Annotated in this window: 52 protein-coding genes, 1 tRNA gene and 1 riboswitch (2 of these 54 only partly in view); of the genes, 29 read left to right on the top strand and 24 right to left on the bottom strand. The window is 72.1% G+C overall.

Annotation, left to right across the window (positions count from 1 at the left end; translation table 11 throughout):
* From HC031_RS22390 to HC031_RS22380, 3 genes are all read right to left on the bottom strand, one after another.
* Positions 1–192, bottom strand: the 5' end (the start) of a protein-coding gene (locus HC031_RS22390) for an acetate/propionate family kinase (protein WP_167927348.1). 963 nt of this gene lie to the left of the window's left edge; only the first 192 of its 1155 coding nucleotides appear in the window; the start codon lies at positions 190–192; the stop codon falls past the left edge of the window.
* Complete coding sequence (locus tag HC031_RS22385) at positions 189–2561, bottom strand: phosphoketolase family protein (protein WP_167927347.1); 2373 nt, start codon at positions 2559–2561, stop codon at positions 189–191. The genes HC031_RS22390 and HC031_RS22385 overlap by 4 nt, the downstream gene beginning before the upstream one ends.
* Positions 2562–2767: 206 nt before the next feature.
* Positions 2768–4015 (bottom strand): MFS transporter, encoded by a 1248-nt coding sequence (locus HC031_RS22380; protein WP_205863079.1) that lies wholly within the window; start codon positions 4013–4015, stop codon positions 2768–2770.
* Between the two features lie 214 nt (positions 4016–4229).
* Between HC031_RS22380 and HC031_RS22375 the strand changes: the two genes are divergently transcribed.
* The gene (locus HC031_RS22375; protein ID WP_167927345.1) at positions 4230–4487 is read left to right on the top strand and encodes an SHOCT domain-containing protein; all 258 of its coding nucleotides are present in this window, start codon (positions 4230–4232) and stop codon (positions 4485–4487) included.
* On the top strand, positions 4484–6817 hold the full coding sequence (locus HC031_RS22370; RefSeq protein WP_167927344.1) for a heavy metal translocating P-type ATPase: 2334 nt from the start codon (positions 4484–4486) through the stop codon (positions 6815–6817). Before HC031_RS22375 ends, HC031_RS22370 begins: the two co-directional genes overlap by 4 nt.
* Positions 6818–6900: 83 nt before the next feature.
* Here HC031_RS22370 and HC031_RS22365 read toward each other — a convergent pair whose 3' ends face one another.
* On the bottom strand, positions 6901–8892 hold the full coding sequence (locus tag HC031_RS22365) for a heavy metal translocating P-type ATPase (protein ID WP_338090774.1): 1992 nt from the start codon (positions 8890–8892) through the stop codon (positions 6901–6903).
* Between the two features lie 135 nt (positions 8893–9027).
* Between HC031_RS22365 and HC031_RS22360 the strand changes: the two genes are divergently transcribed.
* Together HC031_RS22360 and HC031_RS22355 are read left to right on the top strand one after the other, a co-directional pair.
* Positions 9028–9363, top strand: coding sequence for an ArsR/SmtB family transcription factor (locus tag HC031_RS22360; protein ID WP_240942805.1), 336 nt, complete (start codon positions 9028–9030; stop codon positions 9361–9363).
* 572 nt (positions 9364–9935) lie between these two features.
* Positions 9936–10541: a hypothetical protein gene (locus HC031_RS22355; protein WP_167927342.1), complete on the top strand. Its 606-nt coding sequence runs from the start codon at positions 9936–9938 to the stop codon at positions 10539–10541.
* A 133-nt stretch (positions 10542–10674) separates the two neighbouring features.
* Here the strand turns inward: HC031_RS22355 and HC031_RS22350 are convergent, their stop codons facing one another.
* Positions 10675–10968 carry a hypothetical protein gene (locus HC031_RS22350; RefSeq protein ID WP_167927341.1) on the bottom strand — a complete coding sequence of 98 codons (294 nt, stop codon included), beginning with the start codon at positions 10966–10968 and terminating at the stop codon, positions 10675–10677.
* A gap of 50 nt (positions 10969–11018) precedes the next feature.
* Positions 11019–12131 (bottom strand): ScyD/ScyE family protein, encoded by a 1113-nt coding sequence (locus HC031_RS22345; RefSeq protein WP_167927340.1) that lies wholly within the window; start codon positions 12129–12131, stop codon positions 11019–11021.
* 622 nt (positions 12132–12753) lie between these two features.
* Between HC031_RS22345 and HC031_RS22340 the strand changes: the two genes are divergently transcribed.
* Positions 12754–14544, top strand: a complete 1791-nt coding sequence (locus HC031_RS22340; protein WP_167927339.1) for a fibronectin type III domain-containing protein — start codon at positions 12754–12756, stop codon at positions 14542–14544.
* Positions 14545–14840: 296 nt separating this feature from the next.
* A tRNA-Sec gene (locus HC031_RS22335) sits at positions 14841–14933 on the top strand.
* Positions 14934–15162: 229 nt separating this feature from the next.
* On the opposite strand, the gene HC031_RS22330 is transcribed toward HC031_RS22335, so the two are convergent.
* Positions 15163–15384 carry a GntR family transcriptional regulator gene (locus HC031_RS22330; protein ID WP_167927338.1) on the bottom strand — a complete coding sequence of 74 codons (222 nt, stop codon included), beginning with the start codon at positions 15382–15384 and terminating at the stop codon, positions 15163–15165.
* Between the two features lie 149 nt (positions 15385–15533).
* Here HC031_RS22330 and HC031_RS22325 point away from each other — a divergent pair, with 149 nt between their 5' ends.
* Entirely contained in the window at positions 15534–15824 is a 291-nt protein-coding gene (locus tag HC031_RS22325; RefSeq protein ID WP_167927337.1) for a hypothetical protein, read from the top strand.
* A 72-nt stretch (positions 15825–15896) separates the two neighbouring features.
* Here HC031_RS22325 and HC031_RS22320 read toward each other — a convergent pair whose 3' ends face one another.
* Positions 15897–16856: an ATP-binding protein gene (locus tag HC031_RS22320; protein ID WP_167927336.1), complete on the bottom strand. Its 960-nt coding sequence runs from the start codon at positions 16854–16856 to the stop codon at positions 15897–15899.
* A 249-nt stretch (positions 16857–17105) separates the two neighbouring features.
* Between HC031_RS22320 and HC031_RS22315 the strand changes: the two genes are divergently transcribed.
* Positions 17106–18287, top strand: a complete 1182-nt coding sequence (locus HC031_RS22315; protein WP_167927335.1) for an LCP family protein — start codon at positions 17106–17108, stop codon at positions 18285–18287.
* 16 nt (positions 18288–18303) lie between these two features.
* Here HC031_RS22315 and HC031_RS22310 read toward each other — a convergent pair whose 3' ends face one another.
* Positions 18304–18696, bottom strand: coding sequence for a VOC family protein (locus tag HC031_RS22310; protein WP_167927334.1), 393 nt, complete (start codon positions 18694–18696; stop codon positions 18304–18306).
* A gap of 259 nt (positions 18697–18955) precedes the next feature.
* On the opposite strand from HC031_RS22310, the gene HC031_RS22305 reads away from it, so the two are divergent.
* The 5 genes from HC031_RS22305 to HC031_RS22285 all read left to right on the top strand — a co-directional run bounded on the left by HC031_RS22305 (position 18956) and on the right by HC031_RS22285 (position 23093).
* Complete coding sequence (locus HC031_RS22305; protein ID WP_167927333.1) at positions 18956–19738, top strand: trypsin-like serine protease; 783 nt, start codon at positions 18956–18958, stop codon at positions 19736–19738.
* A 160-nt stretch (positions 19739–19898) separates the two neighbouring features.
* Positions 19899–20516, top strand: a complete 618-nt coding sequence (locus HC031_RS22300) for an RNA polymerase sigma factor (protein WP_167927332.1) — start codon at positions 19899–19901, stop codon at positions 20514–20516.
* A 34-nt stretch (positions 20517–20550) separates the two neighbouring features.
* Positions 20551–21402 carry a hypothetical protein gene (locus HC031_RS22295; RefSeq protein ID WP_167927331.1) on the top strand — a complete coding sequence of 284 codons (852 nt, stop codon included), beginning with the start codon at positions 20551–20553 and terminating at the stop codon, positions 21400–21402.
* Positions 21403–21704: 302 nt separating this feature from the next.
* Positions 21705–21947 carry a hypothetical protein gene (locus HC031_RS22290; RefSeq protein WP_167927330.1) on the top strand — a complete coding sequence of 81 codons (243 nt, stop codon included), beginning with the start codon at positions 21705–21707 and terminating at the stop codon, positions 21945–21947.
* Between the two features lie 306 nt (positions 21948–22253).
* Complete coding sequence (locus HC031_RS22285) at positions 22254–23093, top strand: hypothetical protein (protein WP_167927329.1); 840 nt, start codon at positions 22254–22256, stop codon at positions 23091–23093.
* A gap of 51 nt (positions 23094–23144) precedes the next feature.
* Here the strand turns inward: HC031_RS22285 and HC031_RS22280 are convergent, their stop codons facing one another.
* The gene (locus HC031_RS22280) at positions 23145–24317 is read right to left on the bottom strand and encodes a trans-sulfuration enzyme family protein (protein ID WP_167927328.1); all 1173 of its coding nucleotides are present in this window, start codon (positions 24315–24317) and stop codon (positions 23145–23147) included.
* Between the two features lie 80 nt (positions 24318–24397).
* Here HC031_RS22280 and HC031_RS22275 point away from each other — a divergent pair, with 80 nt between their 5' ends.
* The 4 genes from HC031_RS22275 to HC031_RS33340 all read left to right on the top strand — a co-directional run bounded on the left by HC031_RS22275 (position 24398) and on the right by HC031_RS33340 (position 28509).
* Complete coding sequence (locus tag HC031_RS22275; protein ID WP_167927327.1) at positions 24398–25012, top strand: Lrp/AsnC family transcriptional regulator; 615 nt, start codon at positions 24398–24400, stop codon at positions 25010–25012.
* 10 nt (positions 25013–25022) lie between these two features.
* Positions 25023–26357, top strand: a complete 1335-nt coding sequence (selA, locus tag HC031_RS22270) for an L-seryl-tRNA(Sec) selenium transferase (RefSeq protein WP_167927326.1) — start codon at positions 25023–25025, stop codon at positions 26355–26357.
* Complete coding sequence (gene selB / locus HC031_RS22265) at positions 26345–28099, top strand: selenocysteine-specific translation elongation factor (protein ID WP_167927325.1); 1755 nt, start codon at positions 26345–26347, stop codon at positions 28097–28099. The genes selA and selB overlap by 13 nt, the downstream gene beginning before the upstream one ends.
* A gap of 236 nt (positions 28100–28335) precedes the next feature.
* Positions 28336–28509, top strand: a complete 174-nt coding sequence (locus HC031_RS33340) for an MmcQ/YjbR family DNA-binding protein (RefSeq protein WP_240942804.1) — start codon at positions 28336–28338, stop codon at positions 28507–28509.
* Between the two features lie 48 nt (positions 28510–28557).
* Here HC031_RS33340 and HC031_RS22255 read toward each other — a convergent pair whose 3' ends face one another.
* The gene (locus HC031_RS22255) at positions 28558–29040 is read right to left on the bottom strand and encodes a GIY-YIG nuclease family protein (protein WP_167927324.1); all 483 of its coding nucleotides are present in this window, start codon (positions 29038–29040) and stop codon (positions 28558–28560) included.
* 247 nt (positions 29041–29287) lie between these two features.
* Positions 29288–30037, bottom strand: a complete 750-nt coding sequence (locus tag HC031_RS22250) for an ArsR/SmtB family transcription factor (protein ID WP_167927323.1) — start codon at positions 30035–30037, stop codon at positions 29288–29290.
* Between the two features lie 104 nt (positions 30038–30141).
* On the opposite strand from HC031_RS22250, the gene HC031_RS22245 reads away from it, so the two are divergent.
* The 3 genes from HC031_RS22245 (at position 30142) to HC031_RS22235 (ending at position 32807) form a co-directional block, all read left to right on the top strand.
* A complete protein-coding gene (locus tag HC031_RS22245) occupies positions 30142–31464 on the top strand; it encodes an MFS transporter (protein ID WP_205863076.1) in 1323 nt (440 codons plus the stop codon).
* Positions 31461–32462, top strand: coding sequence for an IS481 family transposase (locus tag HC031_RS22240; protein WP_167927321.1), 1002 nt, complete (start codon positions 31461–31463; stop codon positions 32460–32462). Before HC031_RS22245 ends, HC031_RS22240 begins: the two co-directional genes overlap by 4 nt.
* Positions 32463–32561: 99 nt before the next feature.
* Positions 32562–32807 (top strand): DUF6458 family protein, encoded by a 246-nt coding sequence (locus HC031_RS22235; protein WP_167927320.1) that lies wholly within the window; start codon positions 32562–32564, stop codon positions 32805–32807.
* Positions 32808–32826: 19 nt separating this feature from the next.
* On the opposite strand, the gene HC031_RS22230 is transcribed toward HC031_RS22235, so the two are convergent.
* A complete protein-coding gene (locus HC031_RS22230) occupies positions 32827–33753 on the bottom strand; it encodes a zinc-binding dehydrogenase (RefSeq protein ID WP_240942803.1) in 927 nt (308 codons plus the stop codon).
* Positions 33754–33816: 63 nt separating this feature from the next.
* Entirely contained in the window at positions 33817–34284 is a 468-nt protein-coding gene (locus HC031_RS22225) for a PPOX class F420-dependent oxidoreductase (protein WP_167927319.1), read from the bottom strand.
* A 92-nt stretch (positions 34285–34376) separates the two neighbouring features.
* Between HC031_RS22225 and HC031_RS22220 the strand changes: the two genes are divergently transcribed.
* Positions 34377–35726, top strand: coding sequence for a TolB-like translocation protein (locus HC031_RS22220; protein ID WP_167927318.1), 1350 nt, complete (start codon positions 34377–34379; stop codon positions 35724–35726).
* Between the two features lie 13 nt (positions 35727–35739).
* Here the strand turns inward: HC031_RS22220 and HC031_RS22215 are convergent, their stop codons facing one another.
* Positions 35740–36819: a helix-turn-helix domain-containing protein gene (locus HC031_RS22215; RefSeq protein ID WP_167927380.1), complete on the bottom strand. Its 1080-nt coding sequence runs from the start codon at positions 36817–36819 to the stop codon at positions 35740–35742.
* Positions 36820–36969: 150 nt separating this feature from the next.
* On the opposite strand from HC031_RS22215, the gene HC031_RS22210 reads away from it, so the two are divergent.
* Both HC031_RS22210 and HC031_RS22205 read left to right on the top strand, forming a co-directional pair.
* Complete coding sequence (locus HC031_RS22210; protein ID WP_167927317.1) at positions 36970–37224, top strand: hypothetical protein; 255 nt, start codon at positions 36970–36972, stop codon at positions 37222–37224.
* 139 nt (positions 37225–37363) lie between these two features.
* Entirely contained in the window at positions 37364–42679 is a 5316-nt protein-coding gene (locus HC031_RS22205) for a diguanylate cyclase (RefSeq protein ID WP_167927316.1), read from the top strand.
* 105 nt (positions 42680–42784) lie between these two features.
* On the opposite strand, the gene HC031_RS22200 is transcribed toward HC031_RS22205, so the two are convergent.
* Entirely contained in the window at positions 42785–43450 is a 666-nt protein-coding gene (locus HC031_RS22200) for a LysM peptidoglycan-binding domain-containing protein (protein ID WP_167927315.1), read from the bottom strand.
* Positions 43449–43607, bottom strand: a riboswitch (cyclic di-AMP (ydaO/yuaA leader). Its footprint overlaps the gene before it by 2 nt.
* 439 nt (positions 43608–44046) lie before the next feature.
* On the opposite strand from HC031_RS22200, the gene HC031_RS22195 reads away from it, so the two are divergent.
* Positions 44047–44295, top strand: coding sequence for a hypothetical protein (locus tag HC031_RS22195; RefSeq protein ID WP_167927314.1), 249 nt, complete (start codon positions 44047–44049; stop codon positions 44293–44295).
* A 154-nt stretch (positions 44296–44449) separates the two neighbouring features.
* Here the strand turns inward: HC031_RS22195 and HC031_RS22190 are convergent, their stop codons facing one another.
* Positions 44450–45907 (bottom strand): M20/M25/M40 family metallo-hydrolase, encoded by a 1458-nt coding sequence (locus HC031_RS22190; protein WP_167927313.1) that lies wholly within the window; start codon positions 45905–45907, stop codon positions 44450–44452.
* Positions 45908–46326: 419 nt separating this feature from the next.
* On the opposite strand from HC031_RS22190, the gene HC031_RS22185 reads away from it, so the two are divergent.
* A complete protein-coding gene (locus HC031_RS22185) occupies positions 46327–46911 on the top strand; it encodes a TIGR03086 family metal-binding protein (RefSeq protein ID WP_167927312.1) in 585 nt (194 codons plus the stop codon).
* 52 nt (positions 46912–46963) lie between these two features.
* Here HC031_RS22185 and HC031_RS22180 read toward each other — a convergent pair whose 3' ends face one another.
* The 4 genes from HC031_RS22180 to HC031_RS22165 form a co-directional block, all read right to left on the bottom strand.
* On the bottom strand, positions 46964–47347 hold the full coding sequence (locus HC031_RS22180; protein WP_167927311.1) for a TraR/DksA family transcriptional regulator: 384 nt from the start codon (positions 47345–47347) through the stop codon (positions 46964–46966).
* Between the two features lie 61 nt (positions 47348–47408).
* A complete protein-coding gene (locus tag HC031_RS22175) occupies positions 47409–47807 on the bottom strand; it encodes a hypothetical protein (protein ID WP_167927310.1) in 399 nt (132 codons plus the stop codon).
* An 81-nt stretch (positions 47808–47888) separates the two neighbouring features.
* Positions 47889–48686, bottom strand: a complete 798-nt coding sequence (locus tag HC031_RS34475) for a DUF2267 domain-containing protein (RefSeq protein WP_167927309.1) — start codon at positions 48684–48686, stop codon at positions 47889–47891.
* Between the two features lie 18 nt (positions 48687–48704).
* A complete protein-coding gene (locus tag HC031_RS22165) occupies positions 48705–49283 on the bottom strand; it encodes a Dps family protein (RefSeq protein WP_167927308.1) in 579 nt (192 codons plus the stop codon).
* A 343-nt stretch (positions 49284–49626) separates the two neighbouring features.
* On the opposite strand from HC031_RS22165, the gene HC031_RS22160 reads away from it, so the two are divergent.
* Positions 49627–50058, top strand: a complete 432-nt coding sequence (locus HC031_RS22160; RefSeq protein ID WP_167927307.1) for a DUF2267 domain-containing protein — start codon at positions 49627–49629, stop codon at positions 50056–50058.
* 97 nt (positions 50059–50155) lie between these two features.
* Complete coding sequence (locus HC031_RS22155; RefSeq protein ID WP_167927306.1) at positions 50156–50959, top strand: enoyl-CoA hydratase/isomerase family protein; 804 nt, start codon at positions 50156–50158, stop codon at positions 50957–50959.
* A 25-nt stretch (positions 50960–50984) separates the two neighbouring features.
* On the opposite strand, the gene HC031_RS34860 is transcribed toward HC031_RS22155, so the two are convergent.
* The 3 genes from HC031_RS34860 to HC031_RS22140 form a co-directional block, all read right to left on the bottom strand.
* The gene (locus tag HC031_RS34860; protein WP_167927305.1) at positions 50985–52511 is read right to left on the bottom strand and encodes a diguanylate cyclase domain-containing protein; all 1527 of its coding nucleotides are present in this window, start codon (positions 52509–52511) and stop codon (positions 50985–50987) included.
* A gap of 105 nt (positions 52512–52616) precedes the next feature.
* Positions 52617–53333 (bottom strand): ArsR/SmtB family transcription factor, encoded by a 717-nt coding sequence (locus HC031_RS22145; protein ID WP_167927379.1) that lies wholly within the window; start codon positions 53331–53333, stop codon positions 52617–52619.
* 83 nt (positions 53334–53416) lie between these two features.
* Complete coding sequence (locus HC031_RS22140; RefSeq protein ID WP_167927304.1) at positions 53417–54436, bottom strand: LacI family DNA-binding transcriptional regulator; 1020 nt, start codon at positions 54434–54436, stop codon at positions 53417–53419.
* Positions 54437–54884: 448 nt separating this feature from the next.
* On the opposite strand from HC031_RS22140, the gene HC031_RS22135 reads away from it, so the two are divergent.
* Positions 54885–56177 carry an ABC transporter substrate-binding protein gene (locus HC031_RS22135; protein ID WP_167927303.1) on the top strand — a complete coding sequence of 431 codons (1293 nt, stop codon included), beginning with the start codon at positions 54885–54887 and terminating at the stop codon, positions 56175–56177.
* Positions 56178–56215: 38 nt separating this feature from the next.
* Positions 56216–56761, top strand: partial view of a carbohydrate ABC transporter permease gene (locus tag HC031_RS22130; RefSeq protein ID WP_205863075.1) — the 5' portion only. 408 nt of this gene lie beyond the right edge of the window; only the first 546 of its 954 coding nucleotides appear in the window; it begins with the start codon at positions 56216–56218; its stop codon lies beyond the right edge, outside the window.

The following is a 56761-nucleotide window of genomic DNA, read 5'->3' as shown; positions in this document are numbered from 1 at the left end:
GTGGCCGATGGCGTCCAAGGGCAGCGTGGACAGGCCGACCTGGTCGGCGACCTGTGCGATGGCCGCTTCGTGGTCGGGGGTCGGCGAGCCCGGCTCGCCGATCCGCTCCACCGTGCCCGCCGCCACCCGGGCCGCGCCGTCGAACAGCGCGTACTTCAGCGACGACGAGCCGCTGTTGAGGACGAGGATCATGGCGCCGGCCAGCGCCAGTCGCGGATCTCGGGCAGGTCCTCGCCGGTGCGGCAGATGTACTCGCGGTGCTCGGCGCGCTTGTCGACCATCCGCTGGCGCAGCGTGGCCCTCCGCCGGGCGAGCCCCGGCACCCGGTCGATGACGTCCATGACCAGGTGGAAACGGTCCATGTCGTTGCGCACGAGCATGTCGAACGGCGTCGTGGTGGTGCCCTCCTCCTTGTACCCGCGCACGTGCAGGTGGTCGTGGCCGGCGCGGCGGTACGTCAGGCGGTGGATCAGCCACGGGTAGCCGTGGTAGGCGAACACGATCGGCCGGTCGGTGGTGAAGATCGCGTCGAACTCGGCGTCGGGCAGGCCGTGCGGGTGCTCCGTATCCGGCTGCAGGCGCATGAGGTCGACCACGTTCACCACCCTGACTTTGAGCTCCGGGAGGTGCTGGTGGAGCAGGTCGGCGGCGGCCAGGACCTCCATAGTCGGCACGTCGCCGGCGGCGGCGAGGACGACGTCGGGGTCGCCGGTGTCAGTACTGGCCCACTCCCAGATGCCCAGGCCGCGGGCGCAGTGCAGGGCGGCCGCCTCGACGTCGAGCCAGGTCGGCTGCGGCTGCTTGCCGGCGACGACGACGTTGATGTAGTTGCGGCTGCGCAGGCAGTGGTCGGCCACCGACAGCAGGGTGTTGGCGTCCGGCGGCAGGTACACCCGGATGACGTCGGCGGACTTGTTGACGACGTGGTCGATGAAGCCGGGATCCTGGTGCGAGAAGCCGTTGTGGTCCTGCCGCCACACGTGGGAGGTCAGCAGGTAGTTCAGCGACGGGATCGGCATCCGCCAGCGCAGCTCGCGGCTGACCTTCAGCCACTTCGCGTGCTGGTTGACCATCGAGTCGACGATGTGGGTGAACGCCTCGTAGCAGCTGAACAGGCCGTGCCGGCCGGTCAGCAGGTACCCCTCCAGCCAGCCCTGGCAGGTGTGCTCGGACAGAATCTCCATGACCCGGCCGGACGGTCCGAGGTGGACGTCGACGTCGTCGATGCGGCCGCGCCACACCTTGTCGGTCACGTCGAGTACGGCTCCGAGCCGGTTGGATTCGGTCTCGTCCGGGCCTACCAGGCGGAAGTTGCGGTACGGAGCGTTGGCGGTGACCACGTCGCGCAGCCAGGCGCCCAGCACCCGGGTCGGTTCGGCCACTGTCTCGCCGGCGGCGGAAACCTTGACGCCGTACCCGGTGAAGTCCGGCAGTTCCAGGTCGCGGGTGAGCCGGCCGCCGTTGGCGTGCGGGTTGGCGCCCATCCGCAGGTCCCCGGCGGGCAGCCAGTCCACGATCTCGGGCCGGGGCGCTCCGCTGTCGTCGAAGAGCTCCTCCGGGCGGTAGGAGCGCATCCACGCCTCGAGCTGGGCCAGGTGCGCGGCGTCGCCCCGCGCCGCCGGCAGCGGCACCTGGTGCGCACGCCAGGTGCCCTCCACCGGCAGCCCGTCCACCTCGGCCGGCCCGGTCCAGCCCTTCGGCGTCCGGAACACGATCACCGGCCAGCGGGGCCGGCTGGTGTCACCCGCGATCCGGGCGCGGCGCTGGATCTCGGCGATCGCGTCGAACACCTCGTCGAAAGTGGCGGCCAGCCGCTGGTGCACGACCGCCGGGTCGTCGCCCTCGACCAGGTACGGCTCGTAGCCGTACCCGCGCAGCAGCGCCTCCAACTCCTCGTCGCCGATCCTGGAAAGTACCGTCGGGTTGGCGATCTTGTACCCGTTCAGGTGCAGGATCGGCAGGACCGCCCCGTCGCCGGCCGGGTCCAGAAACTTGTTGGAGTGCCAGGCGGTGGCCAGCGGGCCGGTCTCGGCCTCGCCGTCGCCGATGACGCACGCGGCGACCAGGTGCGGGTTGTCGAAGACGGCGCCGTACGCGTGGGCCAGCGAGTACCCCAGCTCGCCGCCTTCGTGGATCGAGCCGGGCGTCTCCGGCGCGACATGGCTGGGCACCCCACCGGGGAACGAGAACTGCGTGAACAGCCGGCGCATCCCCGCCTCGTCCTGGCCGATCGACGGATAGACCTCGCTGTAGGAGCCCTCCAGCCAGGTGTTGGCGACCAGCCCCGGGCCGCCGTGCCCCGGGCCCGTTATGTAGACCATTTCCTGCTGGCGCGCGGCGATGATCCGGTTGAGGTGGGCGTACAGGAAGTTCAGGCCGGGGGTGGTGCCCCAGTGGCCCAACAGTCGGGGCTTGACGTGTTCGGAGCGCAGCGGCTCCCGCAGCAGCGGGTTGTCCATGAGATAGATCTGGCCGACCGCCAGGTAGTTCGCGGCCCGCCAATAGGCGTCGATGCGGTCCAGTTCGCTCGTTGATAGGGGGGTCGCGCTGCTGACTTGCATGCTGCTGCTCTCCTTCGCGACATCGGCCATCGGCCGGCACGGTCGACAGCGGTGTCCGCGGGTACCGGCCGGCGGCGAGGGCCCGCTGCGCTCGTCCACGATGCGGGGGATGAACTCGGATCTGCCTGTCTCCGCTCAGCGTTCCGGCATCGCCGCGCCATGGATGCGGGCCAATGGCCCGATTGCCCGGGACCGACGACCCAAGTTCACGCTCGCGAATCGAGAGCCCGATGCGGTGCGGCGTGGCGGTCACGTGCGCGGCGGCTGGACGCGGCGAGGAGTACGGCGGCGAGGATGGCGGCAGCGGTGCCGGACAGGATGAGCGGCAGCCGCCCGTCGCCACGCCAGGCGAGCCCGGCCCAGATCCCGGCAACGAGTACGCCGAAGCCGCTGAGTGCCTGGTAGACGCCCTGCGCGCGGGCCTGGAAGTCGGCACCGACCAGGCCGGAGATCCACGCTTTGCCGACGCCGTCGGTACAGGCGGTGAACAGCCCGTACGCCGCTAGCAGCGCCCAGGCGGCCGGGTGACTGTGGACCAACCCGAGGCCGACGTAGCCGACGGCGAAGAAGATCAGGCCCAGGCCGAACACGCGGGGCGGGCGCCAGCGGTCCGCCAGCAGCCCGGCGGGGTAGCTGGCCGCGGCGTAGACGAGGTTGTAGGTGACGTAGGCGAGGATCAGCGCGGTCACCGAGAAGCCGATGGCGCGCAGGCGCAGCAGCAGGAGCGCGTCGGGGAAGTTGACCAGGGCGAACGCCGCCAGGACAGCCATGATCCGCCAGAACCGGGCCGGCAGCCGGTTCGCGCCGCGCAGCGTCGGCCGTGCCTTCGCGCCCGCCGGGGGACGGGTCCGTTCGCGGACCGCGGCGACCAGCAGCACGCTCAAGACGGCGGGTACGACCGCGATGGCCAGCAGCGGCCGGATCCGGTGGTGCAGCAGTTCGTACCCGGCCAGCCCGATCAGCGGGCCGACGACCGCGCCGAGGGTGTCGGCCGTGCGGTGCAGGCCGAAGGCCCGGCCCCGCGCGGCCGGGGGGATCCCGTCGACGAGCAGGGCGTCGCGTGGTGCGCCGCGCATGCCCTTGCCGAGCCGGTCGACCACCCGGCCGGCCAGCACCACCGGCCACACCACGGCGAGCGCGATGAGGACCTTGCCGACCGCGGCGAGTCCGTACCCGGCGGCGATGAGCGGACGGCGCCGGTACCGGTCGCCGAGGCCGCCGGCCGCCAGTTTGGTCAGCGCCGCGGCGCCCTCGGCCAGCCCCTCCACCAGCCCGACCACGGCTGCCGGCGCGCCGAGCACGGCGGTCAGGAAGATCGGCATGATCGGGTAGAGCAGCTCGCTGGCCGCGTCCTGCAGGAACGACACCCCCGACAGCACCAGCAGGTTGCGGCTCAGCCACCCACGGCTTCCCGCCGTGGTGGGTGCCGGCGGCTCCCGTCGTGTTCGCGTCACGTCAACCCGTCCTCCCGTCGCGCAGTCTGCCATCGGCGGTCGGGTCTGCCAGCCACGGGCGGGGTGGCGACGCGATGGCCGGTGGTGACCACGATCCGCCCGGCCGGTTGCGGGGGAGCTGGAGACCTTCGGCCCGGACGGTCAGGACCGTGAGCCCCTCGGTCCGGCGGCCCGCGCGGCGCACAGTGAAGACGACCGTAGGGAGGAGCGCGCGATGATGTACGGATACGGCATGGGTGGCTGGGGATACCTATTCATGATCGTCAGCTCGTTGCTGTTCTGGGGGCTGCTTATCACGGGCATCGTCGTCCTCGTCCGCCACGTCGGCGGAAGCCGGTCGACCGGGGTTACCGCCGCTCGCCCGGAGCAGATCCTCGCCGAGCGCTACGCCCGCGGTGAGATCGACGACGAGGAGTACAGGCGACGCCTGGACACCCTCCGGCGCGGCGGGTCTGCGCTGGCGCAGTCATGAGTCGGCGCTTGGCCCGGGCTGTGGGGCTGAGCAGATTGCGGCGGTGGCTGGAGCCCGCGCTACTGGTCGTCACCGTCGGTGCGCTGGTAGCCGGCGGGGTCGCGTGGCTGACCGGCAGCGGCAACGTTGCCGACCTCTGCTGGGCGGCCGGCACACTGGTGGCGGTGCCGCCGGCGCTGGGCTGGGTCATCGCGTCGCTGCGACGCCGGCGCGCCGGCGTCGATCTCATCGCGGTGCTGTCGCTGGTGGGCACGCTGGCGGTGGGCGAGTACCTGGCCGGAGCCCTGATCGCGATCATGCTCGCCACCGGGCGGGCTCTCGACGCGGCCGCAGAGCGGCGCGCCTCCCATGATCTGCGTGCCCTGCTCGAGCACGCCCCGCGCTCGGCACGCCGGCGGGTCGGCGACCAGGTGATCGTGGTGCCGCTGGCGGCGGTGGCCGCCGGGGACCTGCTGGTGGTTGCGCCCGGCGAGGTGGTGCCGGTGGACGGCCTGATCGAGGGGGCGGCCGCGGCGCTGGACGAGTCGGTGCTGACCGGGGAGCCGTTGCTGGTCGAGCGGCCGGTCGGGACCCCGGTGCGAAGCGGTGTGGTCAACGCCGGGGCCGCGTTCGAGGTGCGGGCCACCGCCACCGCAGCCGACAGCACCTACGCCGGCATCGTGCGGTTGGCGCAGCAGGCGGGCGCCGAGAACGCCCCGGTGGTGCGGCTGGCCGACCGGTACGCCGTCTGGTTCCTGCCGCTGTCGCTGCTGATCGCCGGGCTGGCCTGGGTGGTCAGCGGATCTGCGGTGCGCGCGGTGGCCGTCCTGGTCGTCGCCACACCGTGCCCGCTGCTGCTGGCCGCCCCGGTCGCCATCGTCTCCGGACTGTCCCGGGCGTCCCGCCGCGGCGTGGTGATCCGCAGTGGTGGGGCGCTGGAGAATCTGGGTCGGGCCCGGACCCTGGTGATGGACAAGACCGGCACCCTGACCGGTGGCCGCCCGGCCGTCGCCGAGGTCGCCGCCGGCGTCGGTTGGGACGCCGCCCAGATACTGCGCCTGGCCGCGTCGGCTGACCAGGTCTCCCCGCACGTGCTGGCCGAGGCGATCGTCGCGGAGGCCCGCGCCCGGGACCTGAAGCTGATGTTGCCGCGCGACGTCGTTGAACAGCCCGGCCGGGGCGTGACCGCGACCGTGGACTGCCGGCGGGTCGAGGTGGGCCAGCGGACGCTGCCGCGCGACGCGGCGTGGGCCCGCGCGGCGGCGAGCCGGGCGACTCTCGACGGGGCAGCGGTCGCCTGGGTGAGCGTCGACGGCGACGTGGCCGGCGCGGTGCTGTTGCGCGACCCGCTGCGCCCGGACGCCCCGCGGACCCTGCGCCGGCTGCGCGCCGCCGGCCTGCGCCGGCTGGTCATGCTCACCGGCGACCGCCCGGAGCCGGCGCAGGAGATCGCGACGGTCCTCGGCCTCGACCAGGTGTGCGCCGAGCAGAGCCCGGCCGACAAGGTCGCCGCGGTACGCGCCGAGGGCGAGCGCGCGGTCACGGTCATGGTCGGCGACGGGGTCAACGACGCGCCCGCGCTGGCCGCCGCCACCGTGGGGGTGGCGATGGGCGCGCGCGGCGCGACCGCGTCGTCGGAGGCCGCCGACATCGTGCTGACCACCGACCGGCTCGACCGGCTGGCCGACGCGATGGAGATCGCCAGGCGGGCCCGCGGAATCGCCGTGCAGAGCGCCGTGCTGGGCATGTCGATGTCACTGGCGGCGATGGCCGTCGCCGCGGCGGGCTTCCTGCCGCCCGTGGCGGGCGCACTGCTGCAGGAGGCCATCGACGTCGCCGTCATCGTCAACGCGCTGCGGGCACTGCGTGGCGGCCACACCAGCGTGGTGCTGCCGGCCGAGACCGAGTCGTTGGTACACCGGTTCGCCGCCGAACACGACGAACTGCGCGACGCGCTGCCGCTGTTGCGGGACGCGGCGGACCTGCTGGCCGCCGGCGCGACCCCGCAGGCGCTGGCAGCGCTGCGCCGCGCCCACCGGCTCCTGGTCGACCGGCTGCTGCCCCACGAGCGCGCCGAGGAGACCCAGCTGTACCCGGCGCTGGCCGCACCGCTGGGCAGCGCCGAGGCCACCGCGACCATGAGCCGGATGCACGCCGAGATCGAACGCCTCAGCCGCCGCCTGGGCGTCCACCTCGCGCAGGCAGACGCCGCCGGGGGCTTGCGCGCCGACCAGGTCGAAGACCTCCTCGCCTGTCTGTACGGGCTGTACAGCGTGCTGCGCCTGCACTTCGTGCAAGAGGAGGAGAACTACTTCGCGCTCGCCTCGGAGCCAGTAGGCAACGGGCGGTGAGCGGAGCCGGCGCGGCCGGCGGGATCATCGAGGCTGCGGGGTTGGCATGGGGCGGACACGTCGGCAGCGAACGCCCGGGCGTGTTACCGGCCAGGTTCGGCGCGCCGCCAGGCGCGCGAGTGCAACAGGCGCAACCCGTTGAGGCCGACGATGACGGTGGAGCCTTCGTGCCCGGCCACGCCGAGCGGCAACGGCAGGTGGCCGAGCAGGTCCCAGGCCACAAGCACCGTGATGAAGGCGGCCGCGATGGCGAGGTTGGCGATCACGAGGCGACGTGCTCGTCGCGACAGGGCGATGACCGCCGGCAGGGCACTCAGGTCGTCGCGTACCAGAACGGCGTCGGCGGTCTGCAGGGCCAGGTCGGAACCGTGCCGGCCCATCGCAACGCCGAGGTGGGCGGCGGCCAGGGCGGGAGCGTCGTTGACGCCATCGCCGACGAGCAGTACCGGCTGGCCGTCACCCTGCAGTTCACGCACGTGGGCGACCTTGTCCGCGGGCAGCAGACCGGCCCGTACGTCGGTGATGCCGACGTCAGCGCCTAGCTGGGCCGCGGCACCGTGGTTGTCGCCGGTGAGCAGCACCGGCGACGCGCCGGTCAGCCGCGTCAGGTCAGCCACGGCGGTAGCGGCGGCCGGACGCATCCGGTCGGCCAGCGCCAGCACCCCGGCTGGGGTGCCGTCGACTGCGATGACGACGGCAGTGCGCCCGGCGGCCTGCGCCGTGTCGACGGCGGCCCTGGTTTCGGACAGCGTCGGGGTACCGGCGGGCATTTCGTCGAGTAAGGCGGGGCTGCCGACCTGGATCCGGTGCCCGTCGACGGTGGCGGACACACCGCGTCCGGGCGCCGATACGAAGTCATGCACCATCGGAATGTCCAGGTCGCGCTGGCGTGCGGCGGCCAGTACCGCCGCGGCCAGGGGGTGCTCACTGGGATGCTCGGCACCGGCAACCAGCCGCAGCAGCTCATCGTCGGTCGCGATGCGGTGGCCGACGCGGCGGATCTCGGCCACCCGCGGGGTGCCCTCGGTGAGCGTGCCGGTCTTGTCGAACGCGACCAGCGTGGTGTCGGCCAGCTGCTCCATCACCACGGCGGACTTGACCAGCACGCCGTGGCGGCCGGCGAGGGCGATCGCCGACAGCAGTGGCGGCATGGTGGCCAGCACCACCGCACACGGGCTGGCCACGATCATGAAGGTCATGGCGCGCAGCAGCGTCGGCCGCAGCGCCGCGCCGAGCGCCAGCGGAATCACGAACAGCGCCAGGGTGGCCGCCACGACGCCGATCGAGTAGCGCTGCTCGACCTTCTCGATGAACAGCTGCGTGCGGGCCTTCGTCGCGGAGGCCTCCTCGACCAGGGCGACGATGCGGGCGATGACCGACTCGCCGGCTGGACGGTGCACCCGGGCGGTCAAGGCGCCGGTGCCGTTGAGGGTGCCGGCGAACACCTCGTCGCCGGGGTGCTTGGCCACCGGCAGCGGTTCGCCGGTGATGGTGGCCTGGTCGACCTCGCTGGCGCCGTCGACGACAACCGCGTCGGCGCTCACGCGTTCGCCGGGCCGTACCCAGATCACGTCCCCGACCTGCAGGTCGGCGGCGTTGACGGTCTCCTCCTGCCCGTCGGTGAGGATGCGGGTGGCCTGCTCGGGTGCCAGGTCGAGGAGGGCGCGTACCGAGTCGGCGGTGCGCGCGGTGGCGAACGCCTCGAGCGCGCCGGAGGTGGCGAAGATGACGATCAGCAGCGCCCCGTCGAAGACCTGTCCGATGGCGGCTGCGCCGATCGCGGCGACGATCATCAACAGGTCCACGTCGAGGGCGCGGTCGCGCAGCGCCCGGAGCCCGGCCAGGGCCGGCTCCCACCCGCCGGCGGCGTAGCAGGCGAGGTACAGCGCCCACCACACCGGCCGGGGTGCACCCACCAGTTGCGCGACGCCGCCGAGGGCGAACAGCACGGTGGCCAGGGCCGCCCAGCGCACCTCAGCGAGCGCCCACAGCCGCGCGTTCCACCGCCGCGGAGCCGGCGCCCGCGTGTCGGCGGCCGGCGCGGAGGTGGGGGTGGGGTTCGTCGTCACGGCCACGAGATGTCACAGTACCTGCGCAGCCATGCAGGTAAGCAATCAGCCAGGCAGACAGGCAAGTGAGGTACTCGATACGCTGGCCACGTGCACACCTCGATACCGGATTTCCGGATGCCTAACGAGGAGCAGGTTCACTTGGCCGCCGAAGGCTTCCGGCTGCTCGCTGACCCGACCCGGATCAAGATCCTCTGGGCGCTGTTGCAGGGTGAGTCGTCGGTGGCGTGCCTGGGTGAGCTGGTCGGCGCCGCCCCCACCGCGGTCAGCCAGCACCTGGCCAAGCTGCGCCTGGCCGGCCTGGTCCGAGGCCGGCGCGAGGGTACGTTCGTGTACTACTCGGCCGCCGACGTGCACGTGCGGGCGCTCCTGGCCGAGGCGCTGTTCCACGCCGACCATGCCGACCGCGGTCTTCCGGACCACGCCAACGGCGATCTTGCGACCCACCTCCCGGCGTCCTCGGCACGCGTCAGGTAACCAAGCCTCCCGTAACCGACGGTCGTCGCCGGTGTCGTGCTCGTCGTCGCAGCCGGCCCGGCGCGTCGACGCGCGTTCCAGGCGCCGACTGCGGGCGGTCCCCCGAAAATTCGCGGAAAAATCTTCGCCGTGAACCGTGGAGAACGGTGGATGATGATCCACTAGCCGCCCACGGTCTTCAAAAGGGAGCCCGCTCGCTCAGCGTGATATTGCCCTGAATGGCTCTGAGCTGTGAATCTCTCGGGTTTTCCCTGGTCCGGTCTGGTCGGACGGCATCTTGGCCGGGTGGGGCTGTTCCCCACTGGTCGCCACTGTAAGTCACTGAAGTGGTCCTGAGAAGGAGTCTTCGCCGGGCATGCTCCGGTTATAAGCAGAGCGTTATCGCCTGCGATTGCGCACCGCACCGCGCTTTCCGACGGTCCAGGTCAGCCGGGATTTCCCGGCGAGCTACCAACCCATAGGAGAAGACCGTGGGTTGCTCGAGCGACCGCCCCGCCGACCACCAGTCGCACACCTGCGCTGACGAGCCCGCCGCCGTGCTTGAGCGGTACCGCGGACATGGTCCGGCGGAGGTGGCCGCCACCGGCGACCGTCATCCGTCGATCCTGGTGGAGTTCGCCCGGCTGTGCGGTCACGCGGAGCCCGAGTACGCGGTGGCCGAGGAGATGGACTACTACGCAGGCTCAACCACTGCGACGGTCGCGGATGTCAACGCCCGCATCGACACCGAGGTCCTCGACGCCAGCTACGTGGACGTCGAGACCGGGGACGACGTACTAATCCGCAAGCTCTGCATGATTACCCGCGAGGCCGAGGAGCAGGGTGCCCGCATTCGTGCCGTCGAGGAGATCCACGCTGCGATGGACATTCCCGAGCTGAAGGGATGGCCTATCAAGGCGTGCCGGGAGTGCTCCGAGGGAAAGCGGTCCGGCGGGGATCCCCACAGGCGCGGCTGGAAGTTGGCCGGCGGTTTCTGCTCAGGTACCGGCTGCGGCGGCCGACAGGCCGAGCGCCGCGACCACCCCGACGACCACCGCGCCACGTACCGCGCCCCTACGCGAAACCGACCACCGACTACTGCCCGGAACCGGCTACCTGTTGTCACGGCCCGGGAATCGGCTTCCGGGAGCGAAGCTGAGATTTTCTTGCAAATCCGCGGCCCAGGTACGTCGGATTAGCCGAGAGGCTGACGCAAAGCATTCGCTTTTGTCTATGTTATCGGCTTATGGGCGTGTCACGGAAGCGGCTGCCCTTCTGCAACCCAGTGAGCAGCGGAACTACAGCCGTGCGTGGCGCTGCCGCACCCAACCGTCAGCTACCGTCCGACGGAGAGGTGCACCTGTCCTGAGGACGGATGCGGGTGCGGATGCGGACGTTGCTGACCGGGACCAGCTCTCCGGTCGAGGTCCGGTCGCGGCGGCGGCTCATGCTGCCGTCGGTGTACAGCGACGAGGAGACTCCGGGCTGGCTGGCGCCCTCCCGGACCAGCATGCCGACCGTGTGGCGCAGGTTGTCGGCCATGGGACGCAGGTCCGCGCCGCGCCCGGCGGCCGCGGCCTGGTCAAGCTGGCCTATGGAGTTGAGCCGACCGACCGGACAAAACAAGAGCGGGGCTCCGGACGACCGGAGCCCCGCTCTCTGCGTTTCTTGCTGCTTCAGCCTCGGATCCGGAGCAGTTCCCCACCGCCGGCGAAGATCGACTTGTTGGACACGTACACGGTGCCGTCGTCGTCAACAGCGACACCGCCCGGCGCGATCAGCTGGCCGGCGGCCAGTTCGGTCCGCTGCCCGTTCCGGTCGATCCGGTACAGAGCGCCGGTCGGGTCCGTGCCGGGGAACAGGCCGTTCTTCATGATCTCGAGTACGTAGAGCCGGCCCTTCTTGTCCGCCGCGACACCGACGATGTTGGTGAACCCATCGGCTACCACCTCCGGATCGTGGCCCGGCCGCACCCTGTACACCTTGGCGCCGCCGACCGGGAACGGGAAGCCCGTCAGCTGGCCGACGTAGTAGCTGCCGTCCGCGCCGCGCGCCACGCTGGTCGGCACCGCCTGCATCGGCATCTGGCCGCCGAACGGGCTGGGCACGAACTGGGCGTGCAGGACCGCGAGCGTCGAGACGTTGCCCCAGCGGTCGACGTTGAGCACGTCGTTGCCGCCGGCGTCGGTGACCACCGTCCCGCGCGAGGTGCTCACCAGCGAGTACGGGTTGGTGTCGACCGAGCTGCCGGGGTCGGCGCTGTCGGGGTTGTTGGCCTTCTCGTACGCGCCGAGATCGGCCAGTTGCTTGGGCGCCCGGTTGGGGCTCAACGCCACCAGCGACGCGAACAGCTTGCCGGAGGGGCCCAGGCCGGCCCGCGCGTCGGGGTGACCGCCGAGCCCGATGACGCCGATCAGCCCGTCCGGGCCGGCGGCGACACCGGTCAGGCCGACCGCGGCGGAGCCGTCGGCGCCGGCGAGCGAGGGCAGCCCGGTGATGATGCGCCGCTGCTTCCCCTTCTCCACCGCGGTCACCGAGCCGGTGTTGCCCAGACAGGACTTCTCTCCAGGCTGCTCCGGGTTGGCTATGCAGAACTCGCTGTTCCCGCCCGTGCCCGCCTCGGCCACGAGGATGCGGTCGTCGGCGATGGTGACCCCGCGTGGGTTGTTCAGGCCGCGCGCGATCACGTCCACCCGCGGGCGGTTGTCGGACGGGTGGGCGGCTGCCGTCGCGGGTACGGCCAAGGCGCCGGTCAGCGCCATCGCGGTACCGAGGGCCAGACGCTTCACTGATGTCTCCTTCTCCTGTGGGCCACGCGGGAACCGACCTGTCGGTATCGCTTGTGGTGCCGGCCGCTGACAGTGCGCCGCGCTCGTGGATTGCAGTCAGTTCTGCGGTCGTGACGGTGTGAGAGTGGTGAGGGGTCCCTGCCGCGCCGGAGACGGGCTCAGGCGCGTTCGATCAGACTTCTTGAGTATTTACAGGCGGCACATCGGCCGGTCGGTTGATGATCGTGACTTCATGCGCCCCGGTGGCGAGCAGATAGCCGGCCGGAACTGGGTCGCTCGGGGGTTGCGTGCGGAAGATTAGCCTTTGTCTGACCTACCCCGGCCGTGGCATCGACTTGGGACGACGCCACCCAATGGATCCCGCGGTAGGCCCGACCCGCCGACGTGCGATTGCGCTGGCCGCTGGCCGCTGGCCTCATCCGAATCGATAAGGCGGACGGAAGGGAATGTCGCACGGGCGGCTGCCGCCACCGTGCGGCGCAGAAGTTGCGACACGGCTTCCGCCGATTCGGGGAAAACCCTGCTGATTTGCTCGACATTGGCCGATGTCCGAACGCGGCGTGTGCCGCGTCGACGAATGGGAGTAGTAGTGCATCAAACGATCACGTCCCACCGGCGGACCTTGGCGCCACGCTTGGCCCGGCTCACGGCGGGCGTTCTGATGGCGATCGCCGCGGTGACCGGCCTGACTGCCGTGACCGCTGGTGTCGCGGCCGCCGCAACCGTGCCGTCCGGCTACCCGACCGACGTTCGGGTGTCCCAGGACCGGGTCGCCGGGACAGCCACGGTCACCTGGACGTCGGCCGGGGTGACCTGGGGAACCGGCACCACACACCAGTACAAGCTGGGGATGGGCAGCCCGACCCCCACATCGCCGGGGCCGAACACCTGTCAGGGCACCATCACCGCCAGCGCCTCCGGTGGCGGCAGCTGCACGTTCACCCCGCACGGCTACGGCGTCTACTACGTGTTGATCACCCCGGTCACCGAGGTCGGTGCCAGCCGCTACTTCGCCTCGGCGCCGGTGCCGGTCGGCGGACCGACAGGTAAGCCGATCGACGTGACGGTCACCCAGACTCCGGGTGACGACGACGTCGTGGTGACGTGGACGTCAACCGGGGTCACCTGGGGCCTGGCTCCGCAGTCCAGCCGCCAGTTCGACGTGCAGGTGCAGCTGCCCGACGGCGACTACACGTCCGGCATGCGCGACGACTCCTGCGGCTACCACCCGATTCCGGCCGCCGCCGGCACCGCACTCAACCGGTGCACGTTCCCCGTCGGCTCCGGCACGGAGACGGTGCTGGTCACCGCGAAGACGGCGTACGGTTCCAGCGACGCGACCGCGTCGAAGACGGTCACGTTCGTCCCGCCGCACGGCGCCCCCAACGACCTGACGCTCACGACGAAGCCGGGCACCGGCCAGGTGACGGCGACGTGGACGTCGGCCGGGGTGACCAGCTGGGGTTCGGCCGGCGAGCACTGGTACTGGATTCAGGCGACCGGACCGGACGGCAAGGACGTCGAGCTCGGTGACTGCGCCGCGCAGCCCGCGGCCGCAGGGAATGGGACCAACATGTGCACGTTCACCGTCACCACCGCCGGCACCTACACCGTCTCGGTCACCCCGACAGCGGGGGGTATGGGCGCCACCGCCACGAAGACCGTCGACGTGACGCTCACCGGAACGGCCGCGCCCGCCGCGCCGACGAAGGTCACCGCCACGCCCGGCGCGAACACGGCCGCCGTGTCGTGGACCGCGCCGACCGGCGGCGGCGCCGTCACCGGCTACACGGTGACCGCGACCGCCGACAACTACCCGACCCGGTCGTGCCGCGGCACGGTCACCGGCACCGTCTGCACCATCAGCGACCTCGCGGCCGGCGTGACCTACACCGTCCACGTGGTCGCCCACGGCCCCGGCGGCGACTCCCCGGAGGCGACCGCCGCGCTCAGCAGCCCGCCGACCGGAACCCCGCGGGTGCCGACCGCACTGCCCGCCAAGACGGTACCGTCCGGCAGCGTCACCGCCGCCGCCGGTGAGCACGTGACGTTCGCCGGCTCCGGCTTCAAGCCGGGCAGCACCGTGGCGCTCGCGGTCTACTCCACCCCGGTCGACCTCGGGACCGCGACGGTCGCCGCCGACGGTACCTTCACCAAGACCGTCACCCTGCCGACCGGCCTGCCGGCGGGCAGCCACCACCTGCTCGCCGCCGGCCTGGGCCCGGACGGCACGGTGCGGTACGTGACCAAGGCCGTCACAGTCCCCGCCGCTGGCCTACCGATCACCGGCGGGACCACGACCCCGATCGTGGTCACCGCGGTCGCGCTGCTGCTGCTCGGCGCGGCCCTGGTAGCGGCGACCGACGGCCGGATCACGCACCGGCTCCGGCGCCGGCCGGTGACGGCGGCCTGACCACTGTCCCACCGGTACGCGATGGGGGGGGCCGCTTGCGAGCAGGCGGCCCCTCTTTCGCGTCAGATGACGTGTCCGGACCGCACGTCGCCGGTCCAGATCACGCTGCGTTCCAATCTTTGACCCGGCTGCGGTGCGTGCCACACCCGGTTGTCGCCGGCATAGATGCCGACGTGGTAGGCGTGGAGAACGGTGGATGATGATCCACTAGCCACCGGGCATGCGCCGGTTGGTCTTGATACGATCGGTGGCATTGGCTTCTTCCCCGCAAGAGTTTTCGCAGGTCAGAGGCCCTGGGAGGCGTTCGGGCAGCTGGTGCTCCCCACGGTCTTCAAAACCGATGTGGCCCGGGATCCGGGTCAGGCGGGTTCGATTCCCGTCCGCCTCCGCTATCGGCAGGAACGTACTACGCGGTAGTCCACGAAGTTGCGAGCGGGATGCCTTGATCGTCGGTTCGGGCGCCTGGGAGCACCGTTGACCGCGTTGACGCCAACACTGCATTTCACGGTGCTACGTCGCGTGCTCCCGGGCATGACCTCCAAGTGATCGGTTGGGGTTCGTGCAAGGGTGAGTATCGGGCAGTTCTCGCAGCGCCTCATCCCGCCAAGAGCGACAGTTCTACCGCTGGGCTACGTAGACGCCCCGGCCAGGTGCGCCGATCACGACGCCCCGATCACGTAGCAGTGCCACCGCGCGAGAGGCCGTGGATACGCTCACCGAGTACAGGTCGGCCAGCTCGCGGTAGCTCGGGATGAACTCGCCCACCTTGTACTCGCCGCGCGCGATTCGCGCGGCCAGGTCATCGGCAACTTGGCGGTAGTTGAGCGGTACAGGTGGCACTCAACGATTCGATCATGTCGGCAGGTAAACGTCTCGCACGTAGTTGCCATGAGTCACCTAGTTCACTAGGTTGAGTGGCAGGCATCGGCGGCCCCCGATCAGCGGTGTGACGCCGGCCAGGGGCCTTGATCGGGAAGGAGTCCGATCCATTGACCAGCATGAAGGCGCGACACTTCGCCCCTGTCACTCCACTGGAAACCGAACCGCTGGGTGCGTACACCGACCCCGCGCAGCGCGATGAGGCGCTCCGGGACGCGCTGCGTGGGGTGGAGCTGGGCACCTACGACCAGCGCATGATCGACTGGGCGGTGAAGCGGTTCGACAACTCCGCGTTGCGTGTGTTCGTGAGCTGGCTTGAGCGCGTCCGCACGGCCGGGGTGGTCAGTGTGCTGCATATCGACCGGGCACGCCAGGGCAACCTTGGGCGGTTCGAGCGGTGAGCGATCGGAGGAGCCTCGGCAGCGTAGACACCGTCGGGATCGTGGGCGCTGCGCGCCGAGAGCGCGCCGCGGTCAGTCCTCGGCGACGGGGTCGTCCGCGCGGTACCGGTGCCCACCGGCGGAACGGTCGCCAGCGTCCGGGTTCAGAAGTACGGTGACCCTGCACTCGGGGTCGCCCACGGCGATCCGCTCGTCGAGCAGGACGACCGCCTGGCCCCGGTTGCGCGCGGCGATCCCGCCGAAGACGCTGGAGGTCATCCGGCACAGCGCGGGGGAGTGGCGGACGGTGTCGCCGAAGGGGCAGCGCCGGTTACCGAGCACGATGCGATCCGCGGAGATGCTGATCGGGTAGAAGTCGCCGTCGATGGCGGCCTTGAGCCGTACGTAGCAGTCGGCGATCTGTTCCGGCGTGAGCCGGCCGGTGATCTGCCGGGCGCGACGGAACTCGTCCTCCATCTGCCCGCCGATGGTGGCTCCGACCCGGGCGACGGCTTCCTCGCTGGCCAGCGGTCCGTGGGTGTCGGTGACCGCTCGGGACAGCTCGACCACGAGAGCGCGCAGGAACGACTCGCGTGGGAACCCGCGGGGGCCGGCCTCCTCCAGCGTCGGCAACGGGTTGATCAGCCGTCGGGGCGGGTCGAACGAGGATTCGCTGCGGCGCGTCACCGCCAGGGTGGCCTGGACCCGGTTGCCCCTGGAGCGTTTCGCCTCCACCGCCAGGTCTTTGGCCAACTGGGAGACCAGCCACAGCCCGCGGCCACGCGGGCTGGTGACGGCAGGCGGGGACAGATCCGGGGTGAACGAGGGACCCAGATCCTGCACGGTGAGCACGGGTAGGGCTTCGGTCCACACCAGGCTCACCCAGATCGGCCCGCCGGCGTGCTCGACCGCGTTCGCGAGCAGTTCGGCGATGACCACTTCGGCGTCGGACACCTCGGCGGCGTCCGCGGCGTGCCGGCGCAGGAACGAACTCAACTCCGTCCGTAGCGCGCTCGCCGCGCCAGCGGTGGGAGGGTCGACAAGCCAGTCCATACCTCACGCTCCAGCGGCGGACGGATCTGCGGGGCCCTCCACCAGCGGCGACGGTACCACCGTGGCCACGCCGCCCGGTAACGGCAGCTCGCCGGAGACCCGGAAGCTGCCGCCCGATTCTCTGGGCCCACCACCGCGCCGCCGTCCGGACGAACGCTTAGTTGAAATGCATCGAAATGCCGGGAACTCCGGGCCGGCTTAGGCTCGGCTTCACACTCCACCTCCGTTCCGAAAGCGGTGTGCGTGCAGATGGATCAGGTAGGTGCGCCCGAGCGCGGCGACGGTCGACTTCCGGTACCCCGCCGACGGCCGGCCGGCGCCATCGCCTTCCACCACCGCCGCCGCCGGCCCCGCTGGCACCGGATCGCGCTCACCGCGAGTCTGGCGCTGCTGCTGCTCCTGGGCCTGAGCGTGGGCGGCGGGTTTATCTACTACCGGAAGTTGGACTCGGGCCTGCGACGTACCGGCGTCTTGCGGGAGGTTCACGACCTGCGCCCGGCCATCGCGCCCGGCGGTGCGCAGAACTTCCTGCTGCTGGGCACCGATTCACGCGACCCGGGCGACTCCGGCGGCTCCGACAACTCGGGTAACTCCGGCGACTCCGGTGGTGGTCCGGCGCAGGCGCAGCCGCAGGCGCCGGTGGAGACCCGTGCCGATGTGATCGTCTTGATGCATGTCGACGCCGCGCACCGGAAGGCGTACCTCATCTCGGTACCCCGGGATCTGTACGTGAGTGTCCCGCAGAGCGCGACCACCGCGGGGTCCGGCGACACCCCGGCGAAGATCAACACGGCGTTCGCCCGGGGAGGGCTACCGCTGGTCGTCCAGACGGTCGAGCGCTACACCGGGGTGCGCGTCGACCATCTGGTCATGGTCGACTTCGAGGGGTTCAAGAAGGTGACCGACGTCGTCGGCGGCGTGGACGTCACCAACGGGCAGGAGTTCACCTCGATCGGCGAGCCGTACCACCGGACTTTCAAGAAGGGCACCATCCACCTGAACGGCGCCGAAGCGCTCGACTACGTCCGTCAGCGGCAGCAGTTCACCGACGGCGACGCCGTGCGGACATGCCATCAGCAGCAGTTCGTGAAGGCGTTGCTGGACAAGGCGACCGGTACCGGCCTGCTGGGCGACCCGCGTGCGCTGGACGCTTTCCTGAGGTCCGTGACCACGATGCTGACGGTCGACAGCGGCTTCTCGCTCGCCGACGCGGCCCTGCAGTTCCGCAACATCCGCACCGCCGATCTGACGTTCCTCACCAGCCCCAACCTGGGGCCGACCACGGTCGGCGACGAGAGTGTCAGGATGCCCGACGACGCGAAGGCGAAGGCGCTGTACGACGCGGTCGCCAACGACACGGTCGCCGACTGGGTCGCGCACAACGCCGCCGGCCCGTCGAACATCGAACCCGGCACCTGCGCCGAACAGTGAGCGAAAGGGTGGCGGGTTACGCGGATGAGTGCGTGAGGACCTCCATGACGTGACCGTCGGGGTCGTCGAAGTACACCGTCCGCCCGCCGCGGTCGTAGTTGATCTCGCCTGGCCGCCGGGGCTCGTGCGGCTCGGCGTAGAAGGCGATGCCAGCGTCGCGGATACGGGCGAAGATCTCGTCGAACTCCGGCTCGCTCACCAGGAACGCGTAGTGGTGTCGGGGGACCGGCGCGCCGGAACCGCCCAGAAGCTGGGTGTCCGCGTAGTCCAGGGCGAGCCGCCCGACACGTACCGGCACGAACGGGCCCCACTGCGGCGACGCCTCGAGGCCGAGGATCGTGGCCAGGAACTGAGCCGATTTCTGCTTGTCGGTAGCCGGCACGATGGTGTGATCAAGGGAAATGGCCACCGGGATCATCCCTTTCACAGCGGTTGCGAACGGTGGCGCGCGCACGCCCCGATCGGATGCCGCCCGCGGGCGGCCCATCACTCAGCCTGTACGCGCGCGGTGCGGGCCGCAACCGGGGAGTCACGGCACGTGGCGGGTAGGCCAGTATCCTAGGATGCCGTACGCGCGGTGCGCCCGGCCACGGTCACCGCGCCGCAGGGGACCCGAGCCGCCGGCCGGCCGACTTCTCTTCCTGCAGAGATGCAATTAACGTGCGTGTATGAACTTGCGAGCGACCCTCTTCGCCACGGCACTCGTCGCGGCGCTCACGACCGCCGCGTCGCCGGCCTGGGCCATCACGTACGGCTCGCCCGACGGGAACACCCACCCGGAGGTCGGGGCCCTCATCGTCGACCAGGCGTACTCCGACGGGTCGTGGGCGTACTGCAGTGGCACGCTCATCGCGCCGACCGTCTTCGTGACCGCCGCGCACTGCGGCGATCCCGGCCAGACGACGGCGCGGGTCTCCTTCGCCAGCCGGTACCGGGCGGGCGACACCCTGTACGTGGGTCGCTACGTGCCGGACCCCGCGTACAACAAGGCCCAGTCCGACCCGCACGACATCGCGGTCGTCGTCTTCGACAAGCCGGTCCGCGGTATCACGCCGGCCCGGCTGCCCAGCGCGGGCCTGCTCGACCGACTCGGGGCCGACGGCAGCCTGCGGACGGCCACGTTCACCTCGGCCGGGTACGGTTCGCTCGCCCCGGTCAACGGCCCGGGCGGGAAGACCTACACCTACACGGATACCCGCAACCAGGCATCCGGGTCGTTCAACGCCCTCACCGGCACCTGGCTGCGACTGTCGCAGAATCCGGCGACGGGTGACGGCGGAACCTGCTACGGCGACTCCGGCGGCCCGGACTTCCTTGGCGGCCGGGACTCCGACCTGCTCGTCGCCACCACGATCACCGGGGACACGGCTTGCCGGGCCACCAACGTGGACTACCGGCTCGACACCGCCTCTGCCCGGCAGTTCCTCGGCCGGTTCGTGGCTCTGCCCTAGCCCGGCAGCGCCCGATCCGGTCCGCGCTGATCGATGACGCCGCGCGTCCACTCTGGGCGCTTCTTCGTGTCGGATGCCTGCGGACGGTCGGGTGTAACGTGCTCGCGCTGTCCGGCTCAGGTCGGTGTGCGGACTCTCCGGATTCGAGGGGACCGGTGCGTTGAACGACGATGACCTCGCGGATGCGCTGGCGGCGGCGGCCGCCGGCGATGAGGCGGGGTTCGCCAGGCTGTGGCGCGCGCTGCAGCCGGCGCTGCTGCGCTACCTCCGGGTCGTGGTCGGCGAGGCGGCCGAAGACGTCGCCTCGGAGACGTGGCTGCAGGTCGCCCGTGACCTACCCACCTTCAACGGCCAACTGCCGGCGTTCCGGGTGTGGCTGTTCCGCATCGGCCGCAATCGCAGCATCGACGAGCATCGCCGGGCCGGACGCCGCCGGGAGGATCCGCGCGATCCGTCCGCACAGGACGACGCCCGATCCAGGGTGCGGGACGTGGCGCTGGAGGCGATCGAGAATTCGGACACGGGGTGGGCCCTCCGCCTCATCGCCGCGTTGCCGCACGATCAGGCGGAGGCGGTGATGCTGCGGGTCGTGGCCGGGCTGGACGTGGCCCAGACGGCCCAGGTGCTGGGCAAGCGGCCGGGCGCCGTGCGGGTCGCGACCATGCGTGGGCTGCGCCGGCTGGCGTCCCTGCCGGAGGTGCGGGAGCGGGCGAGCACGTCCCTGAGCCATCGGGGAGCCCGCACGACCGCGGACGCGACCCGGCCGGAGGGGGTGTAACGCCGTGCGGTGGTGGGACGCTCTTTGGGACACTATGCATAAACGTCGACAAGGCCGGATCGGCCTGGCCGAAGCGGACCGGCTGGTGGCCGGCGCGCCCCAGCCGCCCGAGCAGTGCGGGTTGAGTGTGCTGCTCACCGCGGCCGCCGCCGCCCCGTTCCCCGAGGAGTTGGCCGACGAGCGGGCGGCGGTGGCCGGCTTCGCGCGGGCGCGCCGGGAGGCCGGGCCGGCCACCTTTCCCGCCGTCGCCGTCGCACCGGTGAAAACGCGGCGGATACCGCTGCCCAGGACCGCCGTGGTGAAGGTGGCCGTGGGGCTGGCCGTCGCGACGACCGGCGGCACGGCCTTCGCCGCCGCCGCCACCACCGGCAGCCTGCCGACCGGTATCCAGGAGCAGGCGCACCACCTGCTCGCGCCGCTGGGCGTGCCGGCGCCGAGCACCGCCACCAGACCACCCTCGACCCGCCCGCACACGGGCGCCAGCGCCGGCGCGGACAGCGGGCCGGCGGGTACCAGCCCCGCTCCGGGCGGCGTCGTCCGCAGCGGCGACCCGCGTAGCCCGCAGGCCGCGGAGCTGTGCACGGCCTGGGAAGCCGCCCAGCAGCGCCAGCACGGCAAGCCCTTCACGCCTCCGCAGCGGCGGGCGCTGGCGGCGGTGGCCGGCGGCGAGCAGAACATCCCGGCGTTCTGCGCCGACGTCTCCGGTGACCAGCCGGGTCAGGGCTCGTCGCCCGGCACGCCGACGCCGCGCCCGGACGCCCCCACGGCCGGCCGCACCCACCCTGGCGGCGGGGAAGGGAACAAGAACGGGGGAGGCAACAAGAAGGGCAACGGCCACCCGTCGGGAAAGCCCGCCAAGAGCCACGACCCTCACCCGAAGGGGTGAGCTCGCCGCACCGGTCCACGAACTTGTAACACCGCGCTCCGATCGCGCGCTCTTACAGACACCCTCCGTGACTTTTCGGAGGGTGTGGCAACGAATGATCAGAGCTGGCCACCGCCGTTTCGACCCCGGGTTCGTCCAGCTACCGCCAGTTCCTCACCCCCAGCGGTTCCCATGCCCGGCAACTACCCGCACGGCGTGGCCGAGGACGGCAGGGGCAGACCGTCGCCATCATCGACGCGTACGCTTCGCCGACCATCGCCGAGGACGCCAACCAGTACTCGTCGCTGCACGGGCTGCCCACCATGAACGGCGGCCAGTTCCGGCAGGTGGTGGCGCCGGGCACGTACAAGCGGCCGGTGTCCGGGCTCGGCGCGGTGCGTAGCGACTACGTCAACGGCGTCGACGACACGTGCGGGTACGCGTACACGCTGCGGTCGCTGTCCGACGACGCGCCGCTGACCATCCACACCCGGGTCGGCTACGACGACGTCACCGGCGTGGGCACGCCCAACGGCGACGCCTTCCTCGCGGCGCTGTCCTCCTAGGCGTGACCGCCGGTCGTCGCCGGCGGGTACGCCCTCGCCGGCACCGAGGCCAGTATTGACAACCACTACCCGTACACCCACAGTGGATCAACGAACTTCGACGATGTGACCTCGGGTAGCAACGGCACCTGCACCACGGCCCAGTGGTGCGTCGCCCGCACCGGCTGGGACGGCGCCACCGGCGTCGGCGCGCCCGACGGCATCGGCGGGTTCTGACAGCTGACAGTCCGATGGGGACGGTGTTCGCATCGCCCCATCGGACGGCCCAACTTCATTCGTTTCTTCGGTGCCGCCGATCGGAGGAGCGTGGACGTCACCGGATCGCGATCCCGACCGCACCTCACCCTCCGGCAGCGCGCGCGGCTGCGCGGGGGCGCGCTGCTCGCGGCCGTGGCCGTCGTCGTGACGGCAGCCGTGGTCATGGTGTGGCACCAGCCGCAGGTCCGGTCGGTTCTCGCTCCGCCGCGCGCCGACACTGTCCGGCACGGCGATCCCGGCCCGATTCAGCCGGTGCCCGGGGAGCCGCCGCTGGCCGACCCCGCGGCGAGCCCGTCGGCATCCGCCGGCAGCCCGTCTCCGAGCGTCGCGCCGACGCCGACCACGCCGCACAGCCAGCCGGCCGCCCCCGCGCCGGCCGCGCCGCCGGCCCCCCGCTTCACCGGCGTGTCTGGCGACAGCTGCCCGCAGACCGACACCAGTGGCTACTACAACCGCGGCTGGTCGCGCGACTGGTACGCACGCTCGCGCGGCGGCTGGCGCGGCGACGGCTGCGGCGGGCGAATGATCGCCGTGCCGATGTCCGGCGACCCGAACGTGGACGACCCCGACAACGTCATCGTGTGGTGGTTCCGGCTACCGGCCGCGCGGGCCTGTGCCGTGTCGGTGCATGTACCCGACACCGGGCGGGCGCTCGACGCAGCCGGTGCTCCGGCCACCTACTTCGTCTACCCCAGCCTCGACGCGTCCGGCTCCGCGCTCGGTCGGTTCGACGTCGACCAGGTGCACAACCAGGGGCGCTGGATGGCGGCCGGCTCGTTCGCCGCGCCTACCGGCCAGCTGTCGATCAGGATGGTCACCCGCGGCGTCGACTGGGGTGCGCACTCCGGCGCCCACCTGGGCGTCTCCGCTGTCCGGGTCACCTGCTGACCGCCGGTCGAGCTGGTCAGCCGAGCGCCTGCTGACCGCCGGTCGATCCGGTCAGCCGAGCGCCTGCTCGAGGTCGGCCTTCAGGTCGTCGACGTCTTCGAGGCCGATCGACAACCTGACGAGGTCGGCGCCCGGGCGCGCGGCGGCGGGTACGGGGCGGTGGGTCAGCGACGCCGGGTGCTGGATCAGCGAGTCGACCCCGCCGAGCGAGACGGCGTGGGTGAACAGGCGGACCCGGCTGGTGAGCCGTACGGCCTGCTCGTACCCGCCGGCGAGCTGGATGGTCAGCATCGCGCCGGGGCCGCGCAGCTGACGGCCGAGCAGGCCGGCCGGGTCGGCGTCGGGCATCGTCGGGTAGCAGACCCGCCGCACGGCGGGGTGCGTGCTCAGCCAGATCGCCGTCTTCTCCGCCGAGGCCTGCTGGGCGCGGACCCGTACGGGCAGCGTGGTCAGGCCCCGGTGCAGCAGGTACGCGCCCAGCGGGTGCAGCAGCGCGCCGGTCACCGCGCGGACCCGGCGCAGGGCCGCCGCCCAGGTGGCGTCGGTGGCGACGACGCCGCCGACGACGTCGCCGTGGCCGCCCAGGTACTTCGTGGCGCTGTGCAGCACGAGCGCTGCGCCGTGGGCCGCCGGGTTCTGCAGGACCGGCGTGGCGAACGTGTTGTCCACCAGCACCGGGACGCCGTCGGCGGCGTCGACCACCGCGCGGATGTCGACCAGTTCCAGGGTCGGGTTCGCCGGGGTCTCCAGCACCACCAGGCAGGTGTCGGCCCGTAGGGCCGCCGCGACCTCCGCGGGCGTGCAGTAGCTGACGTCGACGCCGAGCAGGCCCGAGCCGAGCAGGTGGTCGGTGCCGCCGTACAGGGGCCGGACCGCGACCACGTGGCCGCCGCCGCGTTCGGCCTTCGCCGCCAGGACGGTCGCCGTCATCGCGGCCATGCCGGAGGAGAAGGCCACCGCCTCCGCGGTGCCCTCCAGGCGGGCGAGCGCCGCTTCGAACCGGGCCACCGTCGGGTTCCACAGGCGGGCGTAGACGAGCCCGCCGTCGTCGACGGGGTGGCCGCCGGTGGCCATCGACTCGTACGACGCCCCGCCGGCGTCGATGCCGGGCAGCGGGTTGGTGGAGGACAGGTCGAGCGGCGGGGCGTGGACCCCGAGCGCCGCCAGATCGTCGCGGCCGGCGTGGACGGCCAACGAGTCGAACGAAAGAATCTGTCCACTCATGGGAGGATGGTGCAAGAAGCCGAGGAACGTGACAATAGATGGCGCAGAATCTTCGGAATGCTCGCAGAACGGTGAAGATTATGGAGCAGGGGTACGAGCCCCGCGGGTCCCGGCCGCAGAATCCGCGCCCGCCGCTGCACCGTCCCGCGCCGCAGCGGCCCCAGTCACGGCGGGGCTCGCCGACGGACGCCGCGCCGGCCCTGGACGCCACCGACCTGTCGATCCTGGCCGAGCTGGCCGCCGACGGCCGGATCACCAACGCCGCCCTCGCAAGCCGGGTCGGCATCGCCGAGTCGACGTGCATCCACCGGGTCCGCGCGCTCCGCGATGCCGGCGTCATCGCCGGCATCCACGCGCGCCTCGACCTGGCCGCCCTCGGCTACCCGCTGCAGGCCGTGATCAAGGTGCGGCTCGGCAGCCACAACCGCGAGCACGTCCGCAGCTTCCACGCCACCCTGACCGAGATCCCGGGCGTTCTCACCGCGTTCCACGTCGCAGGTGAGGACGATTACCTCCTGCACGCCGCGGTCGAGTCCCCCGAAGCGCTGCGCGACCTCATCCTGGAGCACATCAACGTCCACCCCGCGGTCCGGCACACCGAGACCCACCTCGTGTTCGAGCTGCTGGCCGGCAAGGGTGTCCTCCCCGCCGTCACGGGCGGCGCTGACCGGGGACGGGCCGGCCGGCAGCGGTAGGGTCTGGGACGTGTCAAGGCCATCGCGGGCGAACCGTCCACCGCAAGCGACGACCGACCCTCGCCGGCGCGTCCCGCGTACCGATGCCGTCCTCGCCGACCCGCGCCTGGCCGCAGCCGTCGTGACCCTGGGCCGCGCCCAGGTCAAGGCCTCGGTCAACGCCGCGCAGGAGCGGGCGCGGCGCGGCGAGATCGCGCCCGAGGAGGTCCCCGACGCGGCTGCGGCCGCCCTGCCGCGCCGGGCCGCCAGCCTGCGCCCCGTCATCAACGCCACCGGCGTCGTCCTGCACACCAACCTGGGGCGCGCCCCGCTGTCGGCCGCGGCCGTCGAGGCGGTCGTCGCCGCCGCGGGCCACACTGACGTCGAGCTCGACCTGGCGACCGGCCGGCGGGCCCGCCGCGGCCAGGGCGCCCTCGACGCGCTGCGGGCCGCCGTCCCGTACGCCGCCGGGGTGCACGTGGTCAACAACGGCGCGGCCGCCCTCGTCCTCGCCGCCACCGCCCTGGCCGCCGGCCGGGAGATCATCGTCAGCCGGGGCGAGCTGGTCGAGATCGGGGACGGATTCCGCCTGCCCGATCTGCTGGAGTCGACCGGGGCGCGGCTGCGGGAGGTCGGCACGACAAACCGGACCGCGCTCGCCGACTACGCGGCCGCGGTCGGTCCCGACGCCGGCTTCATCCTCAAGGTGCACCCGTCCAACTTCGTCGTCTCCGGGTTCACCTCGTCGGTGCCCGTCGCCGACCTCGCGACCCTCGGCGTCCCCGTCGTCGCCGACATCGGGTCCGGGCTGCTCGCTCCCGACCCGCTGCTGCCCGACGAGCCGGACGCGACCTCGAGCCTGAAGGCCGGCGCCGCCCTCGTCACCGCCAGCGGCGACAAGCTGCTCGGCGGCCCGCAGGCCGGCCTGCTGCTCGGCGACGCCGACCTGGTGGAGCGGCTGCGCCGCCACCCGCTGGCCCGGGCGCTGCGCGTCGACAAGCTCACCCTGGCGGCGTTCGAAGCGACGCTGCGCGGGCCCGAGCCCCCGACCTGGGTCGCCCTCCGCGCCGATGTGCAAGCCCTGAAGGTACGCGCGGAGCGCCTGCGCGGCGCGCTGGGTGACGCCGATACGGAGGTCGTCGCGTCCGCCGCGGTCGTCGGCGGCGGGGGAGCGCCCGGCCTGGAGTTGCCGTCGTGGGCGGTGGCGCTGCCGGCGCGGCTCGCAGCGCCGCTGCGCACCGGCGAGCCACCGGTGCTCGGCCGGGTCGAGCACGGCCGGTTGCTGCTCGACCTGCGCTGCGTGCCGCCCGAGCAGGACGACGCCCTGGTCGACGCGGTGAAGCGGGCCTCGGCATGCATGTCATAGCCACCGCCGGCCACGTCGACCACGGCAAGTCCACCCTGGTCCGCGCGCTGACCGGGATGGAGCCCGACCGGTGGGCCGAGGAGCGCCGGCGGGGCATGACGATCGACCTCGGCTTCGCCTGGACCACCCTCGCCGACGGCGAGGTGGTCGCGTTCGTCGACGTGCCCGGCCACGAACGGTTCGTGCCCAACATGCTCGCCGGAGTGGGGCCGGTCCCCGCAGCGATGGTGGTGGTCGCCGCCGACGAGGGGTGGATGCCGCAGTCGGCCGAGCACCTCGCCGCGCTCGACGCCCTCGGCGTGCGGCACGGCCTGCTCGTCGTCAGCCGCAGCGACCTGCTCGACCCGTCGATCGCGGCGGCCGAGGCGCGAGAGCAGCTGGCGGCGACCTCGCTGGGCGCCGTCGAGACGGTGGCGGTCAGCGCCGTCACCGGCGCCGGCCTCGACGACCTGCGCGCCGCGCTGGGCCGGCTCGTCGCCCGCCTGCCCGCGCCCGATCTCGACGCGCCCGTACGGCTGTGGGTCGACCGCGCCTTCACGATCAAGGGTGCCGGCACGGTGGTCACCGGCACGCTCGGCGCCGGGCGGCTGCGCGCCGGCGACGAGCTGGAGCTGGCCGGCGGCCGGCGGGTACGGGTCCGGGGCCTGCAGTCGCTGGGCGCGCCCACCCCGGAAGCGGCGGCGGTGGCGCGGGTCGCGGTGAACCTGCGCGGCGTGGAGCGTGACGAGGTGGGCCGCGGCGACGCCCTCGTCACGCCGGGACGATTCCGCCGCACCGACGTCATCGACGTCCGGCTCGCCGGCGATCCGGTCGCCGAGTTGCCCGCGACGCTGACGCTGCACGTCGGGTCGGCGGCGGTCGCCGTACGGGTGCGCCCGCTGGGCGCGGACACCGGCCGGCTGCGGCTGGCCACCGCGCTGCCGCTGCGGATCGGCGACCGGGCGCTGCTGCGCGACCCGGGCCGCCACCACGTCGCGGGTGGCGTCACCGTCCTCGACGTCGCGCCGCCGCCGCTTCGCCGGCGCGGCGCGGCCGCCGCCCGGGCGCGGGAACTGTCCGAACTGGACGGCGTGCCGTCGCAAGCCGACGAGCTGCGCCGCCGGGCCCTGGTACGCCGGGGTGACCTGGAGCGGATGGGGGTGACCGTGTCGAGCCGGCCGGTCGCCGGCGACTGGCTCGCCGACCCCGACCACTGGTCGGCGCTGCGCAAGCGACTCGTCGCGGAGGTCACCCGGTACGTGCGGGAGCATCCGCTGGAGCCGGGCGCGCCGGTCGAGGTGCTGCGCCACGCCCTCGGCCTGCCGGACCGGGCGCTGGTCGACGCGCTGGTCGCCGCGCCGCTGCAGGCCCGCGAGGGCCGGGTCGCCGTGGCGGGACAGGGCGGCGGTCTGCCGGAGCCGGTGGCCCGCGCCGTGGAGCGGGTACGCGACGACCTCGCCGGTGAGCGGTTCCGCGCGCCGGAGGCGGCCCGCCTGGCCGAGCTGGGCCTGGGGCCGCGCGAGCTGGCCGCGGCGGTACGCGCCGGGGCGCTGCTGCGCGTCGCCGACGGTGTCGTCCTGCTGCCCGGCGCGGTCGAGGAGGCCCGGGCGGTCCTCGCCGGCATCCCGCAGCCGTTCACGCTCAGCGATGCCCGGCAGGCGCTCGGCACCACCCGCCGGGTGGCCGTGCCGCTGCTGGAGCTGCTGGACCGGCAGGGCGCCACCCGGCGCCTGCCCGACGACCGTCGCGTCGTAGCGTCGTAGCGTCGTAGCGTCGTAGCGTCGTAGCGCCGGTATCGTGGACCCCGTGTCGACCGCGTTGGATCGGGTACGCGCGATCTGCATGGCGTTCCCGCAGGTCACCGAGCGGCCCAGCCACGGGGCGCCGACCTGGTTCGTGCGCGAGCGGGCCGCGTTCGTCACGTTGTGGGCCGACGGCCATCACCGCAGCACGTTCCCCCACCTGTGGTGCGCCGCCCCACCCGGGTGCGCAGGAGGAGTTGACGGCCGCCGAGCCGGAGCGGTTCTTCCGGCCGCCGTACGTCGGGGGTCGGGGCTGGTTGGGGGTACGCCTGGACGGCGAGGTCGACTGGGCCGAGATCGCCGAGCTGTGCGCGGACGCCTATCGGGTCGTCGCGCCCGGATTCCTCGTCGCACGGCTCGGCGTGCGGTAGGCGAGCATCCCTGGCAGACCAGGACCTCCATGAATGCTCCGACCGGCGCTACGCCCCTTCCTCAGCGAACGGGTGCTCCTTGTTCCAGAGCGTTCTGGCCCACTCCTGCGCCGCGTGCCGCTTGCTGTTCTTCTTGGCCTCCCAGCCGACGAACGGCGGAGCGAATCCGGCGCGAGCGCGGTACCACTCGATGAGCCGCTGCTCCAGCACGAGCGCGTCATCATGTGTGGACGTCGGCATCCACCACACCGTTCCGCCGAAAATCTTGATCATGTGGACGACCGTGACCTCCCACTCCTCGTCCGGCTTGTACCCGTCGAGCCAGCGGCGGTAGTCGCGCAACCGCGCCGCCAGATCGGCCGCCGACCCGATGTAGCCGACAAAGTCGTCGGGCGGCACCACCCACAGGTAGGCACCGGGCAGGCGAGGCGGTGTGCCGGTGACGAAGGAACGGGGCTCGTCGAAGTGGGCGGTGACGGCTGGGGCGAGCTCGGCCTTGGACAGGCCGTCCAGAGTGATCTTCACGGTCATGACCGGCAGACTAGAAGCACCCTCCGACAAATCCACGACAAGCGCGAATGCCAACCGGCCGGTAGGACCGGTGTGTCCGTCTACGCCTGAACAGCAGCCTGGTTGCGGCTGTCCTGTCTGGCTTCGACCGCCTTTCCCGATCCTCTTCAGAGCGTCTTCGCCGCCGGCTGTCTCCGACGCCTGTAACGCCTAGTTATTGCTGGCCAGAAGGTTGTTGACGGGCGCGTCCGGCGATCTGGCGTCGCCGTCAGCGAGATGACACAAGAGCCGCGAGACCGGCTTCCCCTTCAGGGGTGACATGGATGCTGCGCGGGACTTTGCCTCGGACAATCCAGCCGAGGTCAAAGAGTCGAGTGGTGATCGCGGTTCCGAGTGGGCCCGCGAGGTGGTGGGCCTGTTCGGTCCAGTCGATGCAGTAGCGGAGAGGCCGCCCGGTCGAGAGCCTCTCGGGCGGGATTCCCCATGCTTTCAGCGCCCCGGTTCCTTCGCGCGTGAGTCGGTACTGGTTGCCTTTCCCTGGTGAGGAGAGCCGGTCGCCGGTGATGTCTGGGTGGTGCAACCCGTCGCCTCCGGTGACCCAGCCCGCGCCGATGAGCCGCTGGAACAGGTCGACCCCGGCTTGCCCGGCGAGGTGGCGGTAGCAGGTTCGGGCGGTTCGGACCGCGTGGGCGCGAGTGTGGGCGCGCAGGGAGGTGATCGGGGTGCGCGGTGCGAGTCGGGCGAGGGCTTCCAGGACTCCTTCGACCTCGCTGGTCGCGAGGCGGTAGTAGCGGTTGCGCCCTTGCGGCTCGACTGCGACCAGTTCGTGGTTCAGTAGCACCGTCAAGTGGTTGCTGATGGTGGAAGCGGACACGCCGGCCTCCTCGGCGAGCCGCCCCGCTGGGAGCGCGCGCCCATCGGCCAGCGCCATGAGCACGCGGGCGCGTCGAGGGTCCGCGAAAGCGGACGCTATCGAGGCGATATCCGGCTCACCCGAAACGGTCCGGTCCTGGCTCATACCCCGATGCTACAAGCGAAACACTTCGACACCCGCTGAAACGTTCCGGGCCGACGATCGGAAACATGGCACCGAATCGCTCACGATGGCCCCTGACCCTCGCGTTGTACGGCGGCTACTTCCTCGTCCTGCTGGACGTGACCGTCGTCAACGTCGCACTCCCGCAGATCGGCTCCGAACTCCATGTGGGAAGCACGGGGCTGGCGTGGGCCGTGGACGCGTACTCCGTGCCGCTGGCCGCACTCTTGCTGGCCTCGGGCGCGATCGGAGACCTGATCGGGCACCGCCGGGTCGTCCTGCTCGGCTTCATCGGCTTCGGTGCCGCGTCCGTGCTGTGCGCCCTGGCCCCGACCATCACCGTCCTGGTCGCGGCACGCGCGATCCAAGGCGTCGGCGCGGCCCTGATGCTGCCCGGCACACTCGCCCTCCTGGTCGACAACGCGCCAGACCAAACCTCCCGCAACCGGCTCGTCGGAGCATGGGCCGCGATCGGCGGGGCCGCCCTCCCGGCAGGACCGGTCATCGGCGGGCTCCTGGTCCAGGCCGCCGGATGGCGGGCCGTGTTCTGGCTGACCGTTCCGGTCATCGCCCTCGCACTCCTGCCCGTCATCCGCCTCTCCCGCTCCACCCCGCAGCAGCGGCCGGAAAAGAACGTGGACTGGACCGGCGCTGCCCTGCTCGTGACCGCACTGATCTGCGTGGTCACCGCGATCATCCAGGCCCCCACCTTGCCCTTGTGGGCGGGGCTGCTCGCGGTGGTGGCCGTCTGCGCCCTGCTTGCCTTCCTCGTCGTCGAGCGGCGGGCGGCGCACCCTCTTCTCCCTGTTCCGCGCGATTCGCGCCGACCACTTGGCCTGGCATGCCTGGTGGCGGGGTTGATGAACCTGTGCGCGCTCGGCGGGCTCTTCCTGCTGACCCAGATTTTCCAAGACCTACACGGGCTCAACCCACTCACGGCGGGACTCCTCACCCTCCCGGCGATGCTGCCGCTGCCGCTCCTGGGAGCACCCGCAGGCAGGCTCAGCACCCGCATCGGCGTCTGGCGAACCAGCGCGCTCGGTCTGATTGTCGCTGGGTCCGGGATGGCCGGGATCGCCGCCACCCTCACCAACTCCGGCACTGGCTACATCCAACTGGGGTTCTTCCTCGCGTTGTGGGGCACCGGCCTCGGCATCCTCACCCCGGCGATCGTCTCCGCAGCGCTCAGGGCCACACCCCGCGCACCAGGCCTGGCCTCCGGTGCGAGCAACACCAGCAGACAGACCGGCGGCGCACTCGGGATTGCGCTCTTCGCCGCTATCGCCGGGCCGGCAAACGGGCTCAGCTTCACCTCGCATTCGATTGGGCTGTTCATCGGCGCAACGGTCCTCTTCGCCCTCACCGGCCTGGTCTGCTTCGGCGTTGCGCGAAACCGGCGGCCCTCATGACTCACCGCAATAGCCCTTTGACCCCGGAGGGCCGCAAGCGACTGATCGAACGCTGCCGCACCCGTCCCATCGCGCACGTGGCAGCCGAGATGGGCATCTCCCGCGCCACCGCCTCGAAGTGGGTGAACCGCTACAAGCAGTTCGGTGACCTCGGGCTGCTCGATCGTTCGTCCAGCCCGGCGCATCAACCGACGGCCATGCCCGCCCGACTCGTCAAACGGATCGAGTCCATGCGGCGCGAGCACAAATGGTCCGCATCCCGCATCGCCTTCGAACTCGCACAAGACGGCACCCCAGTCAGCCGCAGCACCATCACCCGGCTGCTGGCGCAAATCGGGCTGAACCGGAGAAAATTCATCGACCCGAGCGGCGAGACCAACCGCGAGCCGCAGCGCATCACCGCGAAGCGGCCGGGCCACATGATCCATATCGACGTGAAGAAGGTCGGCCGCATCCCCGACGGCGGCGGCTGGCGCGTGCACGGCAAGGGAAGCGAGCAAGCCAAGGCGGTCGACCGGAGCAAGAAGTGCGGCACGAAGACCGGGTATGTGTTCCTGCACTCCGCAATCGATGGGTACTCCCGGCTGGCCTACACCGGAGCACTTCCCGACGAGAAGGCCGTCACAGCGGTGGGATTCCTTGATTGCGCCCGCGCCTGGTTCGCCGTTCACGGCATCAAGACGATCGAGCGCATCGTCACCGACAACGGCTCCTGCTACCGCGCACACGCGTTCCGCGACGTCCTGGCGGGAAGCCGGCACCAGCGCATCACCCCGTACACGCCCCGCCACAACGGCAAGATCGAGCGCTACAACCGCATCCTTGCCGAGGAATTCCTCTACGCGCGGACCTGGCACTCAGAGGCCCAACGCGCCGGTGCTCTCGAACTCTGGAACCGGCACTACAACTACCACCGGCCCCACGGAGCGCACCACGGACAACCGCCCGCGTCGGTAATGCCGCTACGCGTCAATAACGTCCTGGCCTCATACACCTAGTAGTCGCAGCTGAGCGCGCTGTGCTGGCCGATTGAACTCTGCCTCCGACGGGTACCGCTACATCGACCCTTGGGTATCGCTGTCGGAAGGAGAGTATCCATGGGCATCGGTGGAAGCATTCTGTTGATTGTTATAGGCGCGATCTTCACGTTCGCCCTGAATGTCCACATCGGCTTCGTCAACCTGCACCTGGTCGGCTGGATCCTGATGGTGGCCGGCCTGCTCGGTCTGATCATCACCACGTACATCTGGAGCGGCCGGCGCCGACAGGTCATCACCGAGGGCCCGACCGGCTACCGGCGGGTGGAGGAGCGGTCCGACGTGGACCCGTACGAGCCCCTGTAGGCCCGTAACCCGACGGTCGTCACCCGACGGTCGTCACGTCGAGGACGGCCTTGCCGCCGACCCGGCGGGCGAGCAGGGTTTCGGCTGCGTCCGCGACCCGGTCCCACGGGCCGCGCCAGCCGATCTCGACCTTCAGCAGGCCGTCGGCGACCAGGTCGAGCAGCGTGGCGAGGTCGTCGGCGATAGCGGGGCCCAGGGTGAACGAGGTCAGGGTCCTCGCCGGGCCGACCGTCGAGTACGGCGGGAAGACCGCCGGCTCGCCGGAGGTCCAGCCGACGCTCTGGAGGTTGCCGCCGGGCGCCAGCGCGGCGAACGCGTCGACCAGCTGCCGGCCACCGACGTTGTCGACCACGACGTCGACCGGGTCCTCGAGCTCCTCGACGCCGACGACGACGTCGTCGGCCCCCAGCTCGATCAGGCCCATCCCACGCTCCGGGGAGCCGACCGAGGCGATGACGTACGCGCCGCCGAGCGAGGCGAGCTGGACGGCGAACCGGCCGACCCCGCCGGCCGCGCTGGTGACGAGGACCCGGCGGCCCAGGATCGGACCGGCTGCGCGCAGCGCGCGCAGCGCGGTCACGCCCGCCACCGGGAGGGCCGCGGCGTCCGCCAGGTCGACCCCGTCGGGTACGGCGGCGAGCTCGGACACGTCGGCCGCGCGGCGCTCGGCCCACCCGCCGTCCGGTCCACGGGTGACCACGCGGGTCCCCACGGCTGGGCCGGTGCCGTCGGCCGCGCCCTGGGTGACCACGCCGGCGGCGTCCCAGCCGAGCACGGTCCCGGGTGGCGCGTCGCCGCTGCGGGCCAGGTTCAGCTCGCCCCAGTTCAGCGAGGTGCACGCGACGTCGATGACGACCTGCCCGGGGCCGGGCTCCGGCTCCGGTACCTCGCCGAGCCGCAGTGCGGAGGGAACGTCCGGGTCGACGATCAGCGCGCGCATCGGCATCCGGGCCCGATACCCATGATCCTGGAGGATTTTCCGTGTCCCGGCACGGAAAATCCTCCAGGATCACGGGGCGGCGGGAGGTGGCGGGAAGCCGCCGGTCGCGACCGGTCCCCACGCGTCGACGGTGACCCGGATCAGGCTCTTGCCCTGCTTGGCCATTGCTTCGCGGTACTCGTCCCAGTCCGGGTGCTCACCCGCGATCGACCGGTAGTAGTCCACGAGCGGCTCGAGCGCGTCGGGCAGGTCGAGCACCTCGGCCGTGCCGTCCACCTGGACCCACGGGCCGTCGAAGTCGTCCGACATGACGCACATGGACACCTGCGGGTTCCGGCGGACGTTGGCGACCTTGGCCCGCTGCGGGTACGTGGAGATGACGATCCGGCCATCGGCGTCGACGCCGCAGGTCACCGGCGAGGACTGGAGCCGGCCGTCGGCGCGGCGCGTGATGAGCACTCCCCGGTGCCGGGAGGCCAGGAACTCCCGCAGGCCGGCGCGGTCGACGGTCGTGTTGGAGGCGTACTTACGGGCCATCGGCCAAGCCTACGAGTCGATTCTCCTCAGGTTCACCCGGCCGTGGCCGATAGGGCACCGTCCTGGCGTCGATGAGTTGGAGGTCGATCCGCATGCGCGGAGGTAGGTTCGCCATCCTGGGGGCGTTGGTGGCGACGGCCCTGACCACCGTCGGTGCGGCGCCTGCCGCGCTGGCGGCGCCCGTGAACGCCCAGGCGTTGACGGTGACCACGGCGACGACCGGGTTCAGCCCCGCCAGCCCGTACGTCGGACAGCCGGTGGCGCTGACCGGCATCGTGACCCCCCACGAGACGGGGCGCGCCGTGACCGCCCAGCGGCTGTCGGGCACGACCTGGACGACGATCGCGCGCGCGACCACCACCACGGACGGGGCGTACCGGATCGCCCTGCCGACCCCCACCGCCGCCGGCGTGACCACCTGGCGGGTCACCGTCGCCGCCACACCAACCCGCCAGGCCTACACCTCCGCCACCCGTACCCTGACCGTCCAGCCGTCCGGGCCATCCGTGGTGATCACCAACGGTTCCCAGGTCCGCGCCGTCGAGGTGACCGGGGCGCACCGGTCGAAGGTGCTGCTCGACGGGGCGATCGACGTGCAGACCGCGCCGACCGGGCGGATGACCTACACGACGATCAACTGGGTGACGGGTGGGTCCGACCTCTACGTCTCCGGCGCCGGCCTGGCCCGCCGCAAGCTCGCCTCGTCGACCTGTCTGCTCAGCAACGTGATCGACCGATCGGGGCGCTACGTCGCGTGGGTGTACGCGGCGACCACGAGCAACGGGCTCTGCCGGGCGACCGGGAAGATCGGCCTCTTCGAGGCGGTCACCGGTGCCACCCGCACGATCACCGGGCCGGTCGGCATGGCGGGGAGGTCGGACAGCTTCGTCTCCTTCACCCGGGAGGGAAACCATCTGATCGCGTACCCGAACCCGGGTGGCGCGTGGGACATGTATGCGTACGCCCTGGCAACCGGGCGCTGGACCCGCCTGTCCGTACCCGGTGACGGCCCGATCGCCGTCGACGTGCCGGCTCCGGCCGGGCGCATCGCCGTGTGGACCTTCTACGTCCACAAGCCCTGCGCCTCCGGGGTGTGGTTCGTCGCGGTCGACGGCACCACTCCGGCCACCTGCGCGTCGTCGAAGGTGGCCGGCCGGTACGCGGCGAGCCCCGACGGCCGGCTCACCGCCTGGGCGGCCCAGGTCAAGGGCGTCGAGCACATCATGCTCGGTGACGCCCACCTCACCCTGGTGCGCGACCTCGGACCGACGGGTAGCACCGCCTGGTTCCCCAGCACCCCGTCGTTCGTCGGCAACGGCTTCGTCACCTGGTTCATGCTGAAGAACTCCCAGCCGACCTATGTGGTCCGCCCCGTCAGCGGTGGCTCGCCGTGGTCGCCGCCGGCCGGGTGGGACGTCATCGGCTGGGTGAACCACCAGTGACCCGCCGTCCGGGCTAGGAGACCGCCGGCTGCCGGCCGCACTCGACCTCCGCCAGCATCAGCTTCAGGCTCTGCGAACGCTTCTCGGCGGGCAGCCGGCCCAGGGCCGCGCGGGCGTACGCCGTGCCGCCCGTGACGTCGCCGGCCTTGGCCAGCATGAGGCCGCGGTGCAGTTCGATGTGGGTCGCGAAGCGGAGCAGTTCGGGCGGCCGGGTACGGTCGGCGGCGTCCTGCTCCGCCGCGGCGGCCGGGTCACCCAGCCGGCTGAGCAGCATGGACGCGAACGTGTGGAAGCGCCACTCGGGGATGGCGAAGTCGGACGTCTGCTCGGACGAGCCCGCGACGTCGAACATCCGCCGGGCGTCGTCGAGCAGGCGCAGGGCGCCGGTTCGGTCACCGTGGACGGCCGCCGCCTGGGCCCGGGCGACGAGGGCGGTCAGCCGGCCCGGTGACGGCGTGTCGTCGATCGCGAGCGCCTGGTCGGCCAGCTCGACCGCGGTGGCGAGCCGCGCGCCCTCGTACGCCAGCGCCAGCGCCGCCCGGCCGCGTACCCAGACGCGGACCTGGTTGTCTTCCGACCGGTCGGCGGCCGTCGTGGCCAGTCGGTACCACGAGACCGCCTCGTCGCTGTCCCCCGTGGTCTTGCCGAAGGTCGTCAGCAGCCGGGCCGCCACCCCCCAGAGCGGCGCGGAGTCCAGGTGCTGCTGGAGGACGACGAGGTCGGCGGCCAGTCGCCGCTGCAGTTGGTCGGCGCCGACGGTCATGTAGAGCTGGCCGTACTCGTCGACGCGCGCGAGCCAGGAGTCGACCGGGCCGCCGCCGTGCAGCGCTGCGGTGAACCCGGCTCGGATGAGGTCGGCCACGGCCGTCGACGCGACCACCGTCGCGGCCATGCCGGTCAGAAGTCCCCTGCGATCCACCGCATCCCCAAGCGCGCGTTCGTACGCCAACACGACGTCCGGCGTGACGCTCCGGCGGCCGGCCTCGACGTTGGACAGATGTCCCTTGCTGAAGTTGGTCCGGGCGGCCATGGCCCGCAGGCTCACTCCTGCCGCGTTCCGGGCTATCCGCAACTGTGCGCCGGTTCTGGTCATAGTCATCGGTCCGCGTCGGTGTTGAAGACGATTGAAGACCCTGGAGAGATTCACGCTGCGCGTTGCGACCGTCACGCTACATCTGTGGGCGCGGCCGCACGGTGTTTCTGTCGAATTCGCCGGTCGCGCCGACGGTGAGGGGGTGCGGTCATGGAGGACAGTGACATCGCGCGTATCAAGGCCACGCACCGGCCCCGCCTGTGGTGGCTGGGGCGGGCGGCGGGGCTCGGCTGCCGCTGTGGCAGCCGGAGCTACCCGTGCGGCGCGCTGACCATGGCCCTGGAGGAGGAGCGGCGAGCGGTGCAGCCCATCCTCGAACGGCAGGTCACCGAGCTGATCCGCCGCCAGCACGGCGGCCGGGACCCGCGCGGCGCGGGCGGGCTGGCGTCGGCCGTCGACCCGTAACCGTTCAAATACTCTAGGTGATTAGTGGATCACGCATAATCACCAAATTCCTTCGGTCGTCCTACCGCGTGCCGATGACCCGTGTGATGTAGGCGAGCGCGCCCCGCGCCCGCCGACGAGGGACGGGTCACGGGCAGGGATGAGCTTCGAGGTGGGCACCGACGTCCTACCGGGCGTCGAGGTGGTCGGAGAGCTCGGCCGCGGCGCGGAGACGATCGTCTACCGCGTCCGCCGGCTGGGCGTCGACTATGCCCTGAAACTGCTCACCTCGTCCACCGTCGACGTCGACCGGGCGCTCGCCGCCCTGCGCCGGGAAGCGGCGCTGCTGGCCTGCGTCGACCACCCCCTGCTGCCGCGCATCTTCGACGTCGGCCGGGTCGACGCCGGTCCGTACCTGCTCCTCGAGCTGATCGAGGGCGGGCCGCTGACGCAGGCGCTGCGCGACGGAGGCCTCGACGAGGCGCGCACGCTCCGGCTGGCCACCGATCTCGCCGGCCCGCTCGCCGCGGTCCACCGGGCCGGACTCGTGCACCGCGACGTCAAGCCCGACAACATCCTGCTCGGCGCCGACGGTACCGCCAGGCTGATCGACTTCGGGTTGGCCGCGCGCGGCGGGATGCCCGACGACGCGGTGGCCGGCACCCTCGTCTACACCGCCCCGGAACAGACCGGCATGCTGAAGCGACCCGTCGACGGCAGGTCAGACCTGTACGCGCTCGGGGCGGTCCTCTACGAATGCCTCACCGGCGTACCGCCCTACCAGGCCGACGACGCGGGCGATCTGATCCGGCTGCACGCGACGGCCCCGGTGCCCGATGTCCGCACCGTCCGGCCCGACGTCTCGCCGACCTTCGCCGCGATCATCGCCAAGCTGCTCGCCAAGGACCCCGACGACCGGTACGCCGGCGGCGAGCACCTCCTCGCCGACCTGGAGCGCCTGCGCGCCGAGCCCGACGCGGTGTTCCCGCCCGGTGCCACCGGCTCCGGCGGACCGGCCGACGGCGAGGACCGGCTGGTCGGGCAGGCCCGCGAACTGCAGCAGCTGACCACCCGCTGGCACCGGGCGCGGGCCGGCCGCGGGGGAGTGGCCCTGGTCGAGGGCCAGCCGGGCGCCGGCAAGACGCGGCTCGTGCGCGAGCTGAGCCGTACCGTGCGCTCCCACGGCCAGGTCGTCCTCCAGGGCAGGTGTGTACCCGACGATCCGGTGCCCCTGGCGCCGCTGCGCGCCGCGATCGAGCAGTACCTGCGCACCGTCGACCAGCTTCCGCCGGCCGAACGCGCCGCCGAGCACCGCCGCATCCGCCGCGCGGTCGGCCCGGCCGGTGGGCTGCTCCGCGCGCTGTCGCCGATGCTCGCCGCGCTCGTGTCGGCGCCCGAGCTCGGCGACGACGACCGCGCGGAGCAGTTCACGAACGCCGCGGCCGCCTTCCTGGTGGATCTCGCCGAGACCGCCGGCGGAGCGGTCCTCCATCTCGACGACGTCCAGTGGCTCGACGCGCCGAGCCGCCGCGTGCTCCAGCAGCTCGCGGTCCGGCTGTCCGAGGTGCCCTTGCTGGTCGTCGCCACGGCGCGTGACGACGTCGACAGCGAGCCGGCGGTCGGGTCTTTCCGGACGGAGATGGGCGAGGCCGTCGACCTCCACCTGCGTCTCGGGCCGCTGGACGACCAGGCCGTCGCCGAGCTGGTGATGCTCCAGCTCGGCTCCATGCGGCTCTCGGCAGAGGTGACCCGCCAGCTCCTGGCCCGGGTGGGCGACAACCCCCTCGCCGTCGTGGAGTACATGCGCGCCGTCATCGACGCCGGGCTGATGAGCCCGTCCTGGGACGGGTGGCAGCTCGACCTGCCGGCGCTGGACCGCCTCGAGCTGCCCGGCGACGCCCTCGACCTGGTCCTCAAGCGCATCGACGGGCTCGGCGCCGAGAGCCGGCGGCTGCTGGCCGCGGGCGCGGCGCTCGGCACCCGGTTCAGCGCGGACCTCGTCGCGCGGGTGTGCGACGTGCACGCCGACCGGGCCCTCGACGCGCTGGCCGAGGCGGAGGGCCGTCGGCTGCTCACGGCCGCCGACGGCGGGTACGTCTTCCTGCACAACCGCATCCGCGAGGCGCTGCTGGCCGAGCTGAGCTCCGGCGAAACGCGCCGGCTGCACCAGCGCATCGCCGAGGCGCTCGACGGCGGCGGGGCCGACGATCCCGAGCACGTCTACGCGACGGCGCGCCACTACGCGCGGGGCGAGGCCGACCGTACGCCCGAACGGGTCTTCGCGACGAGCCTGGCGGCGGGGCGGCTCGCCCTCGCCGACCACGCGCCCGCCGAGGCCCTCGCCTTCCTCGAGGCCGCCGCGGCCGCCGCCGCGAAGGCGGGCATCACGCCGGACGCCGACTTCCACCGCGCACTCGGTGTCGCCTGCAGCCGCAGCGGCCGGTTCGTCGAGGCGCTCGAGCACCTGGACCGGGCGCTGCGACAGGAGCCGACCCGGCTGCGCCGCGCCGACATCCGGCTGGAGACGGCCCGGGTGCACACCGCGGCGTGGGACCCCGAACGGGCCTGGGACACCGTGTGCCAGGCGCTCGCGGAGCTGGGCACTCCCGTTCCGCGCCGCCGGTTCGCCATGGTGCTGACCGCGCTGGCGTGGTTCGTGGCCGGGCTGGCGGTCGGCGTGACCAGGATCGGGTTCGGCGGGGCGACCGGCGAGCGGCGGGAACGCTACCGGGTGCAGGCGATGCTGTACGACCTCGGCGCGTACGCGTCGACGGTGAGCCGGCGGGTGAGCCGCCGGGTCCTGGTGTCGTTGCGGGCGCACTACGTGGTCAACCGGCTCGGCCGGGGTGCCGAGTACACCCGGCACGTGGCCGGCTTCGGGCTCGTCGCGGCGGTCGCCGGCCGGCCCCGGCTGGCGCGTCGCATCTTCGACCGGGCCGCGGCCACCGCCGCCGCCATCGGCGACCCCACCCTCGTCGCCGATGTCGAGTGGAAGCGGGGCGTCGGCGCCGCCATGGGTGGGGCGGACAACGGTGAGCTCTGGCAGCGCGCGCTCACCGACCATGAGCGCTGGCTGGAACTGGGCGACTACCTCACCGGGGTGTCGGCCGTCTGCCTGCGCCTGGTCCTGCAGGGACGGGCGAGGGACGCCGAGCGCTGGTACGACCGGGGCGCGGTCCGGTTGGCGTCGGGTGTGAAGACCGAGGGCGCGACGCTCGGTACCGTCGCCGCTGTCGTACCGGCGCTGCTGGGCCGTCCGGAAGAGGCGGAGGCCGCGGCGGAGACGCTGCGCGGTCTCGTGCGGGCCAATCCCGGCAACCGGTCGTTGGCGGTCCAGCTGCTGTCCGTCGAGCTGTTCAACGCCGTCGAGCGGGGTGACCTCGGCGCGTCCTTCGAGGACGTGGCGCGCCGCTTCGCCGACCTGCGGTTGAAGCCCCGGCAGCTGCTCACCGAGCAGCGCACCATCTACGTGGACCTGGCCATGGGCCGGCTCGCGCAGTGCCGCGAGGGCATCGCCGACCCGGCCGAGCGGGCCCGCCAGCTCGCCGCGGCCGAACGTGCGGTGAAGGAGCTGGCGCGGGCCGCCGGTGACCGGATCCTGCGCGCGTACGTGCGGGTCGCGCGCGCCGAGCTCGACGTGCTGCGCGGCCGACCCGAGCGGGCGCTGCGCGACCTGCTCCGCGCCCAGCTGCGGGAGCTGCGGCTGGACGCGCCGCTCGTCGCGTACGAGACCGCCCGGGTCCGGGCCCGCGCCTACCGGATGCTGGGCGAGCAGGCCCTGGCCGAGGACCAGGCGCACGTCGCCCTGATGATCGCGACCGCGCAGCGCTGGCTCGTGCGCGCCCGTTGGGTACGCGCGGAGTTCGGTGTCACGGACGTCGCGCCCGTGGCCGGCGGCGGGATGACGGTGACGACCGGCGGCAGCGCCGGGGCGCTCAACCGGCGGCGCCTGGCAGCGCTGCAGCAGGTGAGCCTCGCCGCCGCGACGGTGCTCGACCCGCGCCGCCTGGCCCGGGTCGCGCTGGACCAGACCGTCCGGATCCTGGGCGCCGAGCGCGCGTACCTGTTCCTGGTCGACGCGGAGCGTGACCAGCTGGTGCCGCACCTGGGCCGCGACGGCGAGGGCAACGACATCGCGAAGCTGACCGGGTACAGCGCGAGCCTGGTGGAGCGGGTCCGGGACACCTGCGAGCCGCTCGTGGTCACCGGCAGCGAGGAGGGCGTGGCCCTCGGTTCGCGGAGCGTGCTCGTCCACGGGCTACGCAGCATCATGATCGCTCCGGTGCAGTTCGACGGCCGGCTGCTCGGGGTGGTCTACCTCGACAGTCGGGTCGCCAAGGGCATCTTCACCGCCGAGGACGTCGACATCCTGACCGCGATCACCCATCACGTCGCGGTGTCGCTGGAGACGGCGCGCGCCGCCCAGCTGGAGGTGGCCGCCCAGACCGCGCGCAGGCAGCGCGACGTCGCCGAGACGCTGCGCGCGGTGATGAGCGACCTGACCGCCACGCTCGACCCGGACGAGGTCATGCACCGGCTGCTGGACGCGGCGACCGGCATCCTGCCCGGTAACACCGCGGCGCTGCTGGGCCGCGAGGGCGACCGCCACGTGCTGCGGGCCGGGTACGGCTCGGACGCCCTGTCGGCCGCGGTGGGCCGGTCGTTCGACCCGGCGGACGACGCCGTCGGCCTGGCGGGGCTCGAACAGCTCGACGGCCCGCACGTGGGTGCGGACGGCGCCGGCTGGGACGGTCCGCTGGGCGCGCTGCTCGGCAAGCCCCGGTCGTGGCTCGCGGTCCCGGTCGTCGAGCGGGGCGAGGCGCTGGGCGTGCTGCTGGTCGCGTCGAAGCGGGTCGAGCCGCCGCAGGACGCCCAGGTGCAGGTGGTGGCGGCGCTCGTGGGGCAGGGCATGACCGCGTACGAGAACGCGCGCCTGTTCAGTCAGGTACGGCGGATGGCGACCATCGACGGGCTGACCGGCCTGTACAACCGCAACCACTTCTTCGCCGAGGCGGGCCGGCTGTTGCAGGTGGCGCAGCGCCATCAGCGCCCCGCCGCGGTCATCATGCTCGACGTCGACCACTTCAAGCGGATCAACGACACGTACGGGCACCCGGTCGGTGACGAGGTGATCCGTACGGTCGCCGCCCGGCTGCGGGAGAGCGTCCGTGACAGCGACCTGGTGGGCCGGTACGGGGGCGAGGAGTTCGTGCTCGTCACGCCGGAGACGGGCGCGGCGGCCGCAGGCCTTGCCGAACGGCTGCGGGAGGCCGTCGGCGGGCGGCCGGTGGAGACCGACGCCGGGCCGCTGACGGTGACGATCAGCGTCGGGATGGCCCATGTGGACCGGGGCGAGGACGATCTCAGCGAACTGCTCGGGCGCGCCGACACCGCGCTGTACGCGGCGAAGCAGAAGGGCCGCAACCGGGTCGAGGTCCTGGCGCCGCCGTCCGCGGCGATGTCCTCGCCGGCCTGATGTCCTCGCCGGTCTGATGTCCTTGCCGGTCTGATGTCCTTGCCGGGGTGAAACGGCAGCGGCGCCGGTGCCCGTCCGCGACGGACGGGCACCGGCGCCGTCGTATCAGAAGGTGAGCTGCTGACCCGGAAGGATGAAGTTCGGGTTGCCGCCCACGACCTTGCGGTTGAGCTGGTAGAGCGCCTGCCAGCCGCCGGTGACGCCCTGCTTCTGGGCGATCGACGACAGGCTGTCGCCGGGCTTGACGACGTAGGTGTGCCCGGTGGACTGCGCCGGCGCCTGGGGCTGGGCCGGCTGAGCCGGTTGGGCCGGCTGCTGCGGCTGGGTGTTCTGCTGCGGCTGCGTGTTCTGCTCCGAAGCCGCCTTCACGCTGTACTGCTGGGTCGAACGGCCGCGCGAGCCGCAGACGGGCCAGGCGCCCATGCCCTGCCCCTGACGCACCCGCTCGGCGACGGCGATCTGCTGCTCGCGGCTGGCGAGGTCAGCGCGGGCGGCGTACTGCTTGCCGCCGTACGCGGCCCAGGTGCTCTGCGTGAACTGCAGGCCGCCGTAGAAGCCGTTGCCGGTGTTGATGTGCCAGTTGCCGCTCGACTCGCACTGGGCGACGGCGTCCCAGTTGACGCCGGTGTCGGCGCTGGCGATCGAAGCCGGGCCCAGCAGGGACGCCGCGCCGGCGGCGCCGGCTGCGACGGTCCCGAGCGCCAGACGCCGGGTGAACAGCCGCGTGGTCGACGGCTTGGAGTGGCGCGCGAGGTACCGGTTGTTTGCCATGTAAAAACCTCCACGCCTACGAGGTGAGCTGTCGGGTTCGGGCCGAGGAGCCCGGCCGCGCTGGTGGCGGCTTCACCCCGAGGTACGCAACGAGCGTGCGGCGTACCGGGAAACGGTGGGTCCCCCGCTCCTGCCTGGTTCTCGGTTCCCATCGGTCGGCGGCAGGACTCGGCGTTACCGACCGTGAGGCCCGCGGTCGCGGACGTTGCCGACCGTAAGCACGGTTGACGCGCGCCGACAAACGACTGCGGAGAAAACGTGACTCTCTTCACCATTCGCGTGGCAGATAGTGAAAAACTTATACGCGTTGTAGTTAGATGATGGCTCTATTGTAGTGGGACGCGGGGCTGACCGCGGGCTGGAGCCCGCCCATCCACCGTGGATCCGGTCGCGCACGGTCGACAGCGGACGCGATGTCGTCCAGCCGGGAGTGGCGGCGCGAGATTCGCCGTGTAACGGCCGATGCCTAACGGACGCTTACATCGTTAGGTCTAAGTACGTGGATGAATGAAGGGGGCGCCGTGAGCGACCGGTCATTGCTTGTGACATTCGTTGCGCTGGTCGCAGCCGGTGCCGGTCCGGCCTGCGGGTGGCTGATGGCCGCGAAGCTCGGGTCCGTCGCGCGGGCCGGGCAGGTGCGTGGTGGAGCGATCCCGGCAGATGCCACCCCGCCGGTTCAGCCACCGGCGCCCGACCGGCGCCGGTCCGCAGCAGTGATCTTCAACGGAAGCGCGGTGCCCCGCTCGGCCCGGCTGGCGGCGGGTGTGGACCCGTGGATCGAGCGCAACCGCCAGGTTCGCCGGCGCGACGCCGTGGCCGGAGGAGGGCGCGGCTACCTCTTGTAGGCCACCGTCGCTTTTGTGGGCCACCGTCGGCTGACCGGTGCCACGGCTGTCGCCGGGTGAGGTCAGCGTCCTTTGACGCACCAATTGGGGGGTGTGACCGGTTCGCGCCGGCCTTCGCCGGTCGGCGCGAGCCGGGGTGCCCCCGCTGACCGCCTCAGGTGGACGGCTGTGGCGCGGCGGCGGGGCTGCGGTGACCGGCGCGGTCGACCGCCCGTACGCCGAGGGCCACGTTGTCCTTCGACAGCCCGATCGTGGTCGAGGTGACATCCCCGACATCGATGACGTGGGTCCAGTCCGCGTCGGTCGTCTCGCGCCACACCACCTCGTAGCCGGCCAGGTCGGGCTCGGTGCCGCGGCGCCACCGCAGGGTGGTGTCGTCCGTCAGCGTCGACGTGACGATCTTCACGTCCTGCGGCGTGCCGGGCGCCTGGGCCAGCGACCACAGCGCCGCCGTGTTGACCCGCGCCACCCGCGTGATGTACGCGAAGTCGCAGAACTGCGGGAGATCGCCGAACTGGACCCCGTTCTCCACGCGGGTGTCCTGGTGTTGGTGGGCGAAGTTCTCCCGGGGCTCGGTGAAGCGCCCCGCCGGGTACCCCTGTTGGAGGAACGGGATGTGGTCGCTGCCGCGCAGATAGCGGTCGCGCCGCCAGATCACCCGTACGGTCATCCCGGTGTCGTCGTTACTTGCCACCTCGCGTACGAACCGGGCGAGCTGGCGGGACGGGCCGTCGTTCTCGCCTCCCACCGACTGGCGCAGGGCCGCCTCGGCGGGCGTCTCGGAGGTCGGCACGCCCTCGACGAACAGCCGTACCGTCTGCGGATCCGGCGGTGTGCCGTCGTGGGCGGTGCTGGCGCCGACGATGTCGTTGCTGAACATGCCCTGTACGTCGACGCCGGCGGCCTTGAGTTGCTTGGCCAGGAAGGTCGACCCGTACAGCCCCTGCTCCTCGCCGGCCACCGCGGCGAACACGATGGTCGCCTCGGTGCGGCGGGTGGCCATGACGCGGGCCATCTCCAGGACCGCCGCGACGCCGGAAGCGTCGTCGTCGGCGCCCGGCGCGTCGCTGGTGGCGTCCATGACGTCGGTGACGCGGGAGTCGTAGTGGCCGGTCACGACGTAGACCCGGTTGGGCGCGGTGTCGCCGCGCAGGGTGGCGACCACGTTGGTGATGCGCGTCGGCGTCGGGATCCGCGGCGCGGGCTCCTGGACGAACGACTGGAGCTCCACCGTCATCCGGCCACCGGATGCGGCGGCGTACTGCCGAAGCTGCGCGTAGATCCAGTCCCGGGCGGCGCCGATACCCCGCGCCGGATCATCCTGGCTGGACAGCGTGTGTCGGGTGCCGAACCCGACGAGCCGGTTGACCGTGGCAGCGATGCGGCCCTGGTCGAGCTCGCGCAGGAGGTCGCGCAGTTGCGCGTCCGGCGGCTGGGGGGTCACCGGCCGGCCGGGGCCCGCGGTGCCGGTGGGCGCGAGTCGGCCGGCGGCCACGGCGGGATGGCTGATGAGCGGCGCCGCCACGGCGGCCGCGGTCCCTGCCGAGGCGGTCAGGAAGGCCCGTCGGGTGGGGGTGTGTGGCCGGCGGGCTTCTGATTGATGAGTGTCCATGTCTGCATGGTTGTCCGTCGCCGCGTCCGTGTCCATGATCAGCGCCTGGGCCGTGGCGACGGCGGATCAGCCGCTGCCCACCTGTGCAATTGATCGACTCCGTGAGCGAGAGACGCGACCGGGGTGGTCGCGTAGAGTCAATCTGTCTTACGGGTGGCGCCCGCAGGGAAGTTGACTGCCCCGGCATGGCCGGGCCATTGACCGCGCCCGGGGCGACCGGGCCGTCCACCTCGCCCGGTGCCACCGGCGCTCCGGTCCATACGGGACGCGGCCGCCCGAAGGCGAGCACAAGGAGCCACCACCGCACGCGGGCCGTAATCGAGATGAGACGGCGCTCCCTTCCGGGCGCCTCCCGCTTCGACCTGTCACAACCTTGGCTGAAGCCGCCGAGGTGCCCATAGTTGCCCAGGAGGTTCGGTATGGACCTTGTCGACGTCTACAGACACAGCCTCACCGAGTTCATCGACCGGGTGCACCGGGTGCACCCCGAGCAGTGGCCGGAGGCGACGCCGTGCCAGGGGTGGGACGTGCGGGCGCTGGTCAACCACCTGGTCAGCCAGGACCGGTGGACCGTCGAGCTGCTGGGCGGCGCCACGATCGGCCAGGTGGGCGGACGTTTCGACGGCGACCTTCTCGGCACCGACCCGATCGGGGCCGTCACCGAGGCGGCCAAGCGGGCCGAGGAGGCCGTCGCCGAGCCCGGAGTCCTCGACCGCACCGTGCACCTTTCGTTCGGCGAGACGCCGGCTGAGGAGTACGTGCTCGAACTGCTCGCCGACCACCTCATCCACTCCTGGGACCTCGCCGCCGCGATCGGAGTCGACCGCCGGCTCGATCCGGAGCTCGTGCGGATCTGCGCCGAGTGGTTCACCGAGCGCGCCGAGGTGTACCGGCACGCCGGCCTGATCGGGCCGGTCGTCGAACTGCCGGCGCCGACGGGGGAGCAGGACCAGCTGCTCGCCGCGTTCGGTCGTGATCCGGCCTGGTCGTCCACGCCCATCTAACAGGCAGGGCCGCCCGGGTCCGGGCGGCCCTGCCATATCTCCGGCGGGGGGATTACCGGAAGTGTTCGGCCCGCTCCTGGCACCGCATGCACAGCGGCGCCTGCGGGATGGCCAGCAGCCGCTCGACCGGGATCGGCGCGGCGCAGCGCACGCAGGCGCCGTACGTGCCGCGGTCCATGCGGTCGAGCGCCGCTTCGATGTCGTCGAGCGCCTGCCGGGCGGCCGCCTCGACCGCGGCCGACACCTCGACCCGGGCGATGTCGGCGCCCAGGTCGAGCGAGTCGACCCGGCTGTCGCCGACGGACTGCTGCGCGGCGAGCTGGTCGAGCTGGTCGAGCCGGAAGCGTCGCTGCTCCTCGAGCATGGCCCGCAGCTCGGGCAGGTGGTTGACGACGTCGGCGTGCTGGCTGGGCCGGACGGTGGTGATGCTGGACATGACCGCCTCCATGACGGACGGGTGGTGCGGGGACAGCCCGGCTGGTGCGCCGGGCATCAGGTCAGTGGTCGCGCGTACGCGCGGCGCGGTGGTGTGCGGCGGTCCCGGGAGGCGCACGCCCGCGACGCGGAGGCCGCGCCGGCACGGTGACGGCGCGGCTGCGGCGAGGCCCGGCGACGGCCAGCAGCGCCAGCGCGCCGACCGCGAAGGACGCGGCCAGGGACGCGTCCGCCGGCCGCATCGGCACCCGCGCCGACTGCGACGCGGCCGGCACGCGCTGCGGCGCCAGGGCGACGGTGGTGGCCGCCGGCGGCACGCGGCGGATCGCGCGCAGGGCCGCGGAGCTCACCGCCGCGTGCTTTCCCGTGGGACGTGACGGCAGGGCCGTCGTCGACCACAGGGCCACCGCGGCCATCGCGGCGGCGAGGATGCCCGCCGCCGCGAGCCGCTTGCCGACCATGGCGATCATGATGCGGCCGAAGGCTGGGAGCTACCCGTAGTCGCCGCTGTGAACTTGCTGAGTGTCGGATGCCGCGCGGCGTCAGCCCTGCCGGGTGACCAGGTTCCAGTACTCGTTCGGCAACTGGTCGGTGACGTCGAAGAACTCGGCCCGCACCGTCTCCCGCAACGTGTTGAACACCGCCCTCGCGTACTCGCGGGCGGCCGGCGACGGCAGCGGCGCACCGGGTTCGGCGGGTATGCCGGCGCGCTCCGCGACCCGGTTGAGGAACTCGTCCACCGACATGCGGGCCGTCGTCTCGTCCGCCCGGGACGCCCCGCGTGTGAGCGACGGGTGCAGCGAGACCGGCAGCTGGGTCAGCAAGTCGTCGACCTCGCCTTCCCCGATGCGCTCGCCGAGCGTCTCCAGTACCGCGTCGGTGATCCGGCGGGCGAGGCCGGTGTCGACGCGGGCCCGCCGGGCGACGCCGGCCAGGAACGCGTCGACGGAGGCGGCCCCGCCGGCGCCCGTCCCCTTGGGCAGCAGCGGAACGTAGTCGTTGGACAGCCGGGCCACCAGATGGGCGTACCCGTCGTCGCTCAACGCCCGCCCGAGCGCCAGGAAGACCGTACGGACATGGAGCTCGGCCGCCGCCTCGTCGGTGTGCTCGCGCTCGGCGACCCGGCGCAGAAACTCGGTCACGTCGAACGACTGCGCGGCGCCCTGCGAGAAGAGCCATCCGCCGAGCTCCGGCGGCAGCTGCGGCACCAGATGGCGGCATTCGTCGCGGCCCAGGTGCTCACCCAGCGTCGCGAGCGTCGCCTGCGCCGCGCGTTCCGCGGTCTCCCGGTCGACGCCGGCCGCCTGCTCGACGAGGCTGATGAACCGGTCGTAGTCCACTGTGTACCACCCACCAGGTCAGGGCGCCTCCGCGTGGACCAACGGCGTGTCGACCAGGTGCTCGGCGAGAAACCACGCCTGCAGCTCCCCGGTGCGGATGACGCCGGAGACGAGCAGGTCGTTCGTCCCGTCGTCACCGAGCTCCGCGACGCGTGCGGCGGCGTCGTGCGACTCCTTGAGAATGATCTCGTGAGCCTCCAGGAGCCGGGACAGCATCGCAGGCACCTCCTCCGCCCCGTCCGGTGCGCGCGGCACCGCGGTGATTTCCGCGGCCTTGCGCGGATCGCCGACCGCGATCCCGCCGAGGGTCTGCACCCGTTCGGCCAGCGTGTCCACCAGTTCGCGCTGTTCGCCGGCGTGCTTGTCCAGCAGAAGATGCAGCTGGTAGAAGGTCACGCCACGCACCAGCCAATGGTGTTTCTTGTACAGCGCGTAGAGGATCTCGGTGTCCGCCAGGATCCGGTTCAGCCGCCCACAGGAGTACGTGCGCGTCTCGCTCGACAGCGCGACCGGGAACTCCCGCACGGTACCGAACGCCTGAACCTCCCGGCCGGGCTGGTGCAGCCAGGGCTGGCTCCGGATCTCGGTGGCTGTCATAGCGGCAGCACTGCCCCGATCCCCGCGTTCGTAACCTGGGCCGGGACGGGTGGGAAAGGGGGTGGGACACCCGTCGGCGGGGTGGGAACGGGTGATACCTCCCCACGCCGGTTGTCCCTCGCGACGCATGAAGCCCGGGCCGGCGGGTAGGCACGTAGCGTGCGAATACGGCAGTCCGGGCAGGTATGGCCACCCGGCTGCCTGGAGCGCACCGCCCCGTCGGTCCGGCAGGAGAACGCCGTCATCGACCGGCACGGCATCGGCGAGTACCGGAGGTGGCTGCTTCAGGACCGACGCCGACGAACCGCCGGTGCGCAAGGACAAGGAGAAAGGACGAGTCGAGATGGCCGGTACCACGGGATATCACTCGTTCGACACGACCGTTGACAAGACCAACCGCCTTCTCAAAGAGATCGAGCAGGAGTACGGGTGGCCCAAGGAACGCCGAAACCAGTCGTACGCGGCGCTGCGCGGTGTCCTGCACGCCCTGCGCGACCGCCTGACCGTCGAGGAGTCGGCGCAGCTGTCGGCACAGCTACCGATGCTGGTACGCGGCCTGTACTTCGAGGGCTGGTGCCCGGGCGAGGTGCCGATGAAGCTCAGCAGGGACGAGTTCCTGGATCGGGTACGGCGCGAGTTCCCGTACGAGGTGCGCGGCGGCACGCAGGACCTGGTCTCGGCGGTGCTGCGGGCGCTCAAGCTGTACGGCACCGAAGGTGAGTGGGAGGACGTCAAGGCCAGCATGCCGAAGGAGCTCGCCACGGTCGTACCGTGAACCCCTGACACCCGGCCGGCCGCGGCCCGCGCCGGGCTGGCGGCGGCGGACGCCGGGCCGGCCGGCGGATCTCGTACGCTGTCGCCGTGATCGCGACATGCTGACCGACGGCCGCGCCGAGATCGCCACGGACGTCGAAGGCCTGCGCCTGGCCGTGGGCTCCGACGGGGTGGCCGTGCTGCTGATCGACCGGCCCGCCAAACGCAACGCGCTGACCCTGGACATGTGGCGCGCGCTGCCCGGGCTGTTCGCCGAGCTGGCCGCCGACCCACGGGTACGCGTGCTGCTGCTGGCCGGGGCCGGCGGCACGTTCTCGGCCGGGGCCGACATCGGCGAGCTGCGCCACGTGTACGGAGATCCGCAAGCCGCCGACGCCTACCACGCGACCAACGTGGCGGCGGAGGAGGCGCTCGCCGCGTTTCCCCGGCCGACGATCGCGGTCATCGCCGGAGCCTGCGTGGGCGGCGGCTGCCAGCTGGCGGCCGCCTGCGACCTGCGCCTGGCCGAGTCGGGCGCCCGGCTGGGCATCACGCCGGCGAAGCTGGGCGTGGTGTACCCGGCGGTGCCGACCGCGCGGCTGGTACGGCTGGTCGGCCCGGCCCGAGCCAAGTATCTGCTGTTCACCGCCGACCTGGTCGACGCCGCGCAGGCCGCCGGCTTCGGCCTGGTCGACGAGGTGGTCCCGGCCGGGGAGCTGGAGCACCGGGCGCTCACGATGGCGCGGACCATCGCCGGGCGCTCGCCGCAGACCCTCGGCGCCGCCAAGGACGTCATCGACGCGGTCGCCGTCGGGGACGACCCGCAGCGGGCCGTCGAGCCGTGGGAGCGCGCTTCCCGGCACGCGCCGGACGTACGGGAGGGCCTCGCCGCGTTCCTGGAGCGCCGCGCGCCCGTGTTCTGACCGCGACCGGTGCGGTCGCGGTGATTCAGGCGACCGGTGCCGTCGCGATCTCGAACGTGCCCTTGCCGCGGCATTTCGCAGCGTACATCGCCGCGTCGGAGCGCTGGAGCAGCGCGCTGGCGTCGTCGCCCGCCCGGATCACCGCCACGCCCACGCTCGCGCCCACCCGGACCTCGGTCCCGGCGACCCGGCACGGGACGTCCAGCGCCCGTACGACGCGGTCGGCCATGGCGGAGAATCCGCCGGCCGGCACCTGCTCGAGCAGGATCGCGAACTCGTCGCCGCCGAGCCGGGCCACGACATCGGTCTCCGGTACGCAACCGTGCAGCCGGGCCGCGACCTCCGTCAGGACGGCGTCGCCGGCCGCATGCCCGAAGCGGTCGTTGACCGGTTTGAAGTCGTCGAGGTCCACGAGCAGAACCGCGGCGTCGCTGCCGTCCCGGCGGGCGCGCCGCACCGCCTCGTCGAGCCGGTCGAGGAACATGGCCCGGTTCGCCAGCCCGGTCAGGCTGTCGGAGAAGGCCAGCTCATGCAGCCGTGCCGCCAGAGCGTCGCGCTCGTGCAACAGCTGCGCATTGTCGGCGAACGCGGCGAGCTGGCGGGCCACCACCAGGCCGGTGCAGGTGATCGCGCCGACCAGCACGACCCATGCCCGCACGTCGAGCCCGTCGATGGCGAGGGTGGCGGTCAGGAGGACGTAGGTGGAGGCGATCGCCACGTACGGCGCGAGACTGTACGGTCGCTTGCGGGTTCTGCGCCGCATGCCGGGCCCGGAAACGTACCGCTTGTACTGCGCCCACGCCACCAGCAGCAGCAGCACGTGGACGATGAACGTCGACGTTAGGATCCACGACGCCCGGTCGGCCCGGGCCATCGCGGGCCCGAGCACCCGGGAGGCGCCCTCCGTGGCAGCCGCGATCGGGCTCACCACCCCGACATGCCAGTTGAACGGCGACGCGCCGCTCATGAACAGCCGGCCGAGCGCGAACGCGATCAGCATGGTGGTGAGCGGGCCCAGCGCCCGAACACCGAGCTCCCGGGCGAGGGTGCCCCGGCTGAGCTGGATGCCGGAGACGGTCCAGTAAAGGCCGTAGGCGCCGGCCGCGACGATCAGCGTTGCGAGGTCCAGCCAGTAGCAGACCCGTTCGCGGGCCGACCGGTGCGGGATCGGGTACGTGAGCACCACCGCGCTCAGCACGACGCAGCCGATGCCGAGCGTGGCGGTTCGGACGATCCCGGTGCCGGTCTGCGCGGCGATCGAACGGGGGTTGATCACGGAGCTGTACAGCTGGGCCCATTCGCCGGAGGCCCACACGACTCCGCAGATACCGAACGTCGTCCAGAACCGCCGCTGCGGGTCGGTAGGTTCCATCAGCCGGCTCGCCCGGTAGGCGTACCAGGCCATCGTCGAGGCGCACAGCGCGACGGCGAGCCAGCAGCTGAGCACCCGGAAGGTGAGGCCGCCGAGGTCGAGCAGGTACATGCCGACCAGGACCGCCGCCGTCCCGGTGACGCACGGCAGGAAGGGGTCACGTACCCCGATCCTGTTCATACGCCCCCCGGGGCTCCATGCGCAGGGCGCGCCGACGCAGACATTGACAATCTAGGCGTGTCATCGGCCGACGTCACGGAGTACTGAGAGGTTCCGCCTCGCTGGTCAGGCCCGGCCGCCCCGGCCGGCGGACCGGGTGGGCGGGGTCAGGTCGGCCACCGGAACGCCGAGGACGTCGTGCAGCGCAGCGCGGCCGGACTCGGTGACGCGCACGGCCCGCCGCTGGCCGCCGGCGCGGGTGACCCAGCCACGGTCGAAGAAGTGCCGGCACAGGGCCGCCCCGGCGGCGCCGGCCAGGTGCGGTCGGCGCTCGGTCCAGTCCAGGCAGTGGCGTACCAGCGGGCGCCGCGGCGAGCGCAGCGCCGCCACGTCGATGCCCAGGTCGGCAAACCAGCGCAGGCCGTGGTCGCTCAAGCCCCACCCGGCCTCCAGCAGCCCCTGGTCGGTCATCGCGTCGACCAGGAGCACGCCCAGCCGACCGGCGAGGTGGTCGTAGCAGGTGCGCGCCCAGGCGAGCGCCGCCGTGGCGTTCGCCGTACGCAGTGAGTTCGGCCGGACCGGCACGCGGGGGGAGTACGCGGCGAGGTCTTCGATCAGCTCGGCCACGCCCGGGTCGGCCAGCCGCACGTAGCGGTGCCGACCCTGGCGCTCCTCCGCGAGCAGCCCGCCGCCGACCAGGTGGGTCAGGTGCGCGCTCGCGGTCGACGGGGCGACGCCGGCCAGCCGCGCCAGCTCGCCGGCGGTCCACGCCCGGCCGTCGAGGAGGGCCAGGCAGAACGTCGCGCGGGTGCCGTCGGCCAGCAGGCCGGCCAGCTGCGCCATCGACCGCGCGTCGGCGCTCGTCTCGTTGCTCACGGGTGCCACGGTACGGTCCCGACCGTGCGGTCACGGACGAAACGTGCCGGTCACGCGGATTCGCGTACGACCAGTTCGGTGGGGAGCACGGTGGCGGGGTCGACGCCGCCACCGTCGACGATCCGCAGCAGGAGGCGGGCCATCGTACGGCCGAGGTCGATGATCGGTTGGCGGACGGTGGTCAGCGGCGGTTCGGTGTAGCGGGCTATCTCGTTGTCGTCGAAGCCGATCACGGCTACGTCGTCGGGCACCCGCCGGCCGGCCTGGCGCAGCGCGCGCAGGGCGCCGGCGGCCATGAGGTCGGAGGCGGCGAACACCGCGTCCAGCTCCGGGTCGTCGGCGAGCAGTTGCCGCATGGCGGCGATGCCCGATTCCCGGGTGAAGTCGCCCGTGGCGATGATCGAGCGCCGGTCGGAGTCGTTCAGCTCGGCGCGGTACCCGTTGAGGCGGTCGATCCCGGCGACCATGTCCTGCGGGCCGGCGATGGTGGCGATCCGGCGGCGGCCGGTGTCGAGCAGATGCCGTACCGCGAGCCGGGCGCCGTCTTCGTTGTCCACGTCGACGTACGGCACGGTCGGCCGGCCCAGCGGTCGGCCGTTGACGACGACCGGGATGTTCCGGCGCGCGAGCGTGCCGGGCAGCGGATCGGCGCCGTGCAGCGAGGCCACCATGACGCCGTCGACGTGCCCACCGAGCGTGTACTGCTCGACGCGCTCGTGGCTGGCGCCTGAGTTGACCATCATGAGCACCAGTTGCTTGCCGGCGGCGTCGAGCACCTGGCTGGCGCCCTGCACGATGCTGGGGAAGAACGGGTCGTCGGAGAAGACCCGGCCGGCGGACTCGGTCAGGACGAGGGCGAACGAGTCGGTGCGCTGGGTGACCAGGCTGCGGGCGGCCTGGTTGGGGACGTACCCGAGATCGGTGATCGCGCGCAGCACCGCTTCCCGGATGTGCGGCGCGACGGTCGGCGAGCCGTTGACGACCCGGGAGGCCGTCGCACGTGACACCCCGGCCCGCGCGGCGACGCTCTCCAAGGTTGGCCGCTCGCGGCCGGGCGCACCAGGGCCCATGCTGTCCTCCCGCTCGTCCGGGCGCGGTCCGCCCGACACCTTCTGACCCCATCGTGCCGTGCGGCGCGCGATCCGGCCGGGCGGCGGACGGGCCCGCTCAGTGTACTGATCTAGAAAGCGCTCTCCGCGCCGGTCGCGCGATCCGGGACCGGCGCGTCGCCGTGCCCGCGCCGGGGTGGCGGCGCCCGGCCCACCTGCGGGAACGCTCTCTCGGGGGCGACCTAGCCGCTCACCCGGTCCGGGTATCGGGCTCGATTCCGCTGCGTTTTCCCCGGTGATATTGACATCCGTAGGTTTCAGATGCACGCTCTACGCCACATGAGAGAGCGCTCTCTCATTCCGTGATTCCCGCCGGTCCGGCGGGGTGCGCCCGTCCCGCCGTCGGCGAGCGCGTCGTCCCCGTGGCGAGCGCGCCCACCGCAGGCGCGAACAGAACCGAGGAGTCTTCATGCGCGTCGCGATGACCCGGCGACCGGCCCTGCTGTTCGGGGTCGGCGCCATGCTGGTGGGCTCACTGCTCGCCGGCTGTGGCAGCAGCTCGGACGGACCGGCCGGCGACAACGGCCCGGTCACCCTGACCGTCAACCTGTTCGGCGACTTCGGCTACCAGGACCTGTACGCCAGGTACAAGGAGAGCCACCCGAACATCACGGTCAAGCAGAACGTGACCGACTACGGCGCCCACCACAAGAACCTGCAGGCCCACCTGCTCAGCGGCGCCGGCACCGCCGACATCGAAGCCATCGAGATCGGGCAGATCGCCGGGTTCCGGCCGCAGGCCGCGAAGTTCGTGGACTTCCTCGGCCAGGGCGTCCGCAAGGACCAGTGGGTCGATTCCAAGTGGCAGCCGGCGACCAGTCAGGACGGCAAGGCGCTCTTCGGCCTCGGCACCGACGTGGGCGGGCTCGCCCTGTGCTACCGCTCCGACCTGCTCAAGGCCGCCGGCCTGCCCAGCGATCGGGACGCGGTGTCCGCGCTGTTCACCGACTGGAACTCGTACGTGGAGGTCGGCAAGCAGTTCCAGGCCAAGAGCCCGGACAAGAACGTGAAATGGTTCGACGCCGGCAGCAACCTCTACAACGCGATCATCGGCCAGTCCACCCGGAACGCCTACGACGCCTCCGGCAAGGTCATCGTCGAGACCAACCCGGCGGTCAAGCAGGCGTGGGACACCACGGTCGCCGCGATCCAGGCCGGCGAGTCGGCCGGGCTCGCCGCGTTCAGCCCGCAGTGGAACACCGGTTTCGCCAAGGGGCAGTTCGCCACCGTCACCTGCCCGTCCTGGATGATGGCCTACATCAAGGACAACGCTCCGGACACCGCGGGCAAGTGGGACATCGCCCGGATCCCCGGCACCGGTGGCGGCAACTGGGGCGGCTCCTACCTCACGGTGCCCAGGGCCAGCCGCCACCAGAAGGAAGCCATCGAGCTCGCGAAGTGGCTGACCGCCCCCGAGCAGGAGAAGTGGCTGTTCACCAACAAGGGCAACTTCCCGTCCGACCAGGCGCTGTGGAGCCAGCCGGAGGTCGCCGGATACGACAACCCCTTCTTCAACAACGCGCCCGCCGGAAAGATCTTCTCGGAGTCGGTGAAGAGCCTGAAGCCGCAGATCCTCGGCCCGCACCAGGGCGACATCGGCAACGCCATCGGCAACGCCCTCACCACCGTCGAGCAGGGCACCGCCACCCCTGACGCGGCCTGGAAGAAGGCCGTCGCCGACGTCCGGAACATCGTCTCCTGACCGGCGACCCGACCCAGGACGGACCCGCCATGGCCGTGATGACCAGACCCCGCCCCGCCGCCGCGCACGCCGCCCTACCGGTCCGGCGGTACCGGCTCGACACCAAGGGCGCGCCGTACGCGTTCGTGGCGCCGTTCTTCGTCGTGTTCGGGGTGTTCGGGCTGTTCCCGCTCGTGTACACCGGCTACGTCTCGCTCACCGGCTGGCGGGCCGACACACCCGGCAGCGAAAGCGCGTTCGTGGGCTGGCGCAACTACGTCGCCCTCTGGCACGACCCCTTCTTCTGGAACGCCGTCAAGAACACGATCGGCATCGGGCTCATCTCGACCGTGCCGCAGCTTCTGCTGGCGCTCGGAGTCGCGCACCTGCTCAACTACAAGCTCCGCGGCCGCACGCTCATCCGGATGGGCGTGCTGCTGCCCAACGTCACGTCGGTCGCCGCCGTCACCATCATCTTCGTCCAGCTGTTCGGGCGCGACTACGGCATGGTCAACTGGCTGCTCGGCCTCGTCGGGGTCGACCACGTCGACTGGCAGGCCGGCACCTGGACGTCCTGGATCGCCATCTCGGTGATCGTCACCTGG

The sequence above is a fragment of the Planosporangium thailandense genome (genome assembly GCF_011947195.1).
In the GTDB taxonomy this organism is placed as follows: Bacteria; Actinomycetota; Actinomycetes; order Mycobacteriales; family Micromonosporaceae; genus Planosporangium; species Planosporangium thailandense.
This window is presented reverse-complemented; position numbering and strand designations above follow the sequence as displayed.

Excerpts from the sequence above, each read along its gene's own strand:
- HC031_RS22385 (WP_167927347.1), bottom strand. The coding sequence starts at position 2,561 with ATGCAAGTCAGCAGCGCGACCCCCCTATCAACGAGCGAACTGGACCGC.
- HC031_RS22375 (WP_167927345.1), top strand. The coding sequence starts at position 4,230 with ATGATGTACGGATACGGCATGGGTGGCTGGGGATACCTATTCATGATC.
- HC031_RS22370 (WP_167927344.1), top strand. The coding sequence starts at position 4,484 with ATGAGTCGGCGCTTGGCCCGGGCTGTGGGGCTGAGCAGATTGCGGCGG.
- HC031_RS22320 (WP_167927336.1), bottom strand. The coding sequence starts at position 16,856 with ATGGACTGGCTTGTCGACCCTCCCACCGCTGGCGCGGCGAGCGCGCTA.
- HC031_RS22315 (WP_167927335.1), top strand. The coding sequence starts at position 17,106 with ATGGATCAGGTAGGTGCGCCCGAGCGCGGCGACGGTCGACTTCCGGTA.
- HC031_RS22305 (WP_167927333.1), top strand. The coding sequence starts at position 18,956 with ATGAACTTGCGAGCGACCCTCTTCGCCACGGCACTCGTCGCGGCGCTC.
- HC031_RS22295 (WP_167927331.1), top strand. The coding sequence starts at position 20,551 with ATGCATAAACGTCGACAAGGCCGGATCGGCCTGGCCGAAGCGGACCGG.
- HC031_RS22290 (WP_167927330.1), top strand. The coding sequence starts at position 21,705 with ATGAACGGCGGCCAGTTCCGGCAGGTGGTGGCGCCGGGCACGTACAAG.
- HC031_RS22280 (WP_167927328.1), bottom strand. The coding sequence starts at position 24,317 with ATGAGTGGACAGATTCTTTCGTTCGACTCGTTGGCCGTCCACGCCGGC.
- HC031_RS22275 (WP_167927327.1), top strand. The coding sequence starts at position 24,398 with ATGGAGCAGGGGTACGAGCCCCGCGGGTCCCGGCCGCAGAATCCGCGC.
- selB (WP_167927325.1), top strand. The coding sequence starts at position 26,345 with ATGCATGTCATAGCCACCGCCGGCCACGTCGACCACGGCAAGTCCACC.
- HC031_RS22255 (WP_167927324.1), bottom strand. The coding sequence starts at position 29,040 with ATGACCGTGAAGATCACTCTGGACGGCCTGTCCAAGGCCGAGCTCGCC.
- HC031_RS22250 (WP_167927323.1), bottom strand. The coding sequence starts at position 30,037 with ATGAGCCAGGACCGGACCGTTTCGGGTGAGCCGGATATCGCCTCGATA.
- HC031_RS22240 (WP_167927321.1), top strand. The coding sequence starts at position 31,461 with ATGACTCACCGCAATAGCCCTTTGACCCCGGAGGGCCGCAAGCGACTG.
- HC031_RS22235 (WP_167927320.1), top strand. The coding sequence starts at position 32,562 with ATGGGCATCGGTGGAAGCATTCTGTTGATTGTTATAGGCGCGATCTTC.
- HC031_RS22230 (WP_240942803.1), bottom strand. The coding sequence starts at position 33,753 with ATGCCGATGCGCGCGCTGATCGTCGACCCGGACGTTCCCTCCGCACTG.
- HC031_RS22225 (WP_167927319.1), bottom strand. The coding sequence starts at position 34,284 with ATGGCCCGTAAGTACGCCTCCAACACGACCGTCGACCGCGCCGGCCTG.
- HC031_RS22220 (WP_167927318.1), top strand. The coding sequence starts at position 34,377 with ATGCGCGGAGGTAGGTTCGCCATCCTGGGGGCGTTGGTGGCGACGGCC.
- HC031_RS22215 (WP_167927380.1), bottom strand. The coding sequence starts at position 36,819 with ATGACCAGAACCGGCGCACAGTTGCGGATAGCCCGGAACGCGGCAGGA.
- HC031_RS22210 (WP_167927317.1), top strand. The coding sequence starts at position 36,970 with ATGGAGGACAGTGACATCGCGCGTATCAAGGCCACGCACCGGCCCCGC.
- HC031_RS22205 (WP_167927316.1), top strand. The coding sequence starts at position 37,364 with ATGAGCTTCGAGGTGGGCACCGACGTCCTACCGGGCGTCGAGGTGGTC.
- HC031_RS22200 (WP_167927315.1), bottom strand. The coding sequence starts at position 43,450 with ATGGCAAACAACCGGTACCTCGCGCGCCACTCCAAGCCGTCGACCACG.
- HC031_RS22195 (WP_167927314.1), top strand. The coding sequence starts at position 44,047 with ATGGCCGCGAAGCTCGGGTCCGTCGCGCGGGCCGGGCAGGTGCGTGGT.
- HC031_RS22190 (WP_167927313.1), bottom strand. The coding sequence starts at position 45,907 with ATGGACACTCATCAATCAGAAGCCCGCCGGCCACACACCCCCACCCGA.
- HC031_RS22185 (WP_167927312.1), top strand. The coding sequence starts at position 46,327 with ATGGACCTTGTCGACGTCTACAGACACAGCCTCACCGAGTTCATCGAC.
- HC031_RS22180 (WP_167927311.1), bottom strand. The coding sequence starts at position 47,347 with ATGTCCAGCATCACCACCGTCCGGCCCAGCCAGCACGCCGACGTCGTC.
- HC031_RS22175 (WP_167927310.1), bottom strand. The coding sequence starts at position 47,807 with ATGGTCGGCAAGCGGCTCGCGGCGGCGGGCATCCTCGCCGCCGCGATG.
- HC031_RS22165 (WP_167927308.1), bottom strand. The coding sequence starts at position 49,283 with ATGACAGCCACCGAGATCCGGAGCCAGCCCTGGCTGCACCAGCCCGGC.
- HC031_RS22160 (WP_167927307.1), top strand. The coding sequence starts at position 49,627 with ATGGCCGGTACCACGGGATATCACTCGTTCGACACGACCGTTGACAAG.
- HC031_RS22155 (WP_167927306.1), top strand. The coding sequence starts at position 50,156 with ATGCTGACCGACGGCCGCGCCGAGATCGCCACGGACGTCGAAGGCCTG.
- HC031_RS34860 (WP_167927305.1), bottom strand. The coding sequence starts at position 52,511 with ATGAACAGGATCGGGGTACGTGACCCCTTCCTGCCGTGCGTCACCGGG.
- HC031_RS22145 (WP_167927379.1), bottom strand. The coding sequence starts at position 53,333 with ATGGCGCAGCTGGCCGGCCTGCTGGCCGACGGCACCCGCGCGACGTTC.
- HC031_RS22140 (WP_167927304.1), bottom strand. The coding sequence starts at position 54,436 with ATGGGCCCTGGTGCGCCCGGCCGCGAGCGGCCAACCTTGGAGAGCGTC.
- HC031_RS22135 (WP_167927303.1), top strand. The coding sequence starts at position 54,885 with ATGCGCGTCGCGATGACCCGGCGACCGGCCCTGCTGTTCGGGGTCGGC.